Source organism: Microbacterium sp. nov. GSS16 (assembly GCF_028198145.1).
Lineage (GTDB): Bacteria > Actinomycetota > Actinomycetes > Actinomycetales > Microbacteriaceae > Microbacterium.
In genome coordinates this window covers 2842602-2899037 of record NZ_CP116338.1, presented here as the reverse complement: position 1 = coordinate 2899037, position 56436 = coordinate 2842602, and the positions used below count along the sequence as shown (strand labels likewise).

The following is a 56436-nucleotide window of genomic DNA, read 5'->3' as shown; positions in this document are numbered from 1 at the left end:
GCTGGGCCGACGGCTGCGTGCGCGCTGGTGGATGCCGCTGCTGCTGATCGGCCTCGCGGCGATCATCGGCTTCCAGCTCTGGCTCTTCATGTGGGCGCCCATGCATGGGCATGCCCTCGACACCTCTCTCGGGTACCTGCTGCTGCCGATCTGCCTCGTGCTCGGCGGACGCTTCCTGCTGGGCGCGCGGGTGAGCCGGATGCAGTGGCTCGTGGTAGCGCTCGCGGCGGTCGCCGTCGCGGTGAAGGTCGCCGCCACCCCGCAGCTGTCGTGGGTGACGCTCGCGATCTGCCTGCCGTACACCGTCTACTTCGTGGTGCGCCAGCGCTTCGGTCTCGACGGGCCGATCGTGTTCGGCGCCGAATCGCTGCTGATGGTGCCGCTGGCGGTGATCTTCCTCGTCACCGCGACGTCCGGCGTGATCTCGGCCGCCGAGCTGTCGGGCCTGGTCGGCATCGGACTGGCCAGCGCGGCGGCGATGTCGCTGTATCTCGCCGCGGCGACGCTGCTGCCGCTGCCGGTCTTCGGACTGCTCAGCTACGTCGAGCCCGTGCTGCTGGTGGGCGTCGCGCTGCTGCTGGGCGAGCGGATGCAGGGTGCGGATGCCCTCGTCTACGTCATCCTCGCCGTCGCCCTCGCGGTGCTGGCGGTCGAGGGCTTCCGCGGCACGCGGCGCAGCCGTCGAGGGCGCGCCGACCTGCCGCTGCCGAGCGATCCCGGTGCGCCCGGCGTCGGCGAGCCCGACACCGACCGTCGCGACTAGAATCGTCCGGTGACTGTTCCGGGGATTCTGCGCGCCTTGGAAGAGGCGAACCTGTACCGCGACGCCCTCACCTGGGCGCAGACCGACGCTGAGATCTCGGCGGTCGACGGGCTCGACGCCCCCATCATCGCGGGGCTGCTGCGCAGGCGCGCATCGACTGGCAGACCGGCATCCGCCCTCGTCGTCACACCCACCGGCCGTCGGGCCGAATCGGTCGCGGCGGCGCTCGCCGCCTATCTCGACGACGCCGAGATCCTCACCTTCCCCGCGTGGGAGACCCTGCCGCACGAGCGGCTGAGTCCCAGCCCCGATACGGTCGGCAGGCGGCTGGACACACTGCGCCGCATCGTGACCTGGAGGGGCGAGAAGCCGCTCGTCGTCGTCGCCTCGGTGCGCGCCGCCCTGCAGCCGCTGGCCGCCAACCTGGGCGACGCGGCGCCGCTCGAGCTGCGCGTCGGCGGGCGGGGCATCGAGCTCGAGGACGCGGTCGAGCAGCTCGTCGAGCGCGCCTACTCCCGCGTCGACATGGTCTCGCGTCGCGGTGAGTTCGCGGTGCGCGGCGGCATCCTCGACGTCTTCCCGCCCACCGCCGACCACCCGCTGCGGGTGGAGTTCTTCGGCGACGAGGTCGACCAGATCCGCGCCTTCTCGGTCGCCGATCAGCGCTCCCTGCCCGGAGAAGTCGAGTCCGTCTCCCTGGCGGCGAGTCGAGAGCTGCTGCTCACCGCCGAGGTCCGCGAGCGCGCGGGTGAGCTGGTGGGCCGCTTCCCGGCGATGTCGGCGATGCTCGAGAAGATGTCTCAGGGCATCCCGGTCGAGGGCATGGAATCGCTGCTGCCGGTCGTGGCCGGCCCTCTGGTGACGCTCGCCGAGTACCTGCCCGAGGGCTCGGCGGCAGCGGTCGTCGATCCCGAGCGCGCCAGCTCGCGCGCGCAGAACCTCGGCGAGACGAACCGCGAGTTCCTCGACGCGGCGTGGAGCGCGGCGACCTCCGGGGCATCCGCTCCGATCGACCTCGGCGCGGGCGACTTCCTCAGCCTCGCGCGCATGCGCGAGATCGTGCACGGGCGAGACGGCGTGTGGTGGCGTGTCACTCCGTTCGCGGTCGACGACGAAGCGGCCGAGAACCTCGACGCCTCGATCATCCCGTCGTTCCACGGAAACGTCGACGGCGCGATCGCGTTCGTCGAGGCGCGGCTCGGCGAGGGCTGGCGTGTCGTCGTCATCTCGTCGGGGCAGGGACTGGTCGAGCGGGCACGCGACGTGCTCAGCGACCGCGGCCTCGCCGCGCGCATCGTCGACCGCCTCATCGACGAGCCGGAGGGTGGGGTGGCGACGCTGGTCGCCGGGTCCGTCGAGTCGGGTTTCCAGGTGCCGGATGCCCGGATCGCGGTGCTCACCGACAACGAGTTCTACGGTCGCACCATCGGCGGCGACCAGCGCATGGTCAAGAAGCTCGCGTCGCGTCGCCGCAACGTCGTCGATCCGCTGCAGCTGAAGCAGGGCGACTTCGTCGTGCACTCCACGCACGGCATCGGGCGCTTCGTCGAGATGACCAAGCGCGAGGTGTCGTCGGGCGGGCGCAACGCGGTGAAGACCACCCGCGAGTACCTGGTGCTCGAGTACGCGCCTTCGAAGCGGGGGTACCCCGGCGACAAGCTCTTCGTGCCGACCGACCAGCTCGACATGCTCTCGAAGTACGTCGGCGGTGACGCCCCGACGCTGTCGAGGATGGGCGGCAGCGACTGGGCGGCGGCCAAGGGGAAGGCGCGCCGGGCCGTGCGCGACATCGCCGTCGAGCTCGTGAAGCTCTACTCTGCGCGGATGAGCTCGAAGGGTCACGCGTTCGGGCCGGACACGCCCTGGCAGCGCGAGTTGGAGGAGGCGTTCCCGTTCGCCGAGACCCCCGACCAGCTGCAGACGATCGAAGAGATCAAGGCCGACATGGAGCGCCCGATCCCGATGGACCGGCTGCTTTCCGGCGATGTCGGCTTCGGCAAGACCGAGGTCGCCGTGCGCGCCGCGTTCAAGGCGATCCAGGAGGGCAAGCAGGTCGCCATGCTCGTGCCGACGACGCTGCTCGTGAAGCAGCACCTCGAGACGTTCACCGAGCGGTTCGCCGGATTCCCTGTGAAGGTGCGGCCGCTGTCCCGGTTCCAGACCGACAAAGAGGCGCGGCTGACTCTGCAGGGCCTCGTCGACGGGTCGATCGACATGGTCATCGGCACGCACCGCATCCTCACCGACCAGGTCATCTTCAAGGACCTCGGCCTGATGATCATCGACGAGGAGCAGCGCTTCGGGGTCGAGCACAAGGACGCGCTGAAGAAGCTGAAGACGAACGTCGACATCCTCGCCATGAGCGCCACGCCCATCCCGCGCACTCTCGAGATGGCGGTCACGGGCATCCGGGAGATGTCGACTCTGCAGACGCCGCCCGAGGACAGGCATCCGATCCTCTCCTTCGTGGGCCCGCGCAGTGACAAGCAGATCGCCGCGGCGATCCGCCGCGAGATCCTGCGCGAGGGTCAGGTGTTCTTCGTGCACAACCGCGTGCAGTCCATCCAGCGCGTCGCGTCCGAGCTCGCCGAGCTCGTGCCCGAGGCGCGCATCGCCGTGGCGCACGGCAAGATGGGCGAGCACCAGCTCGAGCAGGTCGTCGACGACTTCTGGGAGCGCAAGTACGACGTGCTCGTCTCGACGACCATCATCGAGACCGGGCTCGACATCTCGAACGCCAACACGATCATCATCGATCGCGCCGACAAGTACGGCCTGTCGCAGCTGCACCAGCTGCGCGGGCGCGTCGGTCGCGGCCGCGAACGGGCGTACGCCTACTTCCTCTACGACGACATGAAGCCGCTCAGCGAGACCGCCGCCGACCGGCTGCAGACCATCGCCGTGAACAACGACCTCGGCTCGGGCATGCAGGTGGCCCTGAAGGATCTCGAGCTGCGCGGCGCGGGCAATCTGCTCGGCGCCGAGCAGGCCGGGCACATCGCCGGGGTCGGCTTCGACCTCTATCTGCGCATGATCGGCGAGGCCGTGGCGACCTTCCGCGGCGAGGACACGAACTCCGAGGTCGAGCTGCGCCTCGAGCTTCCGGTGGATGCCCGCATCCCCGAGCACTACATCGACAGCGAGCGGTTGCGGCTGGAGGCCTACCAGAAGCTGTCGTCGGCGGCGACCGTGTCGGCCGCGGACGACGCGATCGACCTCGTGGTCGAGGAGCTCGTCGACCGCTATGGCGCGTTCCCCGACGAGGTGACCACGCTGGTGAAGGTGGCGCGTCTGCGCCGACGCGCCGCGCGGGCGGGGCTGTCGGACGTCGTCGCGATGGGCTCGAACCTGCGCATCGCTCCCGCCCGGTTCGAGGACTCGATGAAGGTGCGCCTGCAGCGGCTGTATCCGAAGGCGAAGCTGGTCGGCGGGGGAGAGGCGCTGGTCGTGCCGATGCCCACCGACTCCGATCTCATCGAATGGGTCGGCAACCTCTTCACCGCGATGTTCCCCGAGCCGGCGAAGGCGGAGGCCGAGGCTGCGGGCGTCTGATCCGCGGGTAGGTTCGAGGCATGGCGGCACTCGATCGGACACTCGAACAGCCAGGGGCGCGACTGCGGTTCCACGACACGGGCGGGACGGGCGTGCCGGTGGTGCTGAGCCACGGCGCCGGCATGGATCACACATCGTTCCTGCCGCAGGCCGAGGCGATCCGGAATGCCGGTGACCGGGTGATCCTGTGGGACATGCGCGGCCACGGCGAGTCAGCCCTCGCGCCCGGCACACGGTTCAGCGCGACCGACGCGCTCGACGACCTCGCGGCGCTGCTCGACGCCTGCGGCGTCGACCGGGCGATCCTGATCGGGCACTCACTGGGCGGAAATCTCGCTCAAGAGTTCGCGAAGCGGCATCCGGATCGGGTGGCGGGTCTCGTCGTCATCGGCTCCACGTGGAACGCCGGACCGCTGAGCGCCATGGAGCGGTTCGGGCTACGCCTCGCGGCGCCGACGCTGGCCGTGATCCCGGCCTCTCGGCTGCCGCGCATGATGGCGCAGGCCTCGGCCGTGCATGCGGAGGTGGTCGACGGGATCGAGCGGGTCTTCGCGCGGATGCCGAAGCGGATGTTCATCGATGTCTGGCGAGCCACCGTCTCGTTCGTGGATCCGGATGCCGGATACCGCACCCCTTTGCCGCTGGGCCTCATCCGCGGTGCAGCCGATCGCACGGGCAACATCGCCACGGCGATGCCGCGCTGGGCCGCGCACGAGGGCGTGCAGGAGCATGCCATCCGCGGGGCCGGGCATGTGGTGATGCTCGATGCCCCTCAGTCGACGAGCGATGCGCTGCTCGCGGTGCTCGAGGGCATGCGGCGCTGACCCCCGGTGAGCTTCGCACGACTATGCGCACGCGGTGCGGAGGATTCCTCGGCTCCGGTGCGCGCGAAGCGTACGCGCGGGCCGGTCTGCAGGGCGGAGGCGTCGCGCCCACTTCTACCTCTTGTAGAATTTTGGGGTGAGCGCAGACCGAGACCCCTGGGTGCTGGAGGCGTCGCGCCCGCAGCAGCCGTCGCGACGCCCCGACCTGTCGTCGGTGCCGAAGCGGGCGCTGTATGCGCTCGGGCTGCTCGCAGCCGGGCGCGCACTCGGCCTCGTGCTCATCGCCGAGGCGGTCGCGCGCGGAATCGCCGGGCTGGCGGCATCCGGTCTCACCCCCGAGGCCACCCGCGCCATCCTCATCCTCGGTGTGGCGGGAGCGCTGCTGCGGGCCGGAGCGGAATGGGGCACCTCCGTCGTCTCGCGCCGCGTCGCCACCGACGTCAAACGCGACCTGCGCACTCGGCTGTGGCAGCGCATCGCCGACGGCGATCGTGCCGGTGGCGGCACCGCCGTGCTCGCCGCCGACGGGCTCGACGACCTCGACGACTACTTCATCCAATCGCTGCCCTCCCTCATCGGTGCGGCGATCATCCCGCTGCTGGTCGGGCTGCGCATCCTCGGCGCCGACTGGCTCAGCGCCCTCATCATCGTGATCACCGTCCCGCTCGTGCCGCTGTTCATGATCCTGATCGGCAAGCACACCCAGCAGCGCACAGACGCGGCGCTCAGCGCGCTCACCCGCCTTGCCGACCACCTCACCGAGCTCGCGCGCGGCCTGCCCGTGCTCGTGGGTCTCGGCCGGGTCGACGAGCAGACACGGGCGCTCGACGGCATCCAGCACCGCTACCGCCAGCGCACCGAGGAGACGCTGCGCTGGGCCTTCCTGTCGGCCTTGGCCCTCGAGCTCATCGCCACCATCTCGGTCGCGGTCGTCGCCGTGTTCCTCGGGCTGCGACTGCTGAACGGCACCATGGCGCTCGAGCCCGCCCTCATCGCGCTGATCCTCGCACCGGAGTGCTTCACCGCTCTGCGCGATGTCGGTACGGCCTTCCACGCCTCGCAGGACGGACTCTCCGCGCTCGAGCGGGCGAAGGCGATGCTCGGCGCCCCGTCCCGCCGCGACCCGCGCCTCGACCCGGCCGGTCCGGTTCGCGTCGACGTGCTGACGGTCACCTATCCCGGCCGGCAGGCACCCGCGCTGTGCGCGGTGACGGCCGAGATCTCGGGAGTGACCGCGATCACCGGCCCGAGCGGCGCGGGCAAGTCGACGCTGCTCGGTGCGCTCGCGGGTGCGCTTCCCGCCGAGGCGGCGGTCTCGGGTGCGGTGCGCGGAGTGGATCCGGATGCCGTGGCCTGGGCGCCACAGGCGCCTGGGGCCTTCGCCGCGACACCGCGCGAGGAGCTCGCGCTGTACGGCGCCGGGCCCGCCGCGCTCGACGAGCTGGGCCTGGAGCGCCTGGCGGATGCGGCGGTCGCCGAGCTCAGCCCGGGCGAACAGCGCCGGCTGGCGGTGGCGCGGGCTCTCGCGCGAGTGGATGCCGGCGCCCGCCTCCTCGTTCTCGACGAGCCGACCGCGCACCTCGACCCGGTCGCGGCTGAGCTCGTGCGCGCGGCCGTGCGACGCCGCGCCGGACGGTGCACGGTCGTGCTCGCCAGTCACGAGCCCGAGACGCTGGCGCTGGCCGACCGTTTCGTGTCCGTGGCCGAGCAGGTGGCTGAGGACGCCGGCGGCGGCGCCCGTGCACATGAGCATCCGGCATCCGGCGAACGGCTCGAGCCGCGGCAGCCGTCTGAATCGCCTTCCCCCTCCGGTGCTGAGCCGCCGACCGGGCGGCGAACCCTCACCCTCGCCTCTCTGCTGCGCCCGCACGCCTGGCTGTGGGCGGCGTCGATGGCGCTCTCCGCGCTCGCCGCCGGGCTCGCCGTGGCGCTCACCGCCGTCTCGGGGTGGCTGATCGTGCGCGCCAGCGTCGAGGAGTACATCATGTACCTGCTCGTGGCCATCGTCGGCGTGCGCGCGTTCGGCATCGGCCGCGCGGTCGGGCGATACGCCGATCGACTGGTCACGCACCGCGCCACGTTCCTCGTGGTCGACGCGCTGCGCCTGCGACTCTGGCGCGCGATCGCGGCCCGAGGCGCCGGATCCCGCCGCCTGCTCGAGGGCGGCGCGCCGCTCGACTACCTCGTCACGCTCACCGACGACCTGCGCGATCAGCTGCCGCGCGTCGTCCCGCCCCTCGGCGCCGGCCTGCTCGTGCTCGCGGGCACCGTCGTCACGGCCGCGTTCGTCACCCCGCACCTCACCGTGCTGGTCGCCGCGGTGCTGATCGTCGCCGTCGTCCTCGCCTCGTCGCTCGCCCTGCTCAGCGAACGAGGCGCCTCCGCCGATCGCGTCGCAGCACGCTCGGCCATCGTGCGCTCCACCGCCGTCCTCGCCTCCGCCGCTGACGATCTGCGCGGCAACGGAGTGGCCGACGGCGCTCTCCGGCAGCTCGACGCACACGCTCGGCGGCTCGCGTCGGCCGAGAGACGCGCCGCCTGGTCGGCAGGGCTCGGCGCTGCCGTCGTCACCATCGCGACCACGATGCTCGCCGTTCTCGTGCCGGTGCTCTCGTCCGAGCTGCCCGCCGAGTCGGCCTCGGTCGTCGCCCTTCTGTCGCTCGCCCTGCTCGAGCCGCTCGCCGCCTTCGTCGTCGCGATGCACCGCCTTCCGGCGCTGCAGAGCGTGCTGCGCCGCCTCGACGTGGTGCTGCGGCCCGCGCCCACGCCGCAGTGGGGGACGGCCGTGCCGGATGTCGTCACTCGCCTCGCCCTCGAAGCGGTGACAGTCCGCTACCCGGGCGCAGCGGCTCCCGCCGTGTCGGACGTCTCCGCCGAGGTCGCTCGCGGCGGCTGGCTCGTGCTGGACGGGCCGTCCGGTTCGGGCAAGTCGACGCTGCTCTCGGCCGTGATGGGCGCTCTGCCCGTGGCATCCGGAGCGATCACCGCCGACGGGCGACCGATCACCGCTTTCGACGAGCGCTCCTGGCGCGACAGGGTCGCCTGGTGCCCGCAGGATGCGTACGTCTTCGATTCGACGCTGCGCGGCAACCTGCTTCTCGCGCGCGATCGCGACGACGCACCCGATGACGAGGCGCTGCGCGACGTGCTCGGGCAGGCGGGTCTCGCGGGCCTGCTCGACGCGCTCGACGACGATCTCGACGCGCGTGTGGGCCCGGGCGGTTCAGCCCTGTCGGGAGGAGAGCGTCAGCGGCTCGCCGTCGCGCGGGCCCTGCTCACCCGCGCCGAGATCCTCCTGCTCGACGAGCCGACCGCGCATCTCGATCGGCCGACCGCCGCGGCGATGATGGCTGATGTGCGCCGCGCCACCGACGACCGGATCGTCATGCTCGTCTCGCACCGGAGCGCTGACCGGCATGACGGTGACGCGATCGTGCGACTCGGGGCCCGCGCCGTGCCCGTCGGGTGAGCCGCGGCCTCACCGGATGATGGGTCGCCCGTGCAGCGTGCGTCGCTCGCCCTGCTCGCCCTTGCGCTGCCCGCGCGCACTCGTCGGGTGCAGGAGAACACGCGGAGGCAGGCTCGATTCGGCGGATTTCTCCTGTGCTCGCGTGTTCGCCTGCGCTCGCGAGGCGCGGCGAGCCGCGCGGCCGCTCCGAGACGTGCGTCAGTCTGCGAGCCGGCGGAACCTGTCGCTCACCCGCATCGACCCCGACACGGGATGATCGGCCCCGGGCACACCGCTGGCGCCCACCTGCAGGATCGCGCGGGCTAGCACCTCGTCGCGTACCTCACGACGCGCGTGGTCATCGGCGAGCATCTCGACGAGGGCGGCGACCTCGACCTCGGCTCGAGCGGCGATGGGGAACCACGGCAGCGCCGAGCGCCAGGCGCGGAACGCGAGCAGCAGCAGATCATGTCGCTGCTCGACGTGCGCCCGCTCGTGAGCGATCACCGCGACCAGCTCGTCCGGATCGAGCCGGTCGAGCAGCCCCTGCGAGAGCACCGTCACCGACCGGGGCCCGTTCGGCAGGCAGTACGCCATGGGCACCGCGTCGTCGATCACCCGCGTACGCGCGCGGGTGGGATGCGGTGAGGTCAGCATCTCGAGCAGAGCGAGATGGCGGCGCCGCTGCTTCGTGACCTGCACAATCGTCGCGCCGAGGTGGGTGAGCAGATAGACGGTGAACAGCACGGCGGGCACCGGCGCGAGCCACGGATGCCCGGGCAGAGCCGCATAGCCGGCCAGCGCCAGCGCGCCGATCATCGAGAGTCCTCCGGCCAGGCCGATCGCCTGCCACAGCAGCAGCGCCATCACCGGCGCGCGCATCGGCCACGACGCGCGCGACAGGGCGACCGGCACCGGCCACGCGAGAGCGATCGAGATCAGGCCCAGCGCGACCGCGCCGAAGATGACCACCCCGTGCGGGATGACCAGCGCGCCGCTCTGCGCGGCGCCGGTCGCGACCGTCAGCATGGCGACGCGTCAGCCCGAGCGGCCGAGCAGCTGACGCAGCACGGCGGCATCCTCGGGGGACACCCCGCCGACGAAGCGCTCGAGCACGGCGGTGCGGTCGCCGGCGTCGCCCAGCACCGAGTGCATGAGCTCTGCAACGTGATCCGCGCGGGAGGCCACGGCGGTGTAGCGGTGCGGGCGGGCCGAGCGGTCCGACGCGACGAAGCCCTTCTTCTCCAGACGAGACAGCACGGTCAGCAGGGTGGTCACGGCCAGCGAGCGGCCCTCGGCCTGCAGCCTGCTCTGCACGTCGTACGCGCTCATTGCCGCGTCCGACTCCCAGATGGCGTCCATCACGGCTCGTTCGAGCTCTCCGAGCGTTCCCATCAGCGCATCCCTCCTTTGCCGCATTTTGTCCGGCTCCTCGATTCTACTCCTTGTCGAATTTGTTCTATCGTGTGTCGAAGAAGTTCTACGAGGCGTAGAATAGTCATGGCGGAATCGACCGCCATCCTTCGCGAACGGAGAAACCGCGTGGACGTTCTCGACATCGCCCGCTGGCAGTTCGGCATCACGACCGTCTATCACTTCCTGATGGTGCCGCTGACGCTCGGCCTCGGCATGATGGTCGCGATCATGCAGACCCGCTGGGTGCGCACAGGAGACGAGAAATTCCTGCGCATGACGAAGTTCTGGGGCAAGGTCTACCTGATCAACTTCATCGTCGGCGTTGCGACCGGTCTCGTGCAGGAGTTCCAGTTCGGCATGGCGTGGAGCGAGTACTCCCGCTTCGTCGGCGACGTCTTCGGCGCCCCGCTCGCCATGGAGGGGCTGCTCGCCTTCTTCGTCGAGTCGACCTTCCTCGGCATCTGGATCTTCGGCTGGGGTCGCCTGCGCAAGGGGCTGCACCTCGCCGCGCTGTGGTGCGCCGTCGTCGGCTCGTGGATCTCGGCGTTCTTCATCATCGTCGCGAACTCCTGGATGCAGCACCCGGTCGGCGTCGAGCTCGGCGCCGACGGACGCCCGGTGATGACCGACGTGTGGGCCGTGCTCACCAACAACACCGCGATCGCCGCGTATACGCACACGATCTTCGGCGCCCTCGTCGTCGCCGGCATGTTCCTGCTCGGCATCTCCTGGTACCACCTGTGGCGGCGCCGCCACGACGGCATCGACTCGGTCGACGAGACCGGTCGCGTGATCGTCGGGCAGGCGGATGCCGTGGCAGGACGCGACAAGAAGGACCACGGCGTGTGGATCTGGTCGCTGCGCTTCGGCGCGGTCGTGGCCATCGCCGGATTCCTCGGCACCGTGGCATCCGGAGACATCCAGGGCAAGCTCATGTACGAGCAGCAGCCGATGAAGATGGCGGCCGCGGAAGCCGCCTGCCACACCGGCTCGGCGTTCTCGGTGCTCTCCCTCGGTGACCCGGGATCGAAGGACTGCTCCGATGTCATCACGCTCATCGAGATCCCCGGTGTGCTCGGCTTTCTCGGCACGGGGGAGTGGGGCGCCGAGATGCCCGGTATCAACGACCTCGAGCCGCAGTACGTCGACCAGTACGGCAAGACGATCCCCGATGACGCGCTCTACGGCGACATGGCCGGCACCGACGTGCAGTACGTGCCCGTGATGTGGGTCACCTACTGGGGCTTCCGGCTCATGATCGGCCTGGGCGGAGTGGTCGCCTTCGGCGGCGTGGTCGCGCTGTGGCTGACCCGCAAGGGCACCGTGCCCCGCTCGCCCTGGATCATGCGCCTCGCGCTGCTCGGCATCGTCGCGCCGTTCGCGGCGAACATCGCCGGCTGGATCTTCACCGAGCTGGGCCGCCAGCCCTTCGTCGTCGCACCGAACCCCGATGCGACCGGCGTCGACGGGGTGTTCATGTTCACCGCGGCGGCCGTCTCGCCCGGCGTGACCGCAGGGGAGCTGCTGTTCTCGGTGATCACCCTCAGCGCCGTGTACGGCGTGATGCTCGCGATCGAGCTCTACCTGATGGTGAAGTACGTCCGCGGCGGCGTGGCCGCCTCGATGCCCGAGCTCGCCGCAGTCGGGCATCCGGATGACGACGATGACCGACCCGATCCCGACCGACGCGACGACGTGCTCGCCTTCGCATACTGACCGGCCCGAGAGGAACTGAGGAAATGGAACCGCTTCCCGTCGTCTGGTTCATCGCGATCGCCGTGCTGTGGACCGGCTACCTGCTGCTCGAGGGCTTCGACCTCGGCGTGGGCATGCACATGGTCTTCTCCACCCGATCCGAACGCGACCGTCGTGTGATGCTCAACACCATCGGCCCGGTCTGGGACGGCAACGAGGTGTGGCTGATCACCGCGGGGGCCGCGATGTTCGCCGCGTTCCCCGCCTGGTACGCCTCCCTCTTCTCGACCCTGTACGTGCCGCTGACGATCACCCTGGTCGGTCTCATCGTGCGAGCGGTCGGCATCGAGTACCGCGGCAAGGTGCACACCGAGCGCTGGCGCACGGTCTGGACCTGGATGATCGGACTCGGCTCGCTCATCGTCGCGTTCTGCATCGGCGCTGCGCTCGCCCTGACCTCGACGGGCCTGCCCATCGACGCCAACGGCGACCGCGTCGGCGGGCCGTTCGTCTGGCTGACGGTTCCCGCCGTGCTCGGCGGGCTCGCGGTGGTCGGCTTCGCGCTGCTGCACTCGGCGACGTTCCTCGGCCTGAAGGCCGACGGGCCGGTGCGCGAGCGGGCCGGGCGGTTCGCGGCGCGCTGGGCGCCCGCGTGCATCGCGCCTGCTGCCGTATGGGCGATCTGGGTGCAGCTGGCACACGGCGGCAACGTGTTCGCCTGGACTCTCATCGTCTGCGCCGTGCTGGCCGCCGTTTTCGGCTGGCGGGCGGCGCAGGTGCGTCGCGAGGGCCGTGCGTTCATCGGCTTCGCCGGGTTCGGTCTGTTCGGCGCCGCGGCGATCTTCGCGGGCATGTTCCCCGTGCTGCTGCCGTCGACGGTGGATGCCGCGTTCGACCTCACCGTGTGGAACGCCGCCAACGGGCCCTACACGCTCGGCGTGATGACGGTCGTTGCCGCCGTGTCGCTGCCGGTGATCCTGCTCTATCAGGCGTGGAGCTACTGGATCTTCCGCAAGCGGGTGACCCCGGGCATGATCCCCGAGGTGCACATCGTGCTGCCGGCGGTGCTGCGCGCCCGCTGACGCGCGGGGCTAGTCTGGCCGCATGATGTACGAGCACCTCGGGGCTCGGCCCCGCATCCACGACACCGCCGTCGTGGCACCGACCGCTGTGATCTCGGGCGACGTGCAGATCGGCCCGAATTGTCAGGTGCTGCACGGCGCCGTGATCACCGCCGAGGGCGGGCCGATCACACTGGGCGAGCACGTGATCGTAATGGAGAACGCGCTCATCCGGGCCACCGCGGCCGACGCGGTGCACATCGGCGATCACACCCTCGTCGGCACCCTGGCCAGCATCGCGGGTGCGACCATCGGCGAGGAGGTGTTCCTGGCATCCGGTGCCCGCGTGTTCAACGGTGCGCTGGTCGGCCCGCGCTGCGAGGTTCGGGTCAACGCGATCGTCCAGCGCCGCGCCGTGCTGCCGGAGGGCGGTGTCGTCCCGATCGGGTGGGTCGCCGTCGGCGATCCAGCGCGGCTGCTGTCGCCGGACCAGGCGGACGAGATCGCGGCCGCGATGCCGGCCCTCGACTTCCCCGGACACGTCTTCGGCGTCGACCGCGACACCCCCGACCTGATGGTGCAGCTCACCGAGCGTTATGGCAGCTCGCTGGCCAGGCACGCCGACGACCGGCGGCTCTGACCCGCCTCCTCCCGCGAGAAACCACCTTCCGCGTGAGAAACGCGCTCGCGCGTGGTTTCTCGTGCAGAAGGTGGTTTCTCAGCGAAGGGTCGCGGCGGGGCTGCGGTCAGATGACGCCCTGCGCGAGCATCGCGTCGGCGACTCGCTCGAAGCCCGCGATGTTCGCACCCGCGACGTAGTCGCCGGGGGTGCCGTAGCGCTCGGCGGCGCGGAACGAGGCATCGTGGATGTCGGCCATGATGTCGCGCAGCTTCTGCTCGCTGTTCGCGAAGTTCCAGCGCTGACGCGAGGCGTTCTGGCTCATCTCCAGAGCAGACGTCGCCACACCGCCGGCGTTCGCCGCCTTGCCCGGCGCGAAGAGCACCTCGGAGTCCTGGAACGCGCCGACGGCCTCGGGGGTCGACGGCATGTTCGCGCCCTCGGCGACGGCGCGCACGCCGTTGGCGATGAGCATGCGGGCCGAATCCTCGTTCAGCTCGTTCTGCGTGGCCGAGGGCACGGCGATGTCGACCGGGATCTCCCACACGTTGCCGCCCTCGACGAAGCGAGCGCCGGGGCGACGGTTCGCGTACTCGACGATACGGCCGCGCTCGACTTCCTTGATCTGGCGCAGCAGAGCGAGGTCGATGCCGGCGTCGTCGACGATGTAGCCGGAGGAGTCGGATGCTGTGATCGCGCGCGCCCCGAGCTGGGTGGCCTTCTCGATCGCGTAGATCGCGACGTTGCCCGAGCCGGACACGGACACGCGCTTGCCCTCGAGGCTCTCGCCGTGCACCGCGAGCATCTCCTGCACGAAGAACACCGCGCCGTAGCCGGTCGCCTCGGTGCGCACCTGAGCGCCGCCCCAGCCGATTCCCTTGCCGGTGAGGATGCCCGACTCGTGACGGTTGGTCATCTTGCGGTACATGCCGAACAGGTAGCCGATCTCACGGCCGCCGACGCCGATGTCGCCCGCGGGGACGTCGGCGTGCTCGCCGATGTGGCGGAACAGCTCGCTCATGAACGACTGGCAGAAGCGCATGACCTCGGCGTCGCTCTTGCCGTGCGGGTCGAAGTTCGAGCCGCCCTTGCCACCGCCGATGCCCTGCCCGGTGAGCGCGTTCTTGAAGATCTGCTCGAAACCGAGGAACTTGATGATCGAGATGTTCACCGAGGGGTGGAAGCGCAGACCGCCCTTGTACGGGCCGAGAGCGGAGTTGTACTGCACGCGGTATCCGCGGTTGACCTGCAGCCTGCCGGCGTCGTCGGTCCACGGCACGCGGAAGATGACCTGGCGCTCGGGCTCGACGAGACGCTCGAGCACGCCCTGGTCGAGGTACTTGGGGTGGCGCTCGAGGACCGGTCCGATCGAGTGCAGCACCTCGTGCACCGCCTGGTGGAACTCCGGCTCATTCGGGTTGAGGCTGCGCACCGCGTCGAAGACGGGCTGGGCGGCATCGCTGAGCGGATGGAAGTCGGCAGTGTTCTCTGTCACGCGGGAAGCTTTCTGGTGGGGGATGGAAGGGCGCGATCGTATCGCGTGATGCTTCGCCGGATCAGGCAGGAGCCTTCACTTTAGCTGGCGATCAGCGCCGCCTCCGACGAGAAGTCGCAGGGGATGCTATCACCCGGTGTTCTGCAGGCCGGCCGCGACTCCGCTGACTGAAAGCAGCAGCAGACGCTGCAGATCGGGGTCGGTGTCGCCCTGGATGTCGGAGCGCAGCGCGCGCAGGGCACGCAGCTGCAGCAGCGACAGCGCGTCGACGTAGGGCGTGCGCAGCTGCACGGCGCGCTGCAGCACGGGCTTGTTGCCCAGCAGCTGCTCGCCGCCGGTGAGACGGATCACCCAGTCGCGGGTGAGGGCGAGCTCGTCGAGCACGATCTTCGCGAGGTTATCGCGGTCGCCGAGCGAGAGGTACTCGCGAGCGATGCGCTCGTCGGTCTTCGCCAGACTCATCGCGACGTTGTCGATCATGGTGCGCAGCAGCGGCCAGTCCCGGTACGCCTCGATCAGCCGTGCCTCGTCGCCCACGGCATCCAGCGCCGTCCCCAGCCCGAACCACCCGGCGAGGTTGATCCGCGCCTGCGTCCACGCGAACACCCACGGGATCGCGCGCAGATCCTCGAGCGACTCCACCGACAGGCCGCGTCGGGCCGGGCGCGAGCCCAGCGCGAGCAGTCCGATCTCCTCCATCGGTGTGACGGTGGCGAACCAGGGCGCGAATCCGTCGGCGGCGACGAGCGAGAAGAACCGCTCGCGCGAGGCGGCATCCATCGTCTGCGCGACGTCGGCGAACCGCTCGGCGGCGCCGCTGGTGCGCTGCTCGACGGTGGGCGAGGAGGCGAGCAGCGTTGCCGCGGCCACCTGGTCGATGTGGCGCATCGCGATAGCCGGCTCGCCGTAGCGGGCGAAGATGACCTCGCCCTGCTCGGTGAGCTTGAAGCGACCGTCGACCGAGTGTGGCGGCTGCGCGAGGATGGCGGAGTTGGCGGGCCCGCCGCCGCGGCCGAGCGCACCGCCGCGGCCGTGGAACAGGGTGAGACGGATGCCCGACTCCTTCGCCCACAGGGCGATCTGCCGCTGAGCCTCGTAGAGCGCGAGGTTGGCGGCGACCGGGCCGACGTCCTTGGAGGAGTCGGAGTAGCCGAGCATGACCTCGAGCCGGTCGCCGGTCGCGTCGAGGCGGGCGCGGAACTCGGGAAACTGCACGACCTCGGCGAGGATCGCCGGGGCCGCCTGCAGGTCGGCGAAGGTCTCGAACAACGGCACGACGTCGAGCACGGGCGCGTCCTCGCCCAGGGCGTATACCGCGAGGCGGTGCACGTTGGCGAGATCCTGCGCGGACTGCGTGAACGAGACCACGTAGCGGCCGGCGGCGCGCAGGCCGTAGCGGCGCTGGATGTCGGCGACCGCGCGGAAGACATCGAGCACCTCCTCGGTCTGTGCGCTGAGCTCGCCGCCGGCGTCGAGCTCGGCGAGAGCCTGCCGGTGCACCTTGGAGTGCTGACGCACCTCGAGCTCGGTGAGGTGGAATCCGTACGTCTCCACCTGCCAGATCACGTGCTGCATGCCGCCGAACGCGTGGCGGCGCGCCCCGGCATCCGCCAGCGACGACTGCACGGCGCGCAGGTCGGCGAGCAGCTCCTCGGGCGCGCGGTAGCCGCCGTCCTGCTCGGTGCGGGTGGCGTGCACGCGGTGCACGAGCGCGAGCATCACGCGGCGGTGCGGCTCAGACGGCGAGCGGGTCGCGATCTCTTCGGCGAGCTCCGGATGCTCGTCGGCGAAACGCTGCCAGATGGCGCTGACCTGCTCGCTGGGCGGGGTGTCGGCGGCGTCGAGCGTGAGCGTGCGGCCGATCCGGTCGAGTGCCCGCTCGAGCCCGCGCAGCACGTGCTCGGACGCGATCTGCGCGGCCTCCCTCGTGACCGCGGCGGTGACGAAGGGGTTGCCGTCGCGGTCGCCGCCGACCCACGAGCCGACCCGCACGAACGCCGGCACGACGGGCGCGCTCGCGCCGGACTCACCACCGCGCAGCGCGTCGTCGATACGGCGGTACACGTGCGGCACCGTGCTGAACAGGGTCTCGTCGAAGACTCCCATCACGGTGCGCACCTCGTCAGTGGGGGTGGGCTTCTGGGCACGCAGGGGAGCGGTGCGCCACAGCGTGTCGATCTCCTCGAGCATCCGGCGGCGGGCGCGCTGCTCGTCGGCGCCGCCCTCGCTCGCGGCATCGTGCTCGGTGAGCAGCTCGGACAGGCGCCGGATGCTGCCCGACACCGCACGTCGGCGGGCCTCGGTGGGGTGGGCGGTGAACACCGGGTGGAAGCGCAGCTCGGCGAGGCGCTCGCGAGCGGCATCCTCCCCGACCTCCTTCGTCAGCTGGGCGAAGGCGGTCGCGACGGTGTCGGTCGCGCCCTCGCGGGGCTGACCGGAGCGCTCGCGCAGGATGCGCACGCGCTGGTGCTCCTCGGCGAGGTTGACGAGATGGAAGTAGCAGGTGAAGGCGCGGGCGACCTCGTCGGCTCGCTCGATCGTGAAGGAGTCGGCGATCTCTGCGGCGCGATCGAATGCCGCTCCGTCCCCGTCGGCATCGGATGCCTGGATCGTCGCGAGCCGCAGCCGCTCCACATCCTCGAAGAGGCCGGCGCTGCCCGACTCGCGCAGCACCTGCCCGAGCAGGGCGCCGAGCATCCTGACATCCGCGCGCATCGCGTCGGGAATGCCGTGGGAGGCTTCGAATCGGGTGATGACGCGGATGGCTTCGGTGTTCGTGGGCTCGAGCGACATGCTTCGAGCGTAATCCGCCCGAACGCGGCCGCTGTTCCCTGTGACAGAGTGGAGGGGATGCGAATCTCGGACAATCCCCTTCGTGGCCAGCAGTTCCCCGCGGCGCTTCTTCTCGCGGCCGCGGCGCTCGGCCTGCTGCTGGCGAACCTCGCCACCCACGACGGGATCGCCGAAGTGCTGCATGCGCACATCGTCATCCCGGGCACCGGTCTCGACCTGTCGATCGAGGAGTGGGTGGCCGACGGGCTGCTCGCGATCTTCTTCCTCGTCGTCGCGATCGAGCTGCGGTACGAGCTCACGCACGGCGAGCTGGACTCGCCGCGCAAGGCCGTGCAGCCGGCGATCGCAGCCACGGGCGGCGTGATCGTGCCGATCGCGATCTACCTGCTGATCGCGGGCCCTGCGACCGGCGCGGGCACTGCTGTCGGCTGGCCGATCCCCACTGCGACCGACATCGCCTTCGCGCTCGGCGTGCTCGCGGTGTTCGGCAAGGGCCTGCCGGCGGCGGTGCGCGTGTTCCTGCTCGCCCTCGCGATCCTTGACGACATCATCGGCATCATCTTCATCGCGGTCCTCTTCGCGCACGACGTGAACTGGCTGATGTTCGCGCTCGCCGTCGCATGCGTCGCGGTGTTCGCGGTGCTCAGCCGGGTCGTGGCGAAGAACAGCTCGTCCGGCATCGCCGTGCTGATGGGTGTGCTCGGCGTGATCGCCTGGGGGTTCATGGCGCTCTCCGGCATCCACGCGACGATCGCCGGCGTGATGCTGGGACTGGCGATGTCGCCCGCGCCGGCCGAGAAGACGAGGCACGCGCTCGAGCCGACCGTCAACGGCGTCATCCTCCCGGTCTTCGCGTTCGTCGCGGCGTTCGTCGTCATCCCGCAGGTGTCTCCCACCGAGCTCTCCCCGGCGTTCTGGGGCATTCTCATCGCGCTGCCGGTCGGCAAGATCATCGGCATCGGCATCTTCGGGTGGTTGAGCATGCAGCTGCGTCCGAAGGGCACCGAGCCGGCGCTGCGGCTGCCCGACATCCTCGCCGCAGGCACCCTGGGCGGCATCGGGTTCACCGTCTCGCTGCTGCTCGCGAACCTCGCCTTCGCCGATGATGGCGGGATCCGCGATCAGGCGATCCTCGGCGTGCTGGGTGGTTCGCTGATCGCGCTGGTGCTCTCGGCCATCGTCGTCACCGCGCGAGCGCGCTCGTACCGCCGTCTCGCCGCAGCGGTGGAGTGAGCCGATGACCGATCCGCTCAGCGAGCCCGATGGGCTGCGCGCCGCCGCCGAGACGATGCGTCAGGTGCGCGAGCGGTGCGTCTGGTCGCAGCGGATCACGCATCGCGACCTCGTCCCCTACCTCATCGAAGAGGCGCACGAACTCATCGACGCCGTCGAGCGCGACGACCGCGCCGAGATGCGCGAAGAGCTCGGCGACCTGCTGTGGCAGGTGCTGTTCCACGCGGCGATCGCCGCGCAGAACGCGTCGGAGCCGTTCGACATCGACGACGTGGCACGTGGACTGACCGAGAAGATGGTGCGCCGGCATCCGCACGTCTTCGGCGACGCCGTCGCGACCACGCCGGAGGAGGTGCTCGTGCACTGGAACGCGGCCAAGGCGGCCGAGAAGCGCGAGCGTCGCAGCGTGCTCGACGGTGTGCCGGCCGGGATGCCCGCACTCGCCCGCGCACAGAAGGTGCTCGGGCGCGCAGCTCGCGTGGCACCTGCGCCTGCCCCATCCTGGGTCCCTGCTGCCTGTCCTGAGCCTGCCGAAGGGCCTGCCACATCTTGGGTCCCTGAGCCTGTCGAAGGGCCTGCCGAATCCTGGGTCCCTGAGCCTGTCGAAGGGCCTGTCGAACCCTGGGGCCCTGAGCCTGCCGAAGGGTCTGTCCCACCTTGGGTCCCTGAGCCTGCCGACGGGCCGGCATCCGAAGCCGAGCTGGGTGACGCTCTGCTCGCTCTCGTGGCGGTCGCGCGTGAACATGGCTGGGATGCCGAGCGCGCGCTGCGCGAGCGCCTGCGCCTGCTGGAGTCCGAGGTCCGCGCCGCCGAGCCCGGCGACTGACGTCGACTGTCCCACGTCGGCCGCGTGCCGCGTGCCGCGTGCCTCGCGTCGAGCCTGACGGGGAGCCAGAAGCCGGTTCCGGACGGCGAATGACCGGCGTCTCGCTCCTCGCCTGGCTGCATGGCGCGAGCCGGTGCTGTCCGGGAGCTGGATGTCGGTTCCGAGGCCGGGATGACCGGCATCTGGCTCCTCGCCGGGCGCTCAGCCCGCGGCGTGCTCACAAAGCCAGGTGATCCCTGAGCCAACTCCGGATCTGCAGGAAGGTCGCGTCGTCCACCCGACCGAGGTCACGGTGCAGTCGGTCGCGTGAGACGACGCGCAACTGCTCCGTCATCGCCCAGGACGGCACCGGAAGGCCGCTGACCGGAACGTGATTCGGCCAGCGACGGTGCACAGATGTGATGGGCACGATGATGGCGAGCGTGTCGACCACCTGAAGGTAGCCAGCGCCGGCGACGACCACCGCGGGGCGACGGCCGGCCTGCTCGCGGCCCACCGTCGGGTCGGGGTTCATCCAGACGATGTCACGCGGTGCGAGTTCATGCTTCAGTGGCACGATCCCACCACTCGGTCTCCTCGCGGTAGCTCTGCCATTCCTCCGGAGTGGTCTTGGACATGGCCTCGCGCAGCTGCTCGAAGCGGTGAGCCCGCAGCTCTCGCTCCAGCAGCTTCTCCAGGTACGAACCGATGGTGCTGTTCTCGGCGCGGGCCTGTTCTTTGAGTCGGTCCCGCAATTCGGTGGAGACCTTGATGGTCGTCACAGTCATACCTTAAGTATACCGATTCGCATACTCCTCAGACCTGGAAAGATGGACGGGTGGCAACCGTGAACCCGCCGCGCGGAATGCGCGACTTCCTCCCCGCTGACAAGGCCCGTCGTGAGCGCGTGCTCGCCGTCATCCGCGAGCGCTACCGCGCGCATGGCTTCGACGAGATCGAGACGCCCGTCGTCGAGGAGCACCTGCGCCTGCACGCCGGGATGGGTGGTGACAACGAGAAGCTGTCGTACAGCATCCTGCGCCGCGGCCTCGACGCCGACGGCATCCGCGCTGCGGCCGACGACCCCGCCGCACTCAGCGATCTCGGCCTGCGCTACGACCTCACCGTGCCGCTCGCACGTTTCTACGCGACCAACCGCGGCCAGCTGCCGACGGTCTTCCGCGCGATCCAGATCGGACCGGTCTGGCGGGCCGAGCGCCCGCAGAAGGGCCGCTACCGCCAGTTCGTGCAGTGCGACATCGACATCATCGGCGACGACTCCGCCCGTGCCGAGGCCGAGCTGATCGTGGCGTCCATCGACACCGTCGACGCACTCGGTCTTGAGGGTGGCATCGTGCGCGTGAACGACCGCCGCGCCCTGGATTGGATGCTCGACAGCTTCGGCTTCACCGAGGACGAGCGCCCCGGCGTGCTCATCACGATCGACAAGCTCGACAAGATCGGGCCCTCGGGTGTCGCCGCCGAGCTGCGCGAGCGGGAGGTCACTGCCGCGGCTGTCGATCAGTTCGAGGCGTTCCTGAGTCGTCCGCAGACCCTGGAACACAACCCGTACGGCGAGCGACAGATCCGCAAGGCCCTGCCCGAGGGTGCCCCCGACGAGATCGTCGCGCACCTCGTCTCGCTCGGAGAGGCAGTCACCGCCGCGCGCCCTTCGACAGGCCCTTCGGCAAGCTCAGGACAGGTCGCAGAGACCGAGTTCGGGGGAGAGTCGCCGCTGGTCTACGACCCGTTCCTCGTGCGCGGCATGGGCTACTACACCGGCACGATCTTCGAGCTCGCCCACCCGTCGGTGGACTACTCGCTGGGCGGCGGCGGTCGCTACGACGGCATGATCGGCCGCTTCCTCGGCCAGCAGGTGCCGGCTGTGGGCTTCTCGATCGGCTTCGAGCGCATCATCGATCTGGTCGCCGATGTCGAGGCCGAGGCGGCGCAGGCCGTCGTGCTCGTGCACGACGCCGACGTGCCGGTGGCCGAGCTGCTGGCGCACAAGTCGGCGCTGCTGCGCGACGGCGTCGCACGCGTTCGCCTCGAGCGCCGACCCAAGAACATGAAGGCGCTGCTGGAGCGCGCGGCGGCCGACGGCTACACCGGATTCGCGGCACTGCGCTCCGGCGACACCGTCGGCTCGCTCGAGGTCAAGCCGCTGTCCTGAGTCCAGGCCTTCGGCGGGTGGATCAGCCCTGCTGTGCGGCCCATTCCGCGACGCGTGCCGCGGACTCCTCTTCCGAGAGATCCTCGATGCGGGTCATCACCGACCAGCGCACGCCGAACGGGTCTCGGATGCTGGCGAACCGGTCACCCGAGACGAAGTCCGACGGCGCTTCGCGCACGGTCGCCCCGGCCTCGACGGCGCGGGCGACGACGGCATCCACATCGGGCACATAGAGGCCCATCGAGTAGCAGTCGTCGTCACCCTGCGGCGGCGCGACCAGGTGATACGTCGGATTCGGCTCTCCGAGCTGCAGCATCCCCGCACCGAAGTCGAGGTCCGCGTGCACGACGACGCCGTCGAATTCGGTGACGTCGACGACGCGCGCGCCGAAGACGTCGCGGTAGAAGGCGATGGCGGCGACGGCGTTCGGAATCGCGAGGAAGGGCGTGAGCGACGTCGACCCGTTGGGGCGTCCGTCGGTGGTGTGCGTGCCGGTGAGGCCGGCCGTGCCGGTCATGTCTGAAGTGGTCATGACTCGACGGTATGCAGGGCACCGCAGGCCGCACTTGAAGATTCGCGACAATCCGGCACGGCGTGCGTAGTGTTCGATGCGTGATCGATGCACGACGCGGGGTGCTCTTCCCCGACCGGATGCCGCGGTTCCACCGGGTCCCGCCGACGCCTGCCGCCGCCGAGCTGGTGGCCTGGTTCTGGATTCCCGAGTGGAATCTTCCGCGGGGCGAGACCTCGCGCCAGGAGGTCGTGGCGTATCCGGCCCTGAACCTCGTGATCTCGTCCGAGGGAGTTCAGCTGGCGGGGCCGACGACACGTGCCACCCACCGCGACCTGCGCGGAAGAGGCTGGGCGGTGGGTGCTGTGCTGAGGCCGGCTGGTGCAGCCGCGCTCACCGCAGAACCCGCCGCGCTGCGTGACGCCGACCTGATGATCGATGCGCCGGCGCTGGTCGACGAGGTCTCAGCGGCGATGGCGGGCGATGACCAGCACGCCCGTGCCGCCGAGGTCGTCTCGCGCTGGCTCGCCCAGCAGAAGGGCGCGGTGACGGATGCCGACGTCCAGGCGAATGCGATGTCTCAGCTTCTGATGACCGATTCGGGCATCCGCACGGCGGAACAGGCAGCGGCACGGCTGGCCGTGTCGCTGCGCACGCTGCAGCGCATGGCGCATCGGTACGTGGGGATGCCGCCGCTCGCGATGATCCGTCGCCGCCGAGTGCAGGAGGCGGCTCAGCGACTGCGGGACGACCCTGCAGCCGATCTGAGTGCCCTCGCCGCCGACCTCGGCTACGCCGATCATGCCCACCTGACGACGGATTTCCGCAGCGTGCTCGGCATGCCCCCGAGCTCGTACCGCGAGCGGATCTGAATCAGCCGTCGCCGAGGAAGGCGAACACACCAGCGGAGGTGGATTCCCCGGAGATCGGCCTGCGCCCGCGTGTTCGCCTGCACTCACGTGGCGTACGCCCCGGCGCCGCGCCGCCCGGGAAACCTGCACCCGCGTGGCGCGCGCCTCGATCGTCGCTGCTTCCCCGTGGCGCTCAGCGCGCGGCGAGGCTCAGCCGCAGCATCCGGTAGCCGACGCCGGCGAGCACGACACCGGTGCCGATCAGCGAGGCGACCGCGGGCAGCGTAGAGACGAGCAGCAGGCATCCGAGCGCGCCGACCACCTGCAGCAGGCGCGGGTAGCGGCGGGCGGATCCCCTCTGGCGGAACGCCGCGGCGTTCGCGATCAGGTAGTACAGCAGCACGCCGAACGACGAGAAGCCGATCGCGCCGCGCAGGTCTGCGATGAGCACGATGCCGATGACGATCAGTGCGATCGTGATCTCGGCACGCTGCGGCACCTGCCAGCGGCTGTCGATGTGTGCCAGAAAGCGGGGCAGGTCGGCTTCGCGTCCCATCGCGAGGGCGGTGCGGCCGATGCCGGTCAGCAGGGCCAGCAGCGCGCCCAGCGATGCCGTGGCCGCGGCGACGCGCACGACCTGTTCGGATCCCGTCCAGCCGGAGGCAGCCACGACGTCGGCGATCGGGTGCGCGCTGCCGATGACATGCGCTCCCAGCGTGCGCATGACCGCGAGTGCGACCAGGACGTAGACGACGACGGCGCCGCCGAGCGCCAGCACGATCGCGCGCGGGATGTTCCACGCGGGGTCGGCGACCTCTTCGCCCATGGTCGCGATGCGCGCGTACCCGGCGAAGGCGAAGAAGAGCAGTCCTGCGCCCTGCAGGATGCCGTAGGCGGTGGCGTCAGGCAGGGGAGCGGGCGCTGCCTCGGATGCCGTGGCGAAGCCCGCCGCGACGACGACCGCCAGGCCGATCAGCGTGATCACCACGAGGATCCGCGTGAGCAGTGCGGTGCGGGTGATGCCGAAGCAGTTCACGACCGCGAGTGCCGCGACGGCGATCACGGCGACCGGTGTGCGCCACGCCTCGGGTGCGGCGTACGCGGCGAACGTCATCGCCATCGCCGCGCAGCTGGCGATCTTGCCGATGACGAAGCACCAGCCGGCGATGAATCCCGACCACGGGCCGATCTCGGCGCGCGCGTACGCGTAGGTTCCGCCCGCGACCGGGTGCACCGCCGCCAGCTGTGCCGACGCGGTGGCGTTGCAGAACGCCACCACCGCAGCGATCCCCAGGGCGATGAGGATGCCTGAGCCGGCGACCCCGAGCGCCGGCGCCCACACAGCGAACACGCCCGCGCCGATCATCGAGCCGAGGCCGATCGCGACGGCGTCGGTGAGAGTCAGGCGGCGGGCGAGGGGCATCCGCTCATCGTGCCACCGGATGGTGAACAGCGGGTGTCACGTCACGCGGTCGAGCCCGTCATCGACGCCGTGACGCGCCTCTTCTCGCGCACGTACACCTCGCGCCGCACCCGTGCGACCACGTCGCCGTCGCCATCTCTGATCTCGGTCTCGAACCATTCGAGCACCTTCGCGCCGCCGCGGGCGCGCTCGCGCAGCTCCTGCGCCTTCTCCGGCGAGACGTGGAAGTGCGCGGTCAGCACGCCGCGTCCCGGCTTGACGAACTCGATCTCGCCTCGGGTGTCCCACACCACGTAGTCGCGCCCGAGCTGGTGCATCACGAGCATGAAGAAGTACGGGTCGGTCATCGCCGACATCGATCCGCCGAACGCCGTCTTGACGTAGTTGCGGGTGAAGACGTTCACGTGCAGCTCGACGGTGGCGTGCGTCCAGTCGTCGCTGAAGCGGCGCACGCGGATGCCGCTGAAGAGATTCGGGATCCACAGGCTCATGCCGATGGCGAGACGTCGGGGGGTGATGCGCATGTGGGCCAGTCTGCCGGTCGTGTCGCCGCGAGGTGAGATCGCCTGGATGTCACCCACAATTGTTCTATTTGTATTAGAATAAACGCGTTGGAGGTGTCATGCTCATCCGGATCGACCCAGAGAGCGCACGCCCGCTGTTCGAGCAGATCGCGGCGTCGGTGCGCGGCGACGTGCTGATCGGGCGGCTGCGCCCCGGAGACCGGCTGCCGCCGGCCCGTGAACTCGCCGCGGCGGCCGAGGTGAACGTGCACACCGCGCTGCGTGCCTATCAGGAGCTGCGTGACGAAGGACTGGTCGACCTGCGGCGCGGCCGCGGCGCCGTGATCTCGGCATCCGCCGCGCCCCTCGCCGGTCTCGCCGACGAGATCACCGCACTCGTGCGGCGCGGTGCCGCGCTCGGTGTCACCCCCGCGACTCTCGCCGCCCTCATCAAGGAGATGGACTCATGATCGAATCCGACACGCAGACCGACATCGGCCGAGCACGACGCTCGCTCATCGTCGTCGGCCTGGTGATTCCCGCCGTCCTGACGGCGGTCGCGCTTGCGCTCATCGCCGTGTGGATGCCCGAGCTGCCCGACCCCGCGGCGACGCACTGGAGCGCCGGGGGCGTGGACGGATACGGCCCACCTGCCACCTACCTGTGGCTCGCCGTGGCCATCGGGTTCGGCCTTCCGCTGCTGCTGGTCACGGTCACGCTCACCATGGCGCGGCAGCAGTGGGGTGTGACGGCGCGGTTCCTCGGCGCGCTCGCCCTCGGACTGTCGGGCTTCAGCGCGGTGACCACGGCAGGCTCGACGTGGCTGCAGCGCGGGCTGTCCGACGCCGCCGACGCGGCGGACGTGCTGCCCGTGCTCGTCAGCGCGTTCTGCGCTCTGCTGCTGCTCTCGGCTGCCGGATGGGTGCTGCAGCCCGACGTCGAGGCCACCGGGCCGGTGACGCTGAAGAGCACGCGGCTGCCGTCCATCTCGCCGGGGGAACGGGTCGTCTGGATGGGAACGGCGAACATCGCGCGCGCGGGTGTCCTGATCATCGGAATTACCTGCGTCGTGCTGGTCGGAGTGACCGCGGTCATGCTGCTGCAGGCAGCCGATCGGGCGTGGATCCCGCTGCTCGTGCTCGTCGTGGTCGCTCTCGCGCTCGCGGCGACGGCATCCTTCCGCGTGCGCGCGGGCGCCGTCGGGCTGGTCGTGCGCTCCCAGCTCGGATTCCCGCGTCTGCACGTGCCGCTCGATGAGATCACGTCGGTGCGTGCGATCGAGTGCCACCCCTTCGCCGAGTTCGGCGGAGTGGGCTGGCGCGTCGGCCTGGACGGCCGCACCGGTATCGTGCTTCGCACGGGCCCCGCGATCGAGATCGCCCGCCGCGGCAAGGGCGCGGTCGTGGTGACGGTGGACGGGGCCGAGGTGGGGGCGGCCACGCTACAGGCGCACATCGACCGCGGCGCCTCCGGCGTGCACGACGCGAGAGACGGAGACCGAGATGAGTGAGACGCAGGACTTCCCGCGGGCCGACGAGCGGATGCCGCGCATCCCCCTCCGGGTGATCATCGCCTTCATCGTGCTGGCGGTCGGCCTGGCCTGGCTGGTCGCGCTCCCGCTGTGGCTCGGCGACGGTCTCGCCGAGGCGTTCGCGGGGGTGCTGCTGGTCGTGACGATGTACACGCCGGCTCTCGCGCTGCTGATCGTCCTGGTGACGATGCGGCCGATCCCGACGGGACAGCGACTGCGCTTCCTCGGCATGTGGCCCTTGCGGCCGGCGAAGCGCGTGATCGGGATGAGCGTGCTCGGACTGTTCGGCCCGGTCGTCGTCGTGATCGCGGCCATGCTGCTCGCGGTGGCGTTCGGCTGGCTGCAGGCCGACTTCGCCGGGCTCTCCGGCTTCTCGCAGATGCTGGCGCAGAGTCTGCCCGCCGGAGTCGAACTCCCCTCACCATGGCTGCCGCTCGCCGTGCAGCTCGCCTCCATCCCGTTCGCCGCCGCGACGATCAACGCCCTCGCGGCCTTCGGCGAAGAGGTCGGCTGGCGAGGATTCCTCGTGCCGGCGCTGCGCCGGTACGGCACCTGGCCCGCGCTGCTGATCAGCGGCGTCGTCTGGGGGCTGTGGCACTCGCCCCTGATCCTGCTCGGCTACAACTTCGGCCGCACCGACCTCACGGGGGTGCTGCTGATGACCGCCGGATGCACGGTGTGGGGCGTTCTGCTGGGCTGGCTGCGCCTGCGCAGCGCCTCGATGTGGCCGGCGGTGTTCGCCCACGGCGCGCTGAACGCCAGCGTGGGGCTGCCCGTGCTGTTCCTGGCGGCGGGCGCCGAGTACGATCCCGCGCTGTCGACGGCGCTCGGTGTCTCGGGCTGGATCGTCGGCGCCGTCGTGATCGTCGTGCTGCTGGTGACAAGTCAGTTCCGCCGGCAGCCGGCGCTCGCAGAGCGCAGGCCGCCGAAGTATCCGGCATCCACCCTGCCGCCGGTCCAGCCCCCCGCGTGATCCGGACGGCGGCTCGACACGGCCCCACCGCTTGACCGGGCGCGGCCCGACGGTTTGGCTGGGCACATGACCGAATCCACTCCGCAGAACTGGCGCAGGGCCGACGACTACCTGGCCGAGACCCTCGTCGGGCCCGATGAGGGTCTCGAGGCGGCACTGCAGGCGCAACGGGCCGCCGGGATGCCCGAGATCGAAGTCGCGCCCGTGGCGGGCAAGCTGCTGAACCTGCTGGTGCGCATCAGCGGCGCACAGCGCGTGCTCGAGATCGGAACCCTCGGCGGGTACTCCACGATCTGGATGGCCCGCGCCGTCGGCGACGCCGGCCGAGTCACGACGATCGAGGCCGAGGCCGCCAATGCCGCGGTGGCGCGCGCGAGCATCGACGCGGCCGGGGTGGGGGAGCGGGTCGACATCCGCATCGGCCGGGCGGCCGACGTGCTGCCCACCCTGGTCGGCGGGTTCGACTTCGTCTTCATCGACGCAGACAAGGAATCCAACACGATCTACCTCGACTGGGCTGCCCGGCTCGGGCATCCCGGCACCGTCGTCGTCGTCGACAACATCGGGCGCAGCGGCGACATCGCCGACGCCGAGAGCACCGACCCGATGGTGGTCGGCACACGCGACGGGCTCCGGATGCTGGGCGAGGACCCCCGCTTCGATGCGACCGCCCTGCAGACGGTGGGCATGAAGGGCTGGGACGGCTTCGCGCTGGCCGTCGTCGTCTGACACGCACACGAGTGGTGAGAACCGGCATGGCTAGACTGAAACGCGGATCGACGTCGCTCCACCACCACCCTTCCCTCCCTTTCGAAGGAGCACTTCTGTGGCACTGATCGAGGCTGTAGGCGCACGCGAGATTCTCGACTCGCGCGGAAACCCGACCGTCGAGGTGGAGGTGCTCCTCGACGACGGCGTGGTGCAGCGCGCCGCCGTTCCCTCGGGCGCGTCGACCGGCGCCTTCGAGGCGTACGAGCTGCGCGACGGAGACAAGGGCCGCTACGGCGGGAAGGGCGTGCTGAAGGCCGTCGAGGCCGTCATCGACGAGCTGGGCCCCGCCATCGAGGGCGTCGAGGCCAGCGAGCAGCGCATCGTCGACGAGATCCTCAACGAGGTCGACGGCACCGACAACAAGAAGCGCGTCGGCGCCAACGCCATCCTCGGCGTCAGTCTCGCCGTGGCCAAGGCGGCCGCCGACTCGGCCGACCTGCCGCTGTTCCGCTACCTCGGCGGTCCGAACGCGCACCTGCTGCCCGTGCCGCTGTTCAACGTCATCAACGGCGGCGAGCACGCCGACAACGGCATCGACATGCAGGAGTTCTTCCTCGCCCCGATCGGCGCCGACACCTACTCCGAGTCGCTGCGTTGGGGCGTCGAGACCTACCACGTGCTGCGCAGCGAGCTGAAGGCCGCCGGCTACGCCACCGGCCTCGGCGACGAGGGCGGCTTCGCGCCCGACCTGCCCAGCAACCGCGAGGGCCTCGAGTTCCTGATCAAGGCGATCGAGAAGGCGGGCTTCACCCCGGGCAAGGACATCGCGCTCGGCCTGGACGTCGCCGCGACGGAGTTCTTCAACGACGGCGTGTACCGCCTCGACAACAAGGACTGGAGCGGCCCCGAGCTGATCGAGTACTACCAGGGTCTGGTCGCGGACTTCCCGATCGTCACGATCGAGGACGCGCTCGCCGAGGACGACTGGGACAACTGGAAGCAGCTCACCGACGCACTCGGCAGCAAGGTGCAGCTGGTGGGCGACGACCTGTTCGTCACCAACCCGCAGCGGCTCGGCGACGGCATCGCGCGCGGTGTCGCGAACTCGCTGCTGGTGAAGGTCAACCAGATCGGCACCCTGACCGAGACCTTCGACGCGGTCAGCCTCGCGCAGCGCTCGGGCTACACCGCCATGCTCTCGCACCGCTCGGGCGAGACGGAGGACACCACGATCGCCGACCTCGCCGTGGCGACCAACGCGGGTCAGATCAAGACCGGTGCGCCCGCGCGCAGCGAGCGCGTGGCGAAGTACAATCAGCTTCTGCGCATCGAAGAGGAGCTGGGTGACGCCGCGGTCTTCGCGGGCGCATCCGCCTTCCCGCGCTTCCAGGCCTGAGCAGGAGCGCACGCTGATCTGAACGGATGAAGGAGGAGGGGCATGGCCAGACGACCGGCTCCTCCTCCTTCGCCGTCCGTGGCGGCTGCGGATGCGCCCCGTCGCACCTCGGCCGGCCGCACGGTGGATGTGCGCGAGTGGGCCAGCGGCATCCGGCTGTCGGGCTTCGCGGTGATCATGCTGTCGCTCGTCGTGCTGGGCACCTGGGTGCTCGTGCCGACCATCGGAACCTACCTGGGGCAGAAGCAGAAGATCGCCGCGCTCGAGCAGTCGGTGCAGGTGACCGAAGAGCAGATCGCCGACCTCGAGCGCGAGCGCGATCGCTGGAACGATCCGGCCTACATCACCACGCAGGCGCGTGAGCGGCTGTACTACGTCAAACCGGGTGAGGTCGTCTTCCTCGTCGACGATGATCTCGACCCCGCCGATCTGCCGCCCGAGCAGCGGGAGGTCAGCGACCAGCTGAAGGAGCGCCCGTCCGACTGGATGCCGCAGCTGCTGCGGGGCCTGACCGCGGCGGGACTCGCGAAGAACGCCGTCGAGGAGCCGAGCCCGCAGGGGTGAGGGGTGTCACAGCGACCCTCCCGTACCCTGGTGAGGTGACGACACCTCCCTTCCCGACGCCCACCGCAGCAGAGATCGACGTGGTCTCGAGCCAGCTGGGCCGCGCCGCCCGCGGCGTCATCGGCATCGCCGCGCGCTGCGTCTGCGGCAACCCGACCGTCGTGGCCACGGCACCGCGTCTCGACGACGGAACGCCGTTCCCGACGTTCTACTACCTGACGCATCCGGCGGCGACCGCCGCGATGTCGACCCTCGAGGCGACGCAGGTGATGCCGGAGCTGGCCCGGATGCTCGAGGAGGACGCCGACATCGCCGCGGCCTACGGCCGCGCCCACGAGGCGTACCTCGCCGACCGTGCTCAGTTCGGCGACGTGCCCGAGATCGACGGTATCTCGGCGGGGGGCATGCCGACGCGCGTGAAGTGCCTGCACGCGCTCGCCGGGCACGCCCTCGCCGCGGGGCCCGGGGTCAACCCGGTGGGGGATGCCGCGCTCGAGCGCTCCACCTGGTCGCCCGAACGCTGCGCGTGCGTCGACCCCGGCGCTGCGCTGGCGGACCGCGCGTCATGACCGCTCCCCGGATGCTGCGTGGTGTCGCCGTGACTGCGGCGATCGTGGCATCCGCGGTTCTCGCCGCCGTGCCCGCGTCGGCGGCCGGAGCCCAGCCGGCGCCTGTGCTGCAGGTGCCCGCAGAGACGGTGACGCCGGCTGCGCCGCCCATCCCGGACGACCCGAACGATCCGGCTCGGGCGATGGAGTACTGGCTCGACGGGGCCGGGATCCGGCAGGCCTGGAACGTGACCAGGGGCAAGGGCGTGAAGATCGCGGTGATCGACACGGGCATCGGCAAGCCTCCAGTGGTCTTCGACGGTGCGGTGGCCGACGGCACGGACGTGTCGGGCGTCGGCAGCGCGGACGGGCGCACCCCGGTCGGCGTGCGCGACCCCAATCACGGTTCCTGGGTAGCCTCGCTGGCGGCCGGGCGGGGGAACCCCGACGGCACCGGCATGATCGGCGTCGCGCCGGAAGCGCAGCTCCTGTCGGTCTCGCTCGGCTTCCCCGGTTCGTCCTCGACGAAGCCGTTCGTCGACCAGGTGGTGGAGGCCATGAAATGGGCCGTCGACCACGGCGCCGACGTCATCAACCTCTCCTTCACCACCAACACCCTCGACTGGGACCGCAGCTGGGACGACGCGTTCCTGTACGCATTCGAGCACGACGTCGTCGTGATCGTCGCCGCCGGCAACCGGGGCAGCGGCACCTCGATGATCGGCGCACCGGCCACGATCCCCGGGGTGCTGACCGTCGGGGGCGTCGATCAGACCGGGGTCGCCAGCGAGGGGGCATCCACCCAGGGCATCACGATCGGCATCTCCGCGCCGAGCGAATCGCTGCTGGGGGTCTCGGCCGACGGCACGCTCCGATCCTGGGACGGCACGAGCGGCGCTGCACCGATCGTCGCCGGCGCTGCCGCGCTGGTGCGGGCGGCCCACCCCGATCTGGACGCCGCCAACGTGATCAACCGCCTCATCAGAACCGCCGTACCGGTGCCCGAGATGGCCCGCACGCCCGACCCGCTCTACGGTTTCGGTCTGCTGAATGCCGAGGCGGCGGTCACGGCATCCATCCCGCGCGTCTCGAGCAATCCGATGGGCGATCTGAAGGAGTGGATCCGCGTCTACCGCCGCGCGGACGCCCCTGAGCAGCCGGCGACCGAGCAGCCGGCGACGCCGGTCGCCGTGCCGCCGCTTCCCCCCGTCGAGCAGTCGGTCGATGCGGCATCTCCGCTGCTTCCGACCGAGGAGTCGCTGCGATACGGTACCCTGCCGCTGCTGGCCCTCACCGTGCCTGGTATCCTGGTAGCGCTTGGCGTCACCGCAGCTGCCCGGCGCATCCGATCGGAGCGCGGTAGACGCACTCCCACACCCTGACGACGAGGAGTTGTCCCCCTGTGCCTCAGAACAGCACTGCGCCCCGCATTCTGATTGTCGGTGGAGGCTACGCAGGTTTCTACACCGCCTGGAAGCTCGAGAAGCACCTTCGCAAGGGCGAGGCCGACGTGACGATGGTGGACCCGCTGCCGTACATGACGTACCAGCCGTTCCTCCCCGAGGTTGCAGCCGGATCGATCGAGCCGCGCCACGCTGTCGTCACGCACCGTCGTCATCTCAAGACGACCAACGTGATCACCGCCAAGGTGACCGGCATCGACCACGCCAACAAGGTGGCCACGATCACCCCGCCGATCGGCGAGCCGTACGAGTTCGCGTACGACCAGATCGTCGTCACCGCAGGCGCCGTGTCGCGCACGTTCCCGATCCCGGGCATCGCCGACAACGCGATCGGCCTGAAGACCATCGAGGAGGCCGTCGCGGTGCGCGATCGCCTGCTGTCGAACTTCGACAAGGCCGCGGCGATCCCGGCCGGTCCCGAGCGCGACCGCCTGCTGACCGTCGTGGTCGTCGGCGGTGGCTTCGCCGGCATCGAGGCGTTCGCCGAGCTGCGCTCGTTCGCCTCGTCGCTGATCTCGAAGTACCCGCAGCTGTCGTTCGACGACACGCACTTCTACCTCATCGAGGCGATGGGCCGCATCATGCCCGAGGTCTCGCTCGAGACCAGCAAGTGGGTCATGAAGGACCTCGGCAAGCGCGGCGCGTACATTCACCTCGACACCCAGGTGACCAGCGCGGTCGACGGCAACGTCGAGCTGTCGACGGGTGAGGTCATCCCGACCGACCTGATCGTGTGGACCGCCGGTGTCATGGCCAACCCGACCGTCGTGCGCGGTGGCGACCTGCCGACCGAGCAGCGCGGCCGCATCTCGGCGCAGGCCGACCTGCGCGTCGTCGACGCCGAGGGCAACCCCGTCGCGGGTGCGTGGGCCGCCGGTGACGTCGCCGCGGTTCCCGACAAGACCGGCGGCCTCCCCGACGGCACCTGCGTGCCCAACGCGCAGCACGCCGTTCGGCAGGCGAAGCTGCTCGCGAAGAACCTCGTCGCCGTCCTTCGGGGTGAGGGAACGACGGACTACTATCACAAGAACCTCGGCGCGGTGGCAGGTCTCGGCCTGTACAACGGCGTCTTCCAGTCGGGCAAGATCGCGCTCAAGGGCTTCATCGCCTGGGTCGCGCACCGCGGCTACCACGGTCTCGCGATGCCCACGTGGGAGCGCAAGTGGCGCGTGCTGTGGGGCTGGTGGAACAACCTGTGGCTCGGTCGCGACTTCGCGAACCTCGCCGCCGTGCAGCACCCGCGTGCGGCCTTCGAGGAGTTCGCCGCGCGTCCGCGTCCGGCGGCCGCCGAGACCGCGCCGCCCGCCGCACAGAAGGACGCGGCGGAGTCGGATGCCGGCAAGCCGGCCACGTCGGATGCCGCGAAGCCGGCTGACAAGGCCGACGCCGCGAAGCCTGCTGCCAAGAAGCCGGCCGCCAAGAAGCCTGCTGCCAAGAAGCCCGCTGCCAAGAAGCCCGAGAGCGTCGAGACGACGGTCTGACGCGAAGGACTCAGGGTCCGCCCGAGCGAGAGCTCGGGCGGACCCTTTTCCGTGCCCCTGGTTGGGGCTTCTCACCGGCCACTCCACGCGCCGCTGCGCGTCGCGCGGAGCCTCGGGCCGGCGTGGCCCCTGGTCTGGCTTCTCACCCAGTGGCGTCACTGCGTGCCCCCACTGGGATTCGAACCCGTCCCCACCGGCCACTCCACGCGCCGCTGCGCGTCGCGCGGAGCCTCGGGCCGGCGTGGCCCCTGGTCTGGCTTCTCACCCAGTGGCGTCACTGCGTGCCCCCACTGGGATTCGAACCCAGACTGAAGCGTGTTTAAGACGCCTGCCTCTGCCATTGGGCTATGGGGGCCCGCAGTTCAGCCTATCGACGCCTCGGTCGGGTCGTAGGGTGGGGGAGTGCTCGATCTCACCGCAGGCCGGCGTCCGGCATCCGATCCCGACGCGCTCTGGAGCCATACCGACCGGTTCTGGTCGTCGCTGACCGACGCGACCGCCCACCTGCCCGCCCCGGTGGCGGTGATCGACCGGGAGGCTCTGCGCCACAACGCGATGGACCTGCTCGTGCGCGCCGGTGGCATCCCGATCCGGGTCGCGACGAAGTCTGTGCGAGTTCGCGCCGTCATCGATGCTGTGCTCGAGATCCCCGGGTACCGCGGTCTGCTGGCCTTCACCCTCGCCGAGGCGCTCTGGCTCGCCGAGCAGCACGACGACATCGTGCTCGGCTACCCGACCGTCGACCGGGCCGCCCTGGCGCGGCTGCTCGCCGACGAGCGCGCGGCATCCCGCATCACGCTGATGATCGACGACATCGCCCACCTCGACGTGATCGACTCGGTGGCTGGACCGGGATCGAGGCCCGAGGTGCGGGTGGCGATCGACGTCGACGCGTCGCTGCGCTCCCCGTCCCTCGGCCATGTCGGCGTGCGCCGCTCGCCGCTGCACTCGGCTTCGGACGTCGCCGCCTTCGCGCGGCAGGTCGTGCGTCGCCGTGGTTTCCGTCTCGTGGGGCTGCAGATGTACGAGGCGCAGATCGCCGGTCAGGGGGATGCCGCGGGGCCCGACGCCCCGGTGATCCGCATGGTGCAGTCCCGCTCACGCGACGAGCTGCGCCGACGTCGCGCCGAGATCGCCGAGGCGATGACGCAGGTCGCTCCGCTCGAGTTCCTGAACGGAGGAGGAACGGGCTCTCTGGAGTTCACCGGAAGCGACGAGTCGCTCACCGAGGCGACGGCGGGCAGCGGTCTGCTCGCCGGTCATCTCTTCGACGGGTATCGCTCGTTCCGCCCCGCGCCTGCCGCTGCGATCGCCTTCGACGTGGTCCGAAAGCCGACGAACGACATCGCGACCGTGCTCGGCGGCGGCTGGGTCGCGTCAGGCCCGGCCGTGGCATCCCGCCAGCCCCTTCCGGTCTGGCCGGCAGGACTGCACCCCCTGGGGCGGGAAGGCGCCGGCGAGGTGCAGACGCCGCTGCGCGGACGGAGCGCGCGCGATCTGAGCGTGGGCGACCGTGTCTGGTTCCGGCATGCTAAGAGCGGAGAGGGAGCCGAGCGCGTCGAGCGGTACCATCTCGTCTCGGGCGGCACCGTGATCGGCGAGCTGCCCACCTACCGTGGCGAGGGGAAGGCCTTTCTATGACCCGACCGGGCGGAACCTGGCAGAACTGGGGTCGTACCGCGTCGGTGCGCCCGATTCGCGTCGAGCGCCCGCGCTCGCCCGAGGGTGTCCAGCGGTCTGTCGTGGCCGCGGCGCGGCAGGGGCTCACCGTCAAGGCGGTCGGCGCGGGCCACAGCTTCACCGGCATCGCCGCTGCACCGGGTGTGCTGCTCGAGCTCGACGACCTTCAGGGTCTGGTGTCGGCCGACCCGCAGACGGGGCGGGTGACGCTGCTCGCAGGCACGAGGCTGCACCGCATACCCGCTCTGCTGAAGCCCTACGGCCTCGCGATGCAGAACCTCGGCGACATCGACCGGCAGTCGATCAGCGGTGCGATCTCGACGGGCACGCACGGCACGGGCGCCCGCTTCGGCGGCATCGCGACGCAGGTGCGCGGCCTCACCCTGGTGACGGCGGCGGGCGAGTTCCTGCGCATCGACCACGAGCACGACCGCGAGCAGCTGGCGGGAGCAGTGGTGGGTCTGGGCGCCCTCGGCATCGTCGTCGAGGTCACGTTGCAGTGCGTTCCGGCTTTCGTCATGCACGCGATCGACGCCCCAGAGCCGCTCGACGAGACTCTCGGTTCGCTGCGCCAACGCGTGTCGGATGCCGATCACTTCGAGTTCTACTGGCATCCGCACACTGACATCGCGCTCACCAAGACGCAGACGCGACTTCCCGAGTCCGCGCCACGGCACCCCATCCCGCCCATGCGACGCTGGATCGATGAGACGCTGCTGGCGAATGGGGTGTTCGGTGCATTCTGCGCGGTGAGTCGCGCGGTCCCCGCGGTGATCCCGCCGTTCAACAGGCTCGCGGTCACGCTGACCGGTGACGCGGAGTACTCCGATCGCTCGCATCGCGTGCTCGTCCACCACCGCAACGTGCGCTTCCGAGAGATGGAGTACGCGCTGCCGGTCGAGAGTGTCGGGTCGGCGTTCGGCGAGCTGCGCCGGCTCATCGCCGACCGCGGGTGGCGCATCGAGTTCCCCGTCGAGGTGCGCTTCGCCGCCGCCGACGACCTGTGGCTGTCGACCGCATCCGGTCGGGACAGCGCGTACATCGCCGTGCACCGCTACTGGCGCGCGGATCCGCGTGAGTACTTCGACGCGGTCGAGCAGATCATGCTCGCCCACGGCGGCCGCCCGCACTGGGGAAAGCTGCACAGTCTGACCGCCGAGCAGCTGCGCGAACGCTATCCGCGGTTCGACGACTTCGTCGCGCTGCGCGACCGGCTCGATCCCGACCGGCTGTTCGGCAACCGGCACCTCGAGCGCATCCTCGGCGCCTGAGCGCGGCCTGTCGTCCAGCCGACGCGCAGTGATACGCGCATAGGATGGATGTCGGTTCAAGAGGGGGCTGTGCATGGAATGGCTGTGGCCGGTACTGATCGTCGTCGGAGTGCTGCTGCTCGTCGGGATCTATCTGTGGTCGACATACAACTCGCTGGTGCAGCTGAAGGTGCGAGTCGACGAGGCGTGGAGCGGGATCGCCGTGCAGCTCAAGCGCAGAGCCGATCTCATCCCTAACCTCATCGAGACGGTGCGCGGCTACGCCGCGCATGAGAAAGAGGTCTTCGAAGGGGTCACCCGAGCGCGCGCCGAGACGCTCGCCGCGTCGGGACCGGCCGAGGCCGGGGTGGCAGAGGGGCACCTGCAGCAGGCGCTGCGCAGTCTGTTCGCCGTCGCCGAGGCGTACCCGCAGCTGCAAGCCAGCCAGAACTACCTGCAGCTGCAGCACTCGCTGGTCGACACCGAAGACAAGGTGCAGGCGGCTCGTCGCTTCTACAACGGGGGCGTCCGCGAGCTGAACACCAAGATCAAGGTCTTCCCGAACAACCTCTTCGCCCGCGGACTCGGCTTCACCGAGCGCGAATTCTTCGAGGTCAACGACGACGGGGCGATCTCCGAACCGCCGCGCGTGCAGTTCTGACACGAAGAGGCTCGATGCGACGAAGTCGCATTGAGCCTCTTGCGTGTCAAGGTTGAGCGAGCTTGCGAGTCGAATCACCGAAAGCACCGAACGCCCCGCCCTCCGACGGGGCGTTCGTCACTCCCGCGGATGCACGTGTCGCTCGACCGACGTCACGGCGCCGTGCAGTGCGTGCGCCACGTCATCCGCCGCGTCGCCCCACCCGGACACGCTGATCCGCTCGAGGCCCTGCCAGAGCGCGGCGCGCGCGAGCTCTTCCGCGACGCGCTCCGCGTCGGCCTGCGGCCTGGCCTGCCGCTCCCACCACGCCGACTGCACCCGCAGTGTCGACGATGCGCGATCCGCCTTCAGATCGACCCGCCCGACGACACGGTCAGCGACGAGAACCGGCAGGGAGTAGTACCCGAAGCGGCGCTCGGCGGCCGGCACGTAGATCTCGATGCGGTAGTCGAAGTCGAACGTCCGCAGCGCCCGATCGCGGAACCACACCACAGGATCGAACGGGGTCAGCAGCGCGGCGCGATCCATGCGCCGCGGCAGCACAGCATCCCGATGCCGCCACGCCGCGATCGGCTTGCCGGCCCGCTCCCAGCCGCGCACCGAGACCGGCTCCAGCTCACCCGCGTCGACGAGGTCGCCCACCGCCGCCCGCACCGCGGACTGATCGCGCAGGCGGTGGTAGTCGTTCAGATCGGCGATCGTCGCGACGCCGTACGACCGCGCCGCCCGCCGCACCAGCTCGCGCACAGCCTCATCGCGGGGGATGACGGTGCGTCGGATCTCCGGCGGGATGATCTGGGTCGCGAGGGCGTAGCGGCGCTCGAATCCGACGCGCCCCGCGATGGCGACCTCACCGCATCGCCACAACTGCTCGAGCGCGATCTTCGCCTCATCCCAGTCCCACCAGGAGCCTCGCTCGCGAGGCGCGTCGTCGCGCAGGTCGGCAGGCCGCAGCGGGCCGCGGGCGTGCAGCTCATCGCGCACCCAATCGAGGGTGCGCCGGTGCACATGGCCCCATCCGCCCGGTCGCTCCGCTCGCTCGCGCCACTCCCGCATGCGGAAGCCCCACAGCGCCCAGTCCGCGACCGGCATGAACGTCGCCTCGTGTGCGAGGTACTCCACGTAGTGCGTGGTGCGCGCCAGGAAGGTGCGATCGAGCAGGGTCTGGTCGTACGCGCCCAGGCGGGAGAACATCGGCATGTAGTGCGAACGCGCGAAGACGTTGACCGAGTCGATCTGCAGCACGCCCAGCTGCGACATCGCCCTGTGCAGATGACGGACCGCCACGGCATTCGGTCGGCGCCGGGAGAACCCCTGCGCCGCCAGCGTCATCCGGCGCGCTTCGGCAGCGCTGAGGGTGTTCGAGGGCGGAGCGGTCACCGCGCCAGAGTATCCGCACCGACCGACATCGGGTGCGATGCCGATTCGAGGCGTACGTAGAATTGCACAATGAGCGACGACCCCCGGCCGAGGTTCCGCAATCCCTTCCGGTATCAGCCGCCCGTGCTCGAGCGCACGGTGACCACCACAGCCGGTGAGGCCGTGCCGGCACCGCTGCGCGTCACCGCCGCATACGCCTGGCGCCTGCTGGTGATCGCCGGCCTGATCGCGCTGTTCATCTGGCTCGTGATGCTGCTGAAGCTCCTGGTCATCCCCCTCCTGGTCGGCATCCTGATCACGGCGCTGCTGTGGCCGGCCTTCCAGCTCATGCTGCGCGCTCACTTCCCCCGCTGGCTGGCGATCGCGGTGACCGTCCTGGGCACGCTCGGGGTGGTCACGGGGCTGTTCTGGCTGGTGATCTGGCAGGTGCGCAGCCAGCTGCCCGACGTGCAGGCCAAGACGATGGATGCCATCCAGCAGGTGCGCATGTTCCTGCTCGACGGTCCGCTGCATCTCACCGAGAAGCAGATCGACGGCTACATCCAGCAGGGCATGGGGTTGCTGAACGAGCAGGCCGATCTGCTGCTCAACGGCGCTCTCGCCGTCACCGGGACCGCCGCACACATCCTCACCGGTGCGCTGCTGTCGCTGTTCATCCTGATCTGCCTGCTCGCTGACGGTGCGGGCATCTGGCGGTGGACGCTCAAGCTGTTCCCGCGCATGGCGCGCCCGGCGGCGGACGCGGCGGCCCGCAACGGCTGGGCGACGGTGGTCGACTACGCGCGCACGCAGATGTTCGTCGCCGGCATCGACGCGATCGGCATCGGCGTCGGCGCAGCGCTGCTCGGAGTGCCCATGCCGATCCCGGTCGCAGTGCTCGTCTTCCTCGGGTCGTTCGTGCCCATCGTGGGCGCCGTGGTAACCGGAGCGGTGGCGGTGTTCCTCGCCCTGGTGTACAACGGTCCGGTGATCGGGCTGCTCATGCTCGGCGTGGTGCTGCTGGTGCAGCAGCTCGAGGGCCACATCCTGCAGCCGATCCTGATGGGCTCGGCTGTGAAGGTGCACCCCCTGGCCGTGGTGCTCGTGGTGGCGGGTGGCGCGATGATCGCCGGCATCCCCGGCGCCCTGTTCGCGGTTCCGCTGGCCGCATTCGTCAACGTCGCCGCCGTCACCATCGGCTCGGGCGCGTGGCGCACCGGGCGTGAACCCGCCCCCGAAGATCTGATCTGGAGCACAGTGCCGCGCGAGCGGCAGAGGAGGAATCGATGACCGCAATCCCGAGCGTCGCCGCCATCCCGAGCCTTGCCGAGTTCACCGCGGCGGCGGAGAGCCTCGCCGGGGTGATCTCCCGCACGCCGACCGAGCTGTCGCGCGCTCTCGGGGAGACCCTCGGCTCGCCCGTCATGCTCAAGATGGAGAACCTGCAGCGAACCGGGTCGTTCAAGATCCGCGGGGCGACCTACCGCCTCTCGCGGCTGACCGACGAGGAGCGGGCCAGGGGAGTGGTGGCAGCCTCGGCCGGCAACCACGCGCAGGGCGTGGCTCTCGCAGCTCAGATGCTCGGCATCCCGGCGACGATCTTCATGCCGCTCGGCGTGCCCGTGCCCAAGCTGCTCGCCACCCGGGGCTACCGCGCCGAGGTCGTGCTCGAGGGCGAGACGGTGGCCACCTCCCTGCGCCTCGCAGCCGAGTTCGCCGAGCGCACCGGTGCCGTGCTCATCCACCCCTTCGACCACCGCGACATCGTCGTGGGGCAGGGCACGCTCGGCCTCGAGGTTATCCAGGACGTCCCCGACGTCGACACGGTGATCATGGGCATCGGCGGCGGTGGACTCATCGCCGGCGTCGCGGCTGCGGTCAAGGCCGCTGCCGCAGCCGCCGGTCGCACTGTCCGCGTCATCGGCGTGCAGGCCGAGAACGCCGCCGCGGTGCCGCCGTCGCTCCAGGCAGGCAGCCCCGTCGAGATCCAGACCCACCCGACGATCGCCGACGGCATCCTCGTCGCACGGCCAGGGGACGTTCCGTTCGAGATCATCCGCGAACTCGTCGACGAGGTGGTCACGGTCAGCGAGGACGACATCGCCCGCGCTCTGCTCGTGCTCCTCGAGCACGCCAAGGTCGTCGTCGAGCCCGCCGGTGCCGTGGGCGTGGCCGCCATCCTGGCCGGCAAGGTGCACGACACGGGCGTGACCGTGCCGATCCTCTCGGGCGGGAACATCGACCCGATGCTGCTGCAGCGGGTCGTGGCGCACGGTCTTGCGGCGTCGGGTCGATACGCGACCGTGCGTGTGCCGCTTCCCGACCGCCCGGGTCAGCTCGCGAAGGTCTCGGATCTGCTCGCGCAGGCAGGCGCCAACGTCATGGAGGTGCTGCACACGCGCCACGGTCACGGTCTGCAGATCAGCGACATGATCCTGCAGCTCTCGATCGAGACCCGCGGACCCGAGCACACCGAGCTCGCCCTCGAGACGCTGCGGCAGGCGGGATTCGCCCCCGTCGTCGTGCCGGACTGACCGCGCGCCGGACTGACCGCGCGCCGGGCTGACCGGGAAGACGCAGAACGGCGGGATGCCATGCAGCATCCCGCCGTTCGTCGTCTTTGCGGAGTCAGCCGGTGTAGGTCTCGACGCCGGTGATCTCGACGGTGATCGCGCGTCCGTTGGGCGCCTCGTAGCTGGACTTGTCGCCGACCTTCAGGCCGATGATCGCCTGGCCGAGCGGGCTCGCCTCGCTGTACACGTCGAGGTCGCCGCCGGCGGCGATCTCACGGCTGCCGAGCAGGAAGACCTCCTCGTCGCCCGCGACCAGCGCGGTGACCACCGTTCCGGGCTCGACGATGCCGCGGCTGGTGGGCGCCTCGCCCACCTTCGCCGTCTTCAGCAGCTGCTGCAGCGTGCGGATGCGCGCCTCCTGCTTGCCCTGCTCGTCCTTCGCGGCGTGATAGCCGCCGTTCTCCTTGAGGTCGCCCTCTTCGCGGGCCGCTTCGATGCGGGCGGCGATCTCGTCGCGGCCGACGGTCGAGAGGTGCTCGAGCTCTTCGACGAGCCGGTCGTAGGCCTCCTGGGTGAGGAAAGGTACCTGAGCGTCTGTGGACACAGCCTGCTCCTTCGGTGCGGGCCCCTTCAGGGGCTTGGGGATGTCGAGCCGTCTCGTGGCCCGTGGGATATGCAAGACGCCCCGGCATCGGCCGGGGCGTCGGTCATCTTTCGGATGATTCTAGGCGACCCAGCAGGTCTTCACCAAACCGGTCGTGGCTTCCGCGACGGTCGGGATGCTGACCGCGACGCCCTTCGTGTGATGCTCGCCGCCGGCGATCTCGACGATCTTCCAGCCGACGACGCCGAACTCCTCGTCGAGCGCCTCCACGGCGCAGGCCACATCCGCCCCCTGCGGTGCGGTGAACTGGAAGCGCAGGTCGACGCTGTGCGCGTCGACCACGGTGAAGCCGAGGTCATCGGCATCCACTGCGCGCATCTGCTGTGCCACGATCGTCCAGCCGAGCGCGACGACGGCCGCCAGGGCGACGGCGCCGAAGATGATCCAGGGCAGACGCCGCCGCGGAGTGCGGCCGTATCGCTCATCGAGCTCGCGTGCGGTGGTCACGTCTCTCCCGGGTGTGGACGGCGGATAGGCTGGACTTCCAGGTTATTCGACCTGCAAGGAGAAGGCGGACCATGATCCTGTTCGGTGAGACCACCCCGATGCCGACGCCGTCGATGACGGTCGATCCGAACTCGGTGACCCCGGGGTTCGCCGGCTTCGCCATCATCGTGATCATCGTCGCGGCCGTCGTGCTGCTGATCTGGGACATGAACCGCCGCATCCGCAAGGTGCGCTACCGCGAAGAGGTGCGGGAAGAGCTGGATGCCGAAGAGGCCGCGCTGCGCGATCAGGCCGACGGCGACGAGAGCGCGCGCTGAGCCCCGCTCGGCTCACACGCCGGTGCGCTCGAACGCGTCGAGGCTGATTCCCTGATCGAGGATGGTCTTCGACCACTCCTTCGCACTGTGCAGGCTGTGGTCGCGGTAGTTGCCGCATTCCACGGCCGAGACGCCGGGCACGTCGCTCCATTCGGCGCTCTCGGCGATGAACTCCAGGCCGCTGCGCACCGCGGCGACGACGTCCGCGACGGCGGGCTCGCCCCAGAAGATCGCGTGGAATCCGGTGCGGCATCCGAACGGCGAGATATCGATCAACCCGTCGATGCGGTCGCGCACGAGGCTGGCGAGCAGGTGCTCGATGGTGTGCAGTCCCGCCGTCGGTATCTCGCCTTCGTTCGGCTGCACGAAGCGCACATCGAAGTTCGAGATCGCGTCGCCCTTCGGGCCGTGCTCGACGCTGATGAGACGCACGTACGGCGCCACGACGGCGGTGTGATCCAGGGTGAAGCTCTCGACTTCGGCCATTGTCGCTCCTCTGCTCTGCCGGGAGTATCGAGCGTATCCCGCGTCGGGGTTCGACGTGTCGGAGCATTACCTCCCGCGACAGGGCCGGCGATCGGCATCCGGATGCGGCGCGTGCCCGCCTGCGTCAGCTGCCGAAGCCGAGTGACGGGGAGAGGGGGTCGAGCGAGATGAGCAGGCACGCCGTCCAATGGCACAGGAAGGCGAGCACCGTGCACACGTGGAAGATCTCATGGAACCCGAAGTGCCCCGGCCACGGGTTCGGCTTCTTCATCGCGTAGACGATCGCTCCCGCGGTGTACAGCAGACCGCCGACGCAGACGAGCACCATCATCGCGACGTTCGCCTGCAGCAGATCGACCATGTACATCACCGCAGCCCAGCCGAGCGCGAGATAGAGCGCGACGTAGAGCCAGCGCGGGGCGTTGATCCAGAACACCCGGAAGAGGATGCCGAGCACCGTCCCGCTCCACACGACGATCAGCAGCACCATGCCCTTCTGCGGGGGAAGGGCGAGGACAGCCAGAGGCGTATAGGTGCCGGCGATGAGGAGGAGGATGTTCGCGTGGTCGATGCGCTTGAGGACCGCCTTGGTCGTCGGACCCCAATCGAAGCGGTGGTAGAGCGCGGAGTTGCCGAAGAGGAGCAACGACGTCACCATGAACACCGCGGCCGCCCACTTGGCCGGGCCGCCCTGAGCGAGGACGATGAGCACGATGCCGGCCACGATCGCGATCGGGAAGGTGCCGGCGTGGATCCACCCTCGCCAGGTCGGTCTCACCTCGACCGCGGCATCGACCGCGGCCGCCTCCATCAGGGGGAGCTCGGGGACGTCTGCGTTGTCAGAGGGGCGGGTGCTCACGCGCTCACTCTACGTTCGGGCGCATGCCGCAAGCGGTACATGAGCTGGGAGCTGCCGCGGGCTCGCGTCGGGTGGGAGTAGCGTAGGCACGTGACTGCACGTGAGAGCTCGGGGCGGGGACCCCTCTATCGGCTCTACGGACGACGCCTGCGACGGCGGATCGACGTGTCGAAGGCGCCGCACCACGTGGCGATGATGATCGACGGCAATCGTCGATGGGCGCGACAGCTCGGTTTCGACAGCGCCGCCGCCGGGCACCGCGCCGGGGCCGCGAAGATGCGCGAGTTCCTCGGCTGGTGCGATGAGCTGGGCATCGGCGTCGTCTCGCTCTACCTCCTCTCGGCCGACAACCTGCTCAAGCGCGACTCGAAGGAGATCGACGATCTCATCGAGATCATCGCCGAACTCGCCGAGACGCTCGCCGAGCACGGCGAATGGCGTGTGCAGCACGTTGGCCGCTCCGACATCCTGCCGCCGGAGCTGTCACGGGTGCTGGCCCAGGCTCAGGAGCGCACGAGCGGCCACGCCGGGATGCACGTGAACCTCGCGGTCGGCTACGGGGGCCGCCACGAGATCGTCGACGCGGTGCGCAGCATCATCGGCAAGCACAACGCGTCGGGCGGCACCCTCGAGGATCTGGCCGAGCAGCTGACGCCCGAGATGATCGGCGAGCACCTCTACACCGGGGGTCAGCCCGACCCCGACCTGGTCATCCGCACGAGCGGCGAGCAGCGGCTCAGCGACTTCCTGCTCTGGCAGAGCGCGCACAGCGAGTTCTACTTCGTCGAGGCTCTCGGCCCCGACCTGCGCGAGGTGGACTTCCTCCGCGCCATCCGCGACTTCGCCGACCGTGACCGCCGCTTCGGGCGGTGACGCCGCCTCCCGGCATCCTGACCCTCGTCGTTCACCGGAACGTAAGCGAACCGTTCCGCGTGTCTCCCGTTGTGTGCGGCGAGCGGAAGTACGTTCGTGGCATCGGACACCGTGTCCGGTCGGGTCGGCCTCCAGGTTCGCGACTCGTGACCCTGGTCGACTCGCTGCAGAGCCGGGAGCACATCCCGAGTGGGAGTGGATCGTGACCACACGTACAGCACAGCAGCAGTCCACGTCAGCAGCCCGAGCCGTGTCACACGATGACACGGCTCTTCGCACATATGTGCTCGACACCTCGGTGCTGTTGAGCGATCCACAGGCCCTGTTCCGGTTCGCGGAGCACTCGATCGTGCTTCCGGTGGTGGTGATCAGCGAGCTGGAGGGCAAGCGCCACGACCCCGAGCTGGGCTACTTCGCCCGCCGCGCGCTGCGTCACCTCGATGAGCTGCGGGTCGAGCACGGGCGGCTGGATCTCCCCATCGAGGTCGGCGACGGCGGCACCCTACGGGTCGAGCTGGGAGCTGTCGACATGTCGGTGCTGCCGGCGGGCATCCGACTCAGTGACAATGACAGCCGCATCCTCGCCACGGCGGCGCAGCTGGCCGGAGAGGGGCAGAACGTCACGATCGTCTCGAAGGATCTGCCGATGCGCGTGAAGGCGGCCTCGCTCGGTCTCGCCGCGGAGGAGTACCTCGCCGAGCAGGCGGTGGATGCCGGATGGACGGGCATCGCGACCCTCGATCTCTCGGGCGACGAGATGAGCGACCTGTACGAGAGCGAGGTCGGCCTCAGCGAAGAGGTGCGCGGGATGCCCGTGAACACCGGGCTGATCATCCACTCCGAGCGTGGGTCGGCGCTGGGGCGCGTCGTGGCCGACGGCGAGTACCGGCTGGTGCGAGGGGATCGCGACGTGTTCGGGATGCACGGTCGTTCTGCCGAGCAGCGGATCGCGATCGACCTGCTGCTCGACCCGGAGGTCGGCATCGTGTCGCTGGGCGGGCGGGCCGGCACGGGCAAGTCAGCATTAGCGCTGTGCGCCGGTCTGGATGCGGTGCTCGAGCGGCAGCAGCAGAAGAAGATCATCGTCTTCCGACCTCTGTTCGCCGTCGGTGGTCAGGAACTCGGATACCTGCCCGGAGACCAGGGCGAGAAGATGAACCCGTGGGGTCAGGCGGTGTTCGACACTCTCGGGTCGGTCGTCTCGGGCAACGTGCTGGAAGAGGTCGTGGCCCGCGGGATGCTCGAGGTGCTGCCGCTCACGCACATCCGCGGCCGGTCGCTGCACGACGCCTTCGTGATCGTCGACGAGGCGCAGTCGCTCGAGCGGAACGTGCTTCTGACGGTGCTGAGCCGGATCGGTCAGAACTCGCGCGTCGTGCTCACCCACGACGTCGGGCAGCGCGACAACCTGCGAGTCGGCCGGTACGACGGCATCGCGAGCGTGATCGAGACGCTGAAGGGGCACGATCTGTTCGGTCACGTGACCCTGCAGCGCTCGGAGCGCTCGGCGATCGCAGCGCTCGTGACCGAACTGCTGGAGGGCGGCGAGCTCAGCTGAGTCGGGCCGACGGAAGCGTGCTTCCGTGGCGGCGTGCGTGACGGCGGGCGCCCGTTACGGTTCGCGTCCGTCGCGGTTCGCGGGCGTCGCGGTTCGCGGGCGTCGCGGTTCCGATCCGTTACGGTTCGCGTCCGTTCGGTTCGCGGGCGTCGTGGTTCCGGGCATCGCTTCCGCTTACGGTTTCCGGCCGTCGCTTCCGTTACGTTTCGGGGGGCCGACACGCCAGATGACGGACGTTTCTCGCGAATCCGTCCGACATCTGGAGTGTCGACCCCCGATTCGCATCGCGTTGGCGGCGGGTCGGATGCCCGGATGCCCGGATGCCCGGATGCCCGGATGCCCGGATGCACGGATGCACGGATGCCGGATGCCGGATCTGTCTCGACGGGGCACGGTCTCGACGGCGCATCCTCTCGACCGCGCACGCCTCGCGTCGCAATCGCCGGCCTCGAGTGGGGGCGAGCTTCAAGCTGAGGCGAGCGCGTCGGCGAACTCGATGGCTCGAGGCGATGCTCGGGTCAGCAGCCGGGGGCGGAAGGCTGCTCAGCGCACGTGCGAGCGACCAGCGCGGTGTGCGCCTCGAAGATGCGGATCTGCTGTGCCGGGCCGGTGATGTCGAGCTGGCCCTCGACCGGGAACCAGCCGACACCCAGGTCGATCTCGGCTGTGTAGGCGATGTCGACGCTCGCGTCGTAGGTTCCGCGATCGGCGTAGGTGTGACTGGTGCCAGTGGGCGTGAACTGCGCTTGGCCGAGGCTCTCCCAGCTGGTGCCGGGGGAGGAGGTCGTCTGCGACTGCCCGTCTCCGTAGTGGAACGTGTAGGAAACCGGTGTGAAGCGCACGTCGATCGGGAATCCGAACAGCTGACCCGAACGGACGTGCGTCGCAGCCTCGGTCACGAAGTTCGTCGGGAGGCCCACGACCCCGAGATTTCCTGGCTCGCCAACTACGGTGCCCTGCGCCGGAGAGAAGCTCGCAAGGTCGGTGATGGTGATCGGCGGCATACCGGGCGATTCGTCGCCTTCGTCGGGTGGAGTGTCGTCTGAGGGCACGACGTTCCAGCACCCGATGTACGAGTCCCAGTCCACAAGGCATTCCTCGAACGGCGTCGGCTGTCGCGGCGCGTTATCGATCGTGGCGTTCGAGCCGCCGGGAGAATGTCTTGACGGAGTTCGTTCGCCCTGCTGGCCCGGCGATGTTCGTGAGCCTTTGATCGTCGCTGTCCCGCCGCCGAGTGCAACCTGGCACGTTCCGATCTCTAGGTCAGCGGCGGAGCACGTCGAACTTCCGCTTGCATTAGCAGCCGATGGAACAGAGCAAGCGGTGACGATGATCAGCCCTGCGAGGATCGCTGTCAGCCGGCGCATGTTGCATCCTCGACAGGGGTTGAATCGGCAAGCCGAAGGGTGGGAGACCTATAGGCAAAAGTCAGTTTGAGTGCGTAGACATCGCGACGGTCGGGCGCTACAACCGATTTTCCTGATGGATCGACTATGTCGGTGCCACTGACGTCATTGCAGGTGACTGCGATGACGATATCGCCATCGACGCGATCACCCTGGAATCGAAGAATCTCGGTTGCCCCAGTTCGGACATAGCCCTTGGCATGGAATTCGCTAAGCGTCTTTCGTTCTTGCGCGCTGTAGTCGCCAACCACAAAGTTGCGGGTCGCCTCGAAGCTGCTGGGATCTGCGAGGTCGATCTCGTTATACGCAGAAATGTATGCCCGGTACGTCTCCTCGGCGGCGGCGAAGGCTTCCTCGTCTGAGGCGAAGGCGGCAGTCTTCGTGGGCTTTGGAGTCGGCTCTGCTTCCGGGGTGCACGCCGACAGCATCCCGATCAGCAGGCCGGCGGCGGCGAGGGCCGAGCCCGTGCGCGTGAGGGTGGTCGTCATCGTCACCGCACCACGCTAACTCGGATCGCCGAGACCTCGTCGAAGTTATCCACAACCACGTTCATCCTCGCTGAGCCGTCCGCCGCAACGCCGAGATGATGGATCGCTGCACCGCGGACCAGTCGTGGATGATCTGGGCGTAGTCGAAGTGCAGTGTCTCGTACCCGAGGGCGGAAGCAGCGGCATCCCGAACCAGGTCCTTATGCCGCATGGTCGAGCCGTCGTGATTCTCCTTCCCATCCGCTTCGATGATGAGACGCCCGTCGACCACGAAGTCGACTCGTCCGACACCGCCGATGACGACCTGGCAGTCGAGCGCGATCCCCAGCAGATGCAGGCGCAGCCGCAGCAGCGATTCGAGACCGCTGTCTGAATCCGACCGCGCGAAGTCGACGAGCCATCGCGCGTGCGCCGGCAGTGCCGCACGCACGCGTGCGCGTGCGGAACGGGTGAGCTTGCGCTGTTTCAACGCCGACTCGAGTGAGCGAAGAACGACTCCTCACCCTCGCAGCGGTAGAGATGCAGAAGAGCGGTTTCGACGTCGACGACTCCGAAGCGCACACGTCCGGTGCGGAAGTAGTGGCTTACGCAACGGCATCCGGAGTGCGGATAGACGCGTCCACGGCGGCCGACCCAGACATGCGGTGGCGGCTCCGTCGACATCACCCACACGCCCAGGTGCCGCAGCGCTGCAGCGCATGTGAGTGCGCCCCCGTGCCGAGCGGCGTCCCGCTCGGCGTCGGCGGCTCCGTGTGTCGCGAACACGCCAGGACGCAACCGCTCGATCTGCCCGTTTCGCACGGCTCTGCTCAGCTGCATCCGCGAGACGCCGTAGTCCTGAAGCTGGGCGCCCTGCGCGAGTCCACCGAGTCGGGTGAGCAGATCATGGGGATCGAACATGTCCCCAGCATCCGCGACACGACGTTCGCGCTCGATCCCGTTAACCGGGGGTTGTGGACAACTCGCCTCTCCGCTCCGGGTGGGGACGGATGCGAAACGGGGGCCGACACGCCAGATGTCGGACGAATCATGGCGAAACGTCCGACATCTGGAGTGTCGGCCCCCGAAACGTAACCGCTAGGCCGGCAAGCCCCCGAAACGTAACCGGTAGGGCGGCAAGCGCCCCCGAAACGTAACCGGTAGGGCGGCAAGCGCCCCCGAAACGTAACCGGTAGGGCGGCAAAAGCCCCTGGCGACGCCGCCCGACGACCCGAAGGCCTGCGGACTCAGCCCGCGTGCGTCATCGACAGGAGGTCGAGCTTCGCGTCGAGCTCCTCCTCCGAGATCTCACCGCGCTCGACGTAGCCGAGGTCGATGACCGCGTCGCGCACGGTGATGCCCTTGGCAACCGAGTGCTTGGCGATCTTGGCGGCTGCCTCGTAGCCGATGACCTTGTTCAGCGGCGTGACGATCGACGGGCTCATGCCGGCGAAGGCCGCAGCCCGCTCGACGTTGGCCTCGAGGCCGTCGATGGTCTTGTCGGCCAGCACGCGCACGGCGTTCGAGAGCAGACGGATCGACTCGAGCAGCGCGGTGCCCATCACCGGAATTGCCACGTTCAGCTCGAACGAGCCCGATGCGCCGGCCCATGCGACCGTCGCGTCGTTGCCGATCACGCGCGCACACACCATGAGTACGGCTTCGGGCACGACGGGGTTGACCTTGCCGGGCATGATCGACGAGCCGGGCTGCAGGTCGGGGATGTGCAGCTCTCCCAGACCCGTGTTCGGGCCCGATCCCATCCAGCGCAGGTCGTTGTTGATCTTCGTCAGCGACACGGCGATCGTGCGCAGCGCACCCGAGGTCTCGACCAGGCCGTCGCGGTTGGCCTGCGCCTCGAAGTGATCCTTCGCCTCGGTGATCGGCAGCTCGGTCTCGGCAGCGAGCAGCTCGATGACCTTCTGCGGGAAGCCGAGCGGGGTGTTGATGCCGGTGCCGACGGCAGTGCCGCCGAGGGGCACCTCCGCCACGCGGGGGAGAGCCGACTGCACGCGCTCGATGCCGAGGCGGATCTGACGGGCGTAGCCGCCGAACTCCTGGCCGAGGGTGACCGGCGTCGCGTCCATGAGGTGGGTGCGCCCCGACTTCACGACGTCCTTCCACAGCTCCGCCTTCGCCTCGAGGGCGACGGCGAGGTGGTCGAGCGAGGGGATCAGGGTGTCGATGAGCGCCTGCGTGACGGCGATGTGCACCGACGTCGGGAACACGTCGTTCGACGACTGCGATGCGTTGACGTGGTCGTTCGGATGCACGGCCGAGCCGAGGATTCCGGATGCCAGGTTCGCCAGCACCTCGTTCATGTTCATGTTCGACGAGGTGCCGGAGCCGGTCTGGTAGGTGTCGACGGGGAACTCGCCGTCGTGCTTGCCGGAAGCGACCTCATCGGCGGCCTGGGCGATCGCGTCGGCGATCGCGCCGTCAAGGGTTCCGAGCTCCTTGTTGGCGAGCGCCGCGGCCTTCTTGATGCGGGCGAGGGCAGCGATCTGCGTCGACTCGAGGCCCTTGCCCGAGATGGGGAAGTTCTCGACGGCGCGCTGGGTCTGCGCGCTGTACAGCGCCGTGGCAGGCACGCGCACCTCGCCCATGGTGTCGTGTTCGATGCGGTACTCGATGTCGGTCATGCCGATCCCTCCTCAGAAGCGGGGATGTGCCCCTCGGTGTCGATGCCCACAGTGACGACGGGCACCGCGGTGCCCTCTGCGAGGCGGTAGTTCGCGCCCACGATGCCCAGCCGGCCGTCGGCGACGGCGTTGCTGATCATCTCGGACGAGTGCAGCAGGTCTGCGACGGTGTTGCGCAGGTGCTCGCGACCGACCAGTTCGGCGTCGATGTCGGCGGGCGTCGTGCCGCCGGTCTCGGCGAGCACCTTGCGCGCTGCCGGGACGATCGGTGCGATGAGCTTCCAGATGCCGGCCGGAAGCGGGGCCGAGTCGATGGCGGTGCCGTCGATCGCCGCCCGCACCGCTCCGCACGAGTCGTGCGCGAGCACGACGATCAGCGGCACGTTCAGGATGCCGACGGCATACTCCAAGCTGGCGACGATCGACTCGCCGATGACCTGCCCCGCGTTGCGGACGACGAACAGGTCGCCCAGGCCCTTGTCGAAGATGATCTCAGCGGCGAGACGCGAGTCCGAGCATCCGAACAGAGTCGCGATGGGCGCTTGACCTTCGGCCAGCTCATGGCGCTTGGAGACGTCCTGGTGAGGATGCGCGGGCGTGCCGGCGACGAATCGCCTGTTGCCGTCGAGCATCTCCCGCCATGCCTCAGCGGGGGTGAGCGTTGCGGTCATTCGGCCTCCTCAAGGTCGTCGATCTGTGCGGACAGGGTCTCTGCCAGCTCGGCCGTCGCCTCGGGCGACTGCGAGCCGTACAACAGGACGTAGTCGGGCCCGGCCTGGGTCCCGATGGCGTAGGAGATGTTGGCGGAGCCGCGACCGCGCAGGTCGAACTCGTCCCACTCGCGACCGGCGATCGTCGTCGTGCCGGTGGGGGCCATGCCGTCGAGAACCTGCGGTGCCCAGGTCACGTCGGCGTCGAACGCCTGCGCCACGCGGACGAATCCGCGCGCGTCGTCGGCGGCGGGGGCGAGCGTGATCGTCCAGACACGGGTGCTGCCGCCCGAGAGGGCGGCCTCGTTGACCCGCCAGTAGTCGTCGGCCTCGACGACGAGTGCGGGCCGTTGCATCGACGTCTCGACGTCTGCGGCGATCGCCGCGACGTCGATCGCCGGGCGGTCGGGAACCTCGCCGCGAGGAACTCCCAGCACCACGATCGCGACCACTGCGACCGTCACGATCAGCGCGGCGATGAGGTTGCGGAACGTCTGGCTCGAGCGGTAGACGCGGCTGGCCTCCGCCTTGCGGTCGGCGGTCTCCTGCGCGGTCTCGGGTCGCCCGAGACCTGCGACGACCCGCGGTTCCCGGCTCATTCGCCCGCTCCGCCGGATGCCGCGTCACGGGCGGCATCGAGCCGGCGCTTCGCGCCGAGCAACCACTCCTCGCAACGGGCGGCCAGCGCCTCGCCGCGCTCCCACAGAGCCAGGGAGTGCTCGAGCGTGGGCGAGCCCTGCTCGAGCTCGGCGACCACGCGCACGAGTTCATCGCGTGCGGCCTCGAACGACAGTTCTTCGACAGGGGAGTCGCTGGGGGCAGTCACGCCCCCATCTTACCGGCGTGTCGGACATCGCCGATCCGGTGATGCCGCGGCGGAAAGGGGGCCGACACTCCAGATGTCGGACGCATCCACGGAAAGCGTCCGACATCTGGAGTGTCGGCCCCCAGAACGTATCCGGAATGTCGGGGCCGGTGCCGGGACGGCCCCGGAGCCCGGTCGGATGCCGGAGGCGGATGCCGGGAACTGGTCAGCCGGCCTCGGATGTCTCACCCTCGGACACCGCGCGCAGCGAGCCGCGATCGACCGCCACCGTGAGCGCGGTGCCGACGGGAGCGTCGGCGGCGTCGCTGAGGATGCGCCCGTCGTCGAGGTGCACGATGGCATAGCCACGCGCGAGGGTGGCGGCGGGGGAGAGGGCACGCAGGGAGGCGCGCAGCTCGGCGGTGGAGCGCTGAGCGGCATCCAGCGCCCGGGTGACGGTGTCGCGACCGCGGGATGCCAGTAGCCACACCTCCTGTGCGCGGTCGTCGATGATCGGATCGGGCGAGCGCAGCACCGGGCGCGAGCGCAGCTGCTCGAGCTGCGCGATGTCGTGCGAGATCCTCTGAGTGAGCCGCGTCGTGGCCCTGGCCCGCAGCTGCGCGACGATCGCGCGCTGCTCGCCGACATCCGGAACGACCCGTTTCGCGGCATCCGTCGGGGTCGAGGCGCGCAGATCGGCGACGTCGTCGAGCAGCGGGTGATCGTTCTCGTGCCCGATCGCGCTGACGACCGGGGTGGATGAGGCGGCCACGGCGCGCACGAGCCGCTCGTCGCTGAAGCCGAGCAGGGTCTGCGGGTCGCCGCCGCCGCGGGCGATGACGATGACGTCGACGTCGGGATCGGCATCCAGACGGTGCAGTGCTGCGAGCACCTCGGGAACGCAGCGGTCTCCCTGCACGGCGACGTGCTCGGTGCGGAAATGCACCTGCGGCCAGCGCAGCTCGGCGTTGCGGTGCACGTCCTTCTCAGCATCCGACCGCTCGCCCGTGATCAGACCGATGCAGTGCGGCAGGAACGGCAGCGGCTTCTTGCGCGCGGAGTCGAACAGGCCCTCCTGTCGCAGCTGCGCCCGCAGCTTCTCGAGCTTCTCGAGCTGATCGCCGAGACCGACGTGCTTCATCGCCGAGACGATGAAGCTGAAGTCGCCGCCCTTGACGAAGTAGTCGGCCTTGACGGCCGCGACGACGTGGTCGCCCACGGCGAGGTCGGCGGGGATGCGCGGGCGCACGCTCGACCAGACGCGGATCGAGATCTGCGCATCGGAGCGGTTGTCCTTCAGCCGCGCGAAGACGTTGCCGCCCCGCAGATTCCACGAGGTGATCTCGCCTTCCACCCAGACGGTGTTCCAGCGGGCGATGAAATCGCGGATCGTCCCGTTCAGCCGGGCGACCGAGGTGGGGGCATCCGGTCGCGAGTCGCGCGGCGCGACCGAGTCGGCGGGCGGCGGCTCGCCGGGGATCGCGGTGGCTTCGAAGACGGTCACCCGACCATTCTTCCGGATGCCGCCGACGCGGCGACCGAGACCGGCCCGGGCGTTGCATTCCGGGGACACTCCAGATGTCGGACGGATCTCGCGAATCCGTCCGACATCTGGAGTGTCGGCCCCCAGGGCACGGTGCCGCCGACCCATCCGGCCCGCCCGCTCCCGGCCCGCGAACAGGTGGCATCGGTAGACTGGCGGGGTGAGTTCAACCGCCGTCTCGCTGCCTGTGCCGCACATTCCGACCCGTCGTCGCGCCGCCGAGCGTGCGCGCCTCGAGAACCGTCCGGTCGACGGCGAGAAGCGCGTGCTGCTGGCCGCCCCCCGTGGCTACTGCGCGGGAGTCGACCGCGCTGTCGTGGCCGTCGAGAAGGCGCTCGAGCGCTACGGCGCCCCCGTCTACGTGCGCAAGCAGATCGTGCACAACATCCACGTGGTGACCGAGCTCGAGCAGAAGGGCGCCATCTTCGTCGAGGAGGTCGACGAGGTGCCCGAGGGCGCGCACGTCGTCTTCAGCGCGCACGGCGTCTCGCCGGCGGTCGTGCAGGGCGCTGCGGATCGCGGGTTGCACGCGATCGACGCCACGTGCCCGCTCGTCACCAAGGTGCACCGCGAGGCCGTGCGCTTCGCGAGGGATGACTTCGAGATCCTGCTGATCGGTCACGAAGGGCATGAAGAGGTCGAGGGCACCGCGGGCCACGCGCCCGAGCGTGTCACCATCGTCAACTCGCCCGACGAGGCCGACACCGTGGTGGTGAAGGACCCGAGCAAGGTCGTGTGGCTCTCGCAGACGACGCTGTCCGTCGACGAGACGATGGAGACGGTGAACCGGCTGCGCACGCGATTCCCCGAACTGCAGAACCCGCCGTCGGATGACATCTGCTACGCCACGCAGAACCGTCAGGTGGCGATCAAGAAGGTGGCGAAGGATGCCGATCTCGTCATCGTCGTCGGCTCGGCGAACTCGTCGAACAGCGTGCGCCTGGTCGAGGTCGCCCTCGAGTATGGAGCGAAGGCCGCGTACCGCGTCGACTACGCCGACGAGGTGCGTCAGGAGTGGCTCGACGGGGTACGCACGGTCGGCGTGACCAGCGGGGCCTCGGTGCCCGAGGTGCTCGTGCGCGAGGTTCTCGACGCCCTCGACGAGGCCGGCTACGCAGACATCGAAGAGGTGCGCACCGCGGAGGAGGACCTCATGTTCTCGCTGCCCAAGGAGCTGCGCCAGGACAACTCCGGCAAGCGCGACGAGCGCGCTCTCGGAGGTCGGGTCTCGCGCGCATGAGCGTCGATCGGCCGCAGTACGGTGAGTATGCCTCGCCTGAAGAGCAGCGTGCGCGTGCAGGTCTGCCCCCTCTGACCGCCGATCCGGCGCCGGCCGCAGCACCGTCGCCAGCCGCAGCACCGTCGCCAGCGCCCGGCCGCAGCGCTCGACCTGCGCCGCAGGGAACCCCGGCGCACCCGGTCGGCCGGCTCGTGACGCTGGTGCTGCTGGGCTTCGGGCTCGTGAACGTCCTGTCGTCGGTTCCGCAGTTCGTGAACATGTCGACCACGCTGTCCGAGTCGATGTCGCTGCTCGGGCTCGAGGGAGAGTTCAGCAATTTCGCGGCTGCGCGCACGTGGGGCGTGATCGCCGTGGTGGTTCTGCTCGTCGGTTACGCGGCCACCGCATGGCTGTCGTTCCGGCAGATGAAGCTCGGCAGAGCGGCGTGGTGGATCCCGCTGGTCGGCTTCGTCATCACGATGTCGCTGGTGTCGGGATGCATCTCGGTCGTGATGCTGGGCGATCCGGCATTCACCGCCGGACTGCTCAACGCACCCGCCGGGTAGCCTCGAGGGGTGTCAGAAGAGCAGATCGCGTTCCACGTCAGCTATGCCCTCGTCGAGTCCGCGGAAGGCGATGATCCGACAGCGGTCGCGTCCGAGCTGCTGCGGGCAGAGCGCGTGCTCGCAGCATCCCGCGGGTCCGACGGCGGTGAAGCGGTCTTCCTGATCCCCGTCACCGAGAGCGGCGCCGTGGTCTCGCTCGATGCCGATGACCGGCTGCGGTTCGATCTGTCTGCTCTCGCTCTGCAGCAGATGTTCGACGATGCCGGGCTGACGCTGCATCTCGGCGCCTCCGACGATGCTCTCGAGGAGGTCGATCAAGAGCTCGATGAGCAGTTCGGCGCCGCGTTCGAGCAGCTCGACGACCCTGCAGCGGCTTCGGAGGATCTCGGCGGGTTCGGGATGCCCGACAGCGTCGACAACGACGGCTTCGCCGTGCAGCCGGTCACGGTTGCGGAGTTCTCGCGGCGCGGGCCGTGGGGTGCGCGCATCACCGCGCAGATCACCGGCGCCGATGTCGAATACGTCGAGACGGAGACCTGGTCGCTGTACCGCTACGCCACCGGCGGCACGCATCTGGCG

General features: G+C 69.8%; 54 protein-coding genes and 1 tRNA gene (2 of these 55 running past the window's edge). 31 read left to right on the top strand and 24 right to left on the bottom strand.

The window, feature by feature from the left end:
- The 4 genes from rarD to cydC all read left to right on the top strand — a co-directional run.
- Positions 1 to 763 carry the 3' portion of an EamA family transporter RarD gene (gene rarD / locus PGB26_RS13810; protein WP_271638261.1) on the top strand. 194 nt of this gene lie to the left of the window's left edge, so 763 of the gene's 957 nt are visible here — the last part of the coding sequence; its start codon lies off the left edge, out of view; its stop codon occupies positions 761 to 763.
- Positions 764 to 772: 9 nt separating this feature from the next.
- Positions 773 to 4315: a transcription-repair coupling factor gene (gene mfd / locus PGB26_RS13805; RefSeq protein WP_271638260.1), complete on the top strand. Its 3543-nt coding sequence runs from the start codon at positions 773 to 775 to the stop codon at positions 4313 to 4315.
- Positions 4316 to 4335: 20 nt separating this feature from the next.
- Entirely contained in the window at positions 4336 to 5139 is an 804-nt protein-coding gene (locus PGB26_RS13800; RefSeq protein WP_271638259.1) for an alpha/beta fold hydrolase, read from the top strand.
- A gap of 136 nt (positions 5140 to 5275) precedes the next feature.
- Entirely contained in the window at positions 5276 to 8608 is a 3333-nt protein-coding gene (cydC, locus tag PGB26_RS13795; RefSeq protein ID WP_271638258.1) for a thiol reductant ABC exporter subunit CydC, read from the top strand.
- 198 nt (positions 8609 to 8806) lie between these two features.
- Here the strand turns inward: cydC and PGB26_RS13790 are convergent, their stop codons facing one another.
- Both PGB26_RS13790 and PGB26_RS13785 read right to left on the bottom strand, forming a co-directional pair.
- Positions 8807 to 9616: a M56 family metallopeptidase gene (locus tag PGB26_RS13790; protein WP_271638257.1), complete on the bottom strand. Its 810-nt coding sequence runs from the start codon at positions 9614 to 9616 to the stop codon at positions 8807 to 8809.
- Between the two features lie 9 nt (positions 9617 to 9625).
- Positions 9626 to 9982, bottom strand: a complete 357-nt coding sequence (locus PGB26_RS13785; RefSeq protein WP_271638256.1) for a BlaI/MecI/CopY family transcriptional regulator — start codon at positions 9980 to 9982, stop codon at positions 9626 to 9628.
- Between the two features lie 147 nt (positions 9983 to 10129).
- On the opposite strand from PGB26_RS13785, the gene PGB26_RS13780 reads away from it, so the two are divergent.
- The 3 genes from PGB26_RS13780 to PGB26_RS13770 are packed head-to-tail and all read left to right on the top strand — an operon-like array spanning position 10130 to position 13399.
- On the top strand, positions 10130 to 11719 hold the full coding sequence (locus tag PGB26_RS13780; protein WP_271638255.1) for a cytochrome ubiquinol oxidase subunit I: 1590 nt from the start codon (positions 10130 to 10132) through the stop codon (positions 11717 to 11719).
- Positions 11720 to 11742: 23 nt separating this feature from the next.
- A complete protein-coding gene (cydB, locus tag PGB26_RS13775; protein ID WP_271638254.1) occupies positions 11743 to 12780 on the top strand; it encodes a cytochrome d ubiquinol oxidase subunit II in 1038 nt (345 codons plus the stop codon).
- A gap of 22 nt (positions 12781 to 12802) precedes the next feature.
- The gene (locus PGB26_RS13770; protein ID WP_271638253.1) at positions 12803 to 13399 is read left to right on the top strand and encodes a gamma carbonic anhydrase family protein; all 597 of its coding nucleotides are present in this window, start codon (positions 12803 to 12805) and stop codon (positions 13397 to 13399) included.
- 106 nt (positions 13400 to 13505) lie between these two features.
- Here the strand turns inward: PGB26_RS13770 and gdhA are convergent, their stop codons facing one another.
- Both gdhA and PGB26_RS13760 read right to left on the bottom strand, forming a co-directional pair.
- Positions 13506 to 14810 carry an NADP-specific glutamate dehydrogenase gene (gene gdhA, locus PGB26_RS13765; protein ID WP_271639694.1) on the bottom strand — a complete coding sequence of 435 codons (1305 nt, stop codon included), beginning with the start codon at positions 14808 to 14810 and terminating at the stop codon, positions 13506 to 13508.
- Between the two features lie 192 nt (positions 14811 to 15002).
- Positions 15003 to 17666: a phosphoenolpyruvate carboxylase gene (locus PGB26_RS13760; RefSeq protein WP_271638252.1), complete on the bottom strand. Its 2664-nt coding sequence runs from the start codon at positions 17664 to 17666 to the stop codon at positions 15003 to 15005.
- A 57-nt stretch (positions 17667 to 17723) separates the two neighbouring features.
- Here PGB26_RS13760 and PGB26_RS13755 point away from each other — a divergent pair, with 57 nt between their 5' ends.
- Complete coding sequence (locus tag PGB26_RS13755; RefSeq protein ID WP_271638251.1) at positions 17724 to 18899, top strand: Na+/H+ antiporter NhaA; 1176 nt, start codon at positions 17724 to 17726, stop codon at positions 18897 to 18899.
- A gap of 4 nt (positions 18900 to 18903) precedes the next feature.
- Positions 18904 to 19725, top strand: coding sequence for a MazG nucleotide pyrophosphohydrolase domain-containing protein (locus PGB26_RS13750; RefSeq protein WP_271638250.1), 822 nt, complete (start codon positions 18904 to 18906; stop codon positions 19723 to 19725).
- Positions 19726 to 19942: 217 nt separating this feature from the next.
- Here the strand turns inward: PGB26_RS13750 and PGB26_RS13745 are convergent, their stop codons facing one another.
- Complete coding sequence (locus PGB26_RS13745) at positions 19943 to 20281, bottom strand: type II toxin-antitoxin system PemK/MazF family toxin (RefSeq protein ID WP_271638249.1); 339 nt, start codon at positions 20279 to 20281, stop codon at positions 19943 to 19945.
- A complete protein-coding gene (locus PGB26_RS13740) occupies positions 20265 to 20492 on the bottom strand; it encodes a hypothetical protein (protein ID WP_271638248.1) in 228 nt (75 codons plus the stop codon). Before PGB26_RS13740 ends, PGB26_RS13745 begins: the two co-directional genes overlap by 17 nt.
- Before the next feature lie 77 nt (positions 20493 to 20569).
- Here PGB26_RS13740 and PGB26_RS13735 point away from each other — a divergent pair, with 77 nt between their 5' ends.
- Complete coding sequence (locus tag PGB26_RS13735) at positions 20570 to 21877, top strand: histidine--tRNA ligase (protein WP_271639693.1); 1308 nt, start codon at positions 20570 to 20572, stop codon at positions 21875 to 21877.
- A gap of 22 nt (positions 21878 to 21899) precedes the next feature.
- Here PGB26_RS13735 and PGB26_RS13730 read toward each other — a convergent pair whose 3' ends face one another.
- On the bottom strand, positions 21900 to 22409 hold the full coding sequence (locus PGB26_RS13730) for a VOC family protein (RefSeq protein ID WP_271638247.1): 510 nt from the start codon (positions 22407 to 22409) through the stop codon (positions 21900 to 21902).
- An 80-nt stretch (positions 22410 to 22489) separates the two neighbouring features.
- On the opposite strand from PGB26_RS13730, the gene PGB26_RS13725 reads away from it, so the two are divergent.
- A complete protein-coding gene (locus PGB26_RS13725) occupies positions 22490 to 23260 on the top strand; it encodes an AraC family transcriptional regulator (protein ID WP_271638246.1) in 771 nt (256 codons plus the stop codon).
- Positions 23261 to 23432: 172 nt separating this feature from the next.
- Here the strand turns inward: PGB26_RS13725 and PGB26_RS13720 are convergent, their stop codons facing one another.
- Together PGB26_RS13720 and PGB26_RS13715 are read right to left on the bottom strand one after the other, a co-directional pair.
- On the bottom strand, positions 23433 to 24662 hold the full coding sequence (locus PGB26_RS13720) for an APC family permease (protein WP_271638245.1): 1230 nt from the start codon (positions 24660 to 24662) through the stop codon (positions 23433 to 23435).
- 41 nt (positions 24663 to 24703) lie between these two features.
- Positions 24704 to 25186 (bottom strand): DUF4442 domain-containing protein, encoded by a 483-nt coding sequence (locus PGB26_RS13715; protein ID WP_271638244.1) that lies wholly within the window; start codon positions 25184 to 25186, stop codon positions 24704 to 24706.
- A gap of 98 nt (positions 25187 to 25284) precedes the next feature.
- Here PGB26_RS13715 and PGB26_RS13710 point away from each other — a divergent pair, with 98 nt between their 5' ends.
- The 9 genes from PGB26_RS13710 to PGB26_RS13670 all read left to right on the top strand — a co-directional run bounded on the left by PGB26_RS13710 (position 25285) and on the right by PGB26_RS13670 (position 33832).
- Positions 25285 to 25635 (top strand): GntR family transcriptional regulator, encoded by a 351-nt coding sequence (locus PGB26_RS13710; protein WP_271638243.1) that lies wholly within the window; start codon positions 25285 to 25287, stop codon positions 25633 to 25635.
- Positions 25632 to 26675: a DUF1648 domain-containing protein gene (locus PGB26_RS13705; RefSeq protein WP_271638242.1), complete on the top strand. Its 1044-nt coding sequence runs from the start codon at positions 25632 to 25634 to the stop codon at positions 26673 to 26675. Before PGB26_RS13710 ends, PGB26_RS13705 begins: the two co-directional genes overlap by 4 nt.
- Positions 26668 to 27669: a CPBP family intramembrane glutamic endopeptidase gene (locus PGB26_RS13700; RefSeq protein WP_271638241.1), complete on the top strand. Its 1002-nt coding sequence runs from the start codon at positions 26668 to 26670 to the stop codon at positions 27667 to 27669. The genes PGB26_RS13705 and PGB26_RS13700 overlap by 8 nt, the downstream gene beginning before the upstream one ends.
- A gap of 66 nt (positions 27670 to 27735) precedes the next feature.
- Complete coding sequence (locus tag PGB26_RS13695; RefSeq protein WP_271638240.1) at positions 27736 to 28398, top strand: O-methyltransferase; 663 nt, start codon at positions 27736 to 27738, stop codon at positions 28396 to 28398.
- Positions 28399 to 28495: 97 nt separating this feature from the next.
- The gene (gene eno / locus PGB26_RS13690) at positions 28496 to 29776 is read left to right on the top strand and encodes a phosphopyruvate hydratase (protein ID WP_271638239.1); all 1281 of its coding nucleotides are present in this window, start codon (positions 28496 to 28498) and stop codon (positions 29774 to 29776) included.
- A gap of 42 nt (positions 29777 to 29818) precedes the next feature.
- Positions 29819 to 30340, top strand: a complete 522-nt coding sequence (locus tag PGB26_RS13685; RefSeq protein ID WP_271638238.1) for an FtsB family cell division protein — start codon at positions 29819 to 29821, stop codon at positions 30338 to 30340.
- 35 nt (positions 30341 to 30375) lie between these two features.
- Complete coding sequence (locus tag PGB26_RS13680; protein WP_271638237.1) at positions 30376 to 30909, top strand: DUF501 domain-containing protein; 534 nt, start codon at positions 30376 to 30378, stop codon at positions 30907 to 30909.
- The gene (locus PGB26_RS13675; protein ID WP_271638235.1) at positions 30906 to 32270 is read left to right on the top strand and encodes a S8 family peptidase; all 1365 of its coding nucleotides are present in this window, start codon (positions 30906 to 30908) and stop codon (positions 32268 to 32270) included. The genes PGB26_RS13680 and PGB26_RS13675 overlap by 4 nt, the downstream gene beginning before the upstream one ends.
- 20 nt (positions 32271 to 32290) lie before the next feature.
- The gene (locus PGB26_RS13670) at positions 32291 to 33832 is read left to right on the top strand and encodes an NAD(P)/FAD-dependent oxidoreductase (protein ID WP_271638233.1); all 1542 of its coding nucleotides are present in this window, start codon (positions 32291 to 32293) and stop codon (positions 33830 to 33832) included.
- 282 nt (positions 33833 to 34114) lie between these two features.
- On the opposite strand, the gene PGB26_RS13665 is transcribed toward PGB26_RS13670, so the two are convergent.
- Positions 34115 to 34187, bottom strand: a tRNA-Leu gene (locus tag PGB26_RS13665).
- A gap of 47 nt (positions 34188 to 34234) precedes the next feature.
- Between PGB26_RS13665 and PGB26_RS13660 the strand changes: the two genes are divergently transcribed.
- The 3 genes from PGB26_RS13660 (at position 34235) to PGB26_RS13650 (ending at position 37423) form a co-directional block, all read left to right on the top strand.
- Entirely contained in the window at positions 34235 to 35473 is a 1239-nt protein-coding gene (locus PGB26_RS13660; protein ID WP_442922991.1) for an amino acid deaminase/aldolase, read from the top strand.
- A complete protein-coding gene (locus PGB26_RS13655) occupies positions 35470 to 36783 on the top strand; it encodes a D-arabinono-1,4-lactone oxidase (RefSeq protein ID WP_271638232.1) in 1314 nt (437 codons plus the stop codon). Before PGB26_RS13660 ends, PGB26_RS13655 begins: the two co-directional genes overlap by 4 nt.
- A 73-nt stretch (positions 36784 to 36856) precedes the next feature.
- Positions 36857 to 37423 (top strand): LemA family protein, encoded by a 567-nt coding sequence (locus tag PGB26_RS13650; RefSeq protein ID WP_071644583.1) that lies wholly within the window; start codon positions 36857 to 36859, stop codon positions 37421 to 37423.
- Positions 37424 to 37540: 117 nt separating this feature from the next.
- On the opposite strand, the gene PGB26_RS13645 is transcribed toward PGB26_RS13650, so the two are convergent.
- Positions 37541 to 38803, bottom strand: a complete 1263-nt coding sequence (locus tag PGB26_RS13645; protein WP_271638230.1) for a winged helix-turn-helix domain-containing protein — start codon at positions 38801 to 38803, stop codon at positions 37541 to 37543.
- A gap of 69 nt (positions 38804 to 38872) precedes the next feature.
- Between PGB26_RS13645 and PGB26_RS13640 the strand changes: the two genes are divergently transcribed.
- Together PGB26_RS13640 and ilvA are read left to right on the top strand one after the other, a co-directional pair.
- Positions 38873 to 40072, top strand: coding sequence for an AI-2E family transporter (locus tag PGB26_RS13640; protein ID WP_271638228.1), 1200 nt, complete (start codon positions 38873 to 38875; stop codon positions 40070 to 40072).
- Entirely contained in the window at positions 40069 to 41316 is a 1248-nt protein-coding gene (gene ilvA, locus PGB26_RS13635; protein ID WP_271638226.1) for a threonine ammonia-lyase, read from the top strand. Before PGB26_RS13640 ends, ilvA begins: the two co-directional genes overlap by 4 nt.
- A 94-nt stretch (positions 41317 to 41410) precedes the next feature.
- On the opposite strand, the gene greA is transcribed toward ilvA, so the two are convergent.
- Positions 41411 to 41899 (bottom strand): transcription elongation factor GreA, encoded by a 489-nt coding sequence (gene greA / locus PGB26_RS13630; RefSeq protein WP_271638225.1) that lies wholly within the window; start codon positions 41897 to 41899, stop codon positions 41411 to 41413.
- A gap of 120 nt (positions 41900 to 42019) precedes the next feature.
- Positions 42020 to 42406, bottom strand: a complete 387-nt coding sequence (locus PGB26_RS13625; protein ID WP_271638223.1) for a DUF4307 domain-containing protein — start codon at positions 42404 to 42406, stop codon at positions 42020 to 42022.
- Positions 42407 to 42477: 71 nt separating this feature from the next.
- On the opposite strand from PGB26_RS13625, the gene PGB26_RS13620 reads away from it, so the two are divergent.
- Complete coding sequence (locus PGB26_RS13620; protein ID WP_271638221.1) at positions 42478 to 42723, top strand: hypothetical protein; 246 nt, start codon at positions 42478 to 42480, stop codon at positions 42721 to 42723.
- A 12-nt stretch (positions 42724 to 42735) separates the two neighbouring features.
- Here PGB26_RS13620 and PGB26_RS13615 read toward each other — a convergent pair whose 3' ends face one another.
- Positions 42736 to 43209, bottom strand: coding sequence for an S-ribosylhomocysteine lyase (locus tag PGB26_RS13615; protein WP_271638219.1), 474 nt, complete (start codon positions 43207 to 43209; stop codon positions 42736 to 42738).
- 124 nt (positions 43210 to 43333) lie between these two features.
- Complete coding sequence (gene trhA, locus PGB26_RS13610) at positions 43334 to 44020, bottom strand: PAQR family membrane homeostasis protein TrhA (protein ID WP_271639691.1); 687 nt, start codon at positions 44018 to 44020, stop codon at positions 43334 to 43336.
- 138 nt (positions 44021 to 44158) lie between these two features.
- On the opposite strand from trhA, the gene PGB26_RS13605 reads away from it, so the two are divergent.
- Together PGB26_RS13605 and PGB26_RS13600 are read left to right on the top strand one after the other, a co-directional pair.
- Positions 44159 to 44941, top strand: a complete 783-nt coding sequence (locus PGB26_RS13605; RefSeq protein WP_271638218.1) for an isoprenyl transferase — start codon at positions 44159 to 44161, stop codon at positions 44939 to 44941.
- A 202-nt stretch (positions 44942 to 45143) separates the two neighbouring features.
- Positions 45144 to 46499 (top strand): PhoH family protein, encoded by a 1356-nt coding sequence (locus PGB26_RS13600; protein ID WP_442922990.1) that lies wholly within the window; start codon positions 45144 to 45146, stop codon positions 46497 to 46499.
- A gap of 518 nt (positions 46500 to 47017) precedes the next feature.
- Here PGB26_RS13600 and PGB26_RS13595 read toward each other — a convergent pair.
- From PGB26_RS13595 to xseA, 9 genes are all read right to left on the bottom strand, one after another.
- Entirely contained in the window at positions 47018 to 47587 is a 570-nt protein-coding gene (locus tag PGB26_RS13595; protein WP_271638216.1) for a hypothetical protein, read from the bottom strand.
- Positions 47588 to 47853: 266 nt separating this feature from the next.
- The gene (locus PGB26_RS13590) at positions 47854 to 48399 is read right to left on the bottom strand and encodes a hypothetical protein (RefSeq protein WP_271638215.1); all 546 of its coding nucleotides are present in this window, start codon (positions 48397 to 48399) and stop codon (positions 47854 to 47856) included.
- Positions 48400 to 48454: 55 nt separating this feature from the next.
- Positions 48455 to 48862, bottom strand: a complete 408-nt coding sequence (locus PGB26_RS13585; RefSeq protein ID WP_271638213.1) for an endonuclease domain-containing protein — start codon at positions 48860 to 48862, stop codon at positions 48455 to 48457.
- Positions 48859 to 49293: a type IV toxin-antitoxin system AbiEi family antitoxin domain-containing protein gene (locus PGB26_RS13580; protein ID WP_271638212.1), complete on the bottom strand. Its 435-nt coding sequence runs from the start codon at positions 49291 to 49293 to the stop codon at positions 48859 to 48861. The genes PGB26_RS13585 and PGB26_RS13580 overlap by 4 nt, the downstream gene beginning before the upstream one ends.
- 326 nt (positions 49294 to 49619) lie before the next feature.
- On the bottom strand, positions 49620 to 51014 hold the full coding sequence (locus PGB26_RS13575; protein ID WP_271638210.1) for a class II fumarate hydratase: 1395 nt from the start codon (positions 51012 to 51014) through the stop codon (positions 49620 to 49622).
- Positions 51011 to 51685, bottom strand: a complete 675-nt coding sequence (locus PGB26_RS13570) for a carbonic anhydrase (RefSeq protein ID WP_271638209.1) — start codon at positions 51683 to 51685, stop codon at positions 51011 to 51013. Before PGB26_RS13570 ends, PGB26_RS13575 begins: the two co-directional genes overlap by 4 nt.
- Complete coding sequence (locus tag PGB26_RS13565) at positions 51682 to 52323, bottom strand: DUF4245 family protein (protein WP_271638207.1); 642 nt, start codon at positions 52321 to 52323, stop codon at positions 51682 to 51684. The genes PGB26_RS13570 and PGB26_RS13565 overlap by 4 nt, the downstream gene beginning before the upstream one ends.
- The gene (locus PGB26_RS13560) at positions 52320 to 52550 is read right to left on the bottom strand and encodes an exodeoxyribonuclease VII small subunit (protein ID WP_271638205.1); all 231 of its coding nucleotides are present in this window, start codon (positions 52548 to 52550) and stop codon (positions 52320 to 52322) included. The genes PGB26_RS13565 and PGB26_RS13560 overlap by 4 nt, the downstream gene beginning before the upstream one ends.
- A 205-nt stretch (positions 52551 to 52755) precedes the next feature.
- Positions 52756 to 54033, bottom strand: a complete 1278-nt coding sequence (gene xseA, locus PGB26_RS13555) for an exodeoxyribonuclease VII large subunit (RefSeq protein WP_271638204.1) — start codon at positions 54031 to 54033, stop codon at positions 52756 to 52758.
- Positions 54034 to 54268: 235 nt separating this feature from the next.
- On the opposite strand from xseA, the gene PGB26_RS13550 reads away from it, so the two are divergent.
- The 3 genes in view from PGB26_RS13550 to PGB26_RS13540 are tightly spaced (at most 9 nt apart) and all read left to right on the top strand, a layout consistent with a single transcriptional unit that may run on beyond the window.
- Positions 54269 to 55312 carry a 4-hydroxy-3-methylbut-2-enyl diphosphate reductase gene (locus tag PGB26_RS13550; RefSeq protein ID WP_442923022.1) on the top strand — a complete coding sequence of 348 codons (1044 nt, stop codon included), beginning with the start codon at positions 54269 to 54271 and terminating at the stop codon, positions 55310 to 55312.
- Positions 55309 to 55857: a DUF6264 family protein gene (locus PGB26_RS13545; RefSeq protein WP_271638202.1), complete on the top strand. Its 549-nt coding sequence runs from the start codon at positions 55309 to 55311 to the stop codon at positions 55855 to 55857. Before PGB26_RS13550 ends, PGB26_RS13545 begins: the two co-directional genes overlap by 4 nt.
- A gap of 9 nt (positions 55858 to 55866) precedes the next feature.
- A protein-coding gene (locus tag PGB26_RS13540) for a hypothetical protein (RefSeq protein ID WP_271638201.1) crosses the window boundary here: on the top strand, positions 55867 to 56436 show its 5' end (the start). The gene runs 696 nt beyond the window's last position; 570 of the gene's 1266 nt are visible here — the first part of the coding sequence; it begins with the start codon at positions 55867 to 55869; its stop codon lies off the right edge, out of view.

Excerpts from the sequence above, each read along its gene's own strand:
- PGB26_RS13800 (WP_271638259.1), top strand. The coding sequence starts at position 4,336 with ATGGCGGCACTCGATCGGACACTCGAACAGCCAGGGGCGCGACTGCGG.
- PGB26_RS13790 (WP_271638257.1), bottom strand. The coding sequence starts at position 9,616 with ATGCTGACGGTCGCGACCGGCGCCGCGCAGAGCGGCGCGCTGGTCATC.
- PGB26_RS13785 (WP_271638256.1), bottom strand. The coding sequence starts at position 9,982 with ATGGGAACGCTCGGAGAGCTCGAACGAGCCGTGATGGACGCCATCTGG.
- cydB (WP_271638254.1), top strand. The coding sequence starts at position 11,743 with ATGGAACCGCTTCCCGTCGTCTGGTTCATCGCGATCGCCGTGCTGTGG.
- PGB26_RS13770 (WP_271638253.1), top strand. The coding sequence starts at position 12,803 with ATGATGTACGAGCACCTCGGGGCTCGGCCCCGCATCCACGACACCGCC.
- PGB26_RS13760 (WP_271638252.1), bottom strand. The coding sequence starts at position 17,666 with ATGTCGCTCGAGCCCACGAACACCGAAGCCATCCGCGTCATCACCCGA.
- PGB26_RS13755 (WP_271638251.1), top strand. The coding sequence starts at position 17,724 with ATGCGAATCTCGGACAATCCCCTTCGTGGCCAGCAGTTCCCCGCGGCG.
- PGB26_RS13750 (WP_271638250.1), top strand. The coding sequence starts at position 18,904 with ATGACCGATCCGCTCAGCGAGCCCGATGGGCTGCGCGCCGCCGCCGAG.
- PGB26_RS13740 (WP_271638248.1), bottom strand. The coding sequence starts at position 20,492 with ATGACTGTGACGACCATCAAGGTCTCCACCGAATTGCGGGACCGACTC.
- PGB26_RS13735 (WP_271639693.1), top strand. The coding sequence starts at position 20,570 with ATGCGCGACTTCCTCCCCGCTGACAAGGCCCGTCGTGAGCGCGTGCTC.
- PGB26_RS13730 (WP_271638247.1), bottom strand. The coding sequence starts at position 22,409 with ATGACCACTTCAGACATGACCGGCACGGCCGGCCTCACCGGCACGCAC.
- PGB26_RS13720 (WP_271638245.1), bottom strand. The coding sequence starts at position 24,662 with ATGCCCCTCGCCCGCCGCCTGACTCTCACCGACGCCGTCGCGATCGGC.
- PGB26_RS13715 (WP_271638244.1), bottom strand. The coding sequence starts at position 25,186 with ATGCGCATCACCCCCCGACGTCTCGCCATCGGCATGAGCCTGTGGATC.
- PGB26_RS13710 (WP_271638243.1), top strand. The coding sequence starts at position 25,285 with ATGCTCATCCGGATCGACCCAGAGAGCGCACGCCCGCTGTTCGAGCAG.
- PGB26_RS13705 (WP_271638242.1), top strand. The coding sequence starts at position 25,632 with ATGATCGAATCCGACACGCAGACCGACATCGGCCGAGCACGACGCTCG.
- PGB26_RS13700 (WP_271638241.1), top strand. The coding sequence starts at position 26,668 with ATGAGTGAGACGCAGGACTTCCCGCGGGCCGACGAGCGGATGCCGCGC.
- PGB26_RS13695 (WP_271638240.1), top strand. The coding sequence starts at position 27,736 with ATGACCGAATCCACTCCGCAGAACTGGCGCAGGGCCGACGACTACCTG.
- PGB26_RS13685 (WP_271638238.1), top strand. The coding sequence starts at position 29,819 with ATGGCCAGACGACCGGCTCCTCCTCCTTCGCCGTCCGTGGCGGCTGCG.
- PGB26_RS13675 (WP_271638235.1), top strand. The coding sequence starts at position 30,906 with ATGACCGCTCCCCGGATGCTGCGTGGTGTCGCCGTGACTGCGGCGATC.
- PGB26_RS13655 (WP_271638232.1), top strand. The coding sequence starts at position 35,470 with ATGACCCGACCGGGCGGAACCTGGCAGAACTGGGGTCGTACCGCGTCG.
- PGB26_RS13650 (WP_071644583.1), top strand. The coding sequence starts at position 36,857 with ATGGAATGGCTGTGGCCGGTACTGATCGTCGTCGGAGTGCTGCTGCTC.
- PGB26_RS13640 (WP_271638228.1), top strand. The coding sequence starts at position 38,873 with ATGAGCGACGACCCCCGGCCGAGGTTCCGCAATCCCTTCCGGTATCAG.
- ilvA (WP_271638226.1), top strand. The coding sequence starts at position 40,069 with ATGACCGCAATCCCGAGCGTCGCCGCCATCCCGAGCCTTGCCGAGTTC.
- PGB26_RS13620 (WP_271638221.1), top strand. The coding sequence starts at position 42,478 with ATGATCCTGTTCGGTGAGACCACCCCGATGCCGACGCCGTCGATGACG.
- PGB26_RS13615 (WP_271638219.1), bottom strand. The coding sequence starts at position 43,209 with ATGGCCGAAGTCGAGAGCTTCACCCTGGATCACACCGCCGTCGTGGCG.
- trhA (WP_271639691.1), bottom strand. The coding sequence starts at position 44,020 with ATGGAGGCGGCCGCGGTCGATGCCGCGGTCGAGGTGAGACCGACCTGG.
- PGB26_RS13580 (WP_271638212.1), bottom strand. The coding sequence starts at position 49,293 with ATGTTCGATCCCCATGATCTGCTCACCCGACTCGGTGGACTCGCGCAG.
- PGB26_RS13575 (WP_271638210.1), bottom strand. The coding sequence starts at position 51,014 with ATGACCGACATCGAGTACCGCATCGAACACGACACCATGGGCGAGGTG.
- PGB26_RS13570 (WP_271638209.1), bottom strand. The coding sequence starts at position 51,685 with ATGACCGCAACGCTCACCCCCGCTGAGGCATGGCGGGAGATGCTCGAC.
- PGB26_RS13565 (WP_271638207.1), bottom strand. The coding sequence starts at position 52,323 with ATGAGCCGGGAACCGCGGGTCGTCGCAGGTCTCGGGCGACCCGAGACC.
- PGB26_RS13545 (WP_271638202.1), top strand. The coding sequence starts at position 55,309 with ATGAGCGTCGATCGGCCGCAGTACGGTGAGTATGCCTCGCCTGAAGAG.